Genomic DNA, 57,671 nt, shown 5'->3' with positions numbered 1-57,671 from the left:
TATATCACGAATTTTCAAAAAGCATACGAATACGCAAATAAGCAATTATATTATTTTACAGAGAATGACAAAGGCAAAACAACTTTTTCGTGAGGGATTTACAGTTGCGGAAGCGCAGATAGCAACAGGATATTCAAGCTATGAACATTTTTTCCGTACTTTCAAAAAGAATGTCGGTATGACACCAAAGGAATATATAAACGCTTATTATAATCACGAATCATAACCACCAGTAAACTGGTGATTTGCACAGTCCCTGGAATGGACAATTACAGGCTTAACCCCTCTAAGGGGCATTGAAGCCTGACACCGCATTACTATCTCAGGCAGCCGCTCACGTGCGGCTGTCTTTTTTGCCCACTTTCTCTCGCTACCCGTAAACGGGTCCATATACTCTTTCAGACTAATCTGGTCTGATGCATAATCTTCTTCAAGCTGATTTCGGATATAGTCTGCAATTACTTTTTTTCCGTCCCACTGTATCAACATAATAATCTCTACACCAAAAATTCCTTGAACCATATTTATATTTTAAATTTGCATGCCTATCAAATATCATTAGTGAGCTTTTTCCCTTGAGAAATCCCATGAATTGTGCTATACTTAAATATGGCGGAATACTTACCAGCATATGTATATGGTCAGGACATGCTTCTGCTTCTATTACTTCTACTCCCTTTTGTTCACACAATTTTCGGAGCATTTCCCCTATATCACGTTTTAATTGACCATATATCTCTTTTCTCCTGTATTTTGGTGCAAACACTATATGGTATTGACATCTGTATTTTGAATGTGCTGTGCTTTTTATTATTTTTTAACATTGTTAAAAACCCTGGATTTTATGCGATTTGTGTACAGGTTCTGTAAGCGTAACCGTACCATACCGAGTGTTCTTACAGAACTTTAAAGTTTTTGTATGTCACTCGGTTTTTTTTATTGTTTTTTCAGTATGAAGATGCTCCGGTGGCAGGCAATCCAACTACTTTGTGAATTTATCACAAGCAAAAACCGCTCGTCAATAAAGGCATTTCACCTCTATTTCGAGCGGTCTTTTTTCTCATTATTTATTAGAGAAATTTCAATATTTTATTTTAAGTTTTCAACCATACGCATAAATACCGAAGCAACCTGTGCTCTTGTCGTGTTTGCTTTCGGTGCAAAGCTACCGTCTGTATTACCTGTCATAACGGACTTTTCAGCCGCCCATATTACAGCATCCTTTGCATAATCCGAAATATCATCGTTATCCGTATAAGATGTGTTGCTACTTGTAGTTATGTCATATCCTTTAAACGCTGCATAGCGATAGATAATCGCCGCCATCTGTTCACGGGTAATTGGCTCGTTCGGAGCAAAACACTCTTCAGAAATACCCGAAACAATACCGTTTTCATTCGCCCAAGCAACTGCATTTTCGTAATAGCTGCCGCTTTCAACATCAGTAAAAGCACATTTTTCCGTCTGTGGCTCATTTTCCATACGATAGATAACCGTTACAAACATCGCTCTGGTAACTTCGCTGTCAGGTGCAAATTCTGTGTTTGATATGCCCTTCATCAAGTCATTTTCATACGCATATTTCACCGAATCGTAAAACCAGTCATTTTCCTTAACATCGGTAAACGGATTTTTCCATTCACCGTTATCCTTTTCAGTCCATTTCGCATATAGCGTGAAGTTCTTTGTTACCTTTTCAGTAAAATCATATTTTGTTTTGAGTTCTTTATCGGTATACCATCCCTCAAAGTCAAATCCGTCTTTTATCGGTAATTCCGGCTCTTTTATAACACTGTTTTTTGTAACGGTTTTGCTTGCAATATCATTACCGCCGTTTGTTTCAAATGAAACGGTATAACGCACATTACCGCCTCCGTCTCCGCTACCGCCACTTGATTTCGTCCAGTTAGCGGTTATGGTTACGGCTTTACTCGGCATTGTAAATGTTGTTTCTGCCGACTTGCTGTCCGCAAACTGTACACCGTCGTCAGTCGTCCAACCGCTGAATTTATATCCGCTGCGTTCGCCGGCCTTAATCGTTACCGTTTCACCCTCCGAATACTCTCCGCTACCCGAATTTTCCGCATAGCTGTCATTTACCGTTACGGTGTTTGATATTTTCTTTATAACAAGTGCAGTCTGCGGTATTGATGTATTTTCGGCAAAATCCTGTGCACAAAGCATAATAACACTGCTTGTTTGACTTTCATAAAGTTTTCCCGAAACAGCGAACTTACCGTCACTGCCTGCAACAACTTCTTCATTATCGCCGTATATAATTCTGCTACCAGCATCTGATATTCCTGTTATCGTATATTCGCCGCTTTCATTGTCTGCATAAAATATATCAGATGAAAGCGTCAGAACAGGCGGTTCTTTATCCATATTAATAAGTAGGAATACACTTGTTACATCCTTGCCGGAAATACCGTCAATCTTAAACATCAAACTTCCCTCAAATTTCGGAATTGCAAAGGTGTTTTCACCGTTTTCGTTTGGTATTTGGTCATTTGTATCCATTCTTGTCAGCTTAAATGTCGCATCAGCGTCCGATCCGCTTACAGACAAAGTATTGTCACCGCCGCCGATATATGCGTGATAAACGCCGTTTTCATCGGCAGTGCATTCGTTACCGTTCATCGAAAGTGCTATATCCATAGGCGTATATTTAGGAAGAAATTTGCCTGTGGATTCGGTTTCCTTACTGTAATACTTTCCGTTTTCCGATTCTTTGTATGCACGAACACCGACTTTATATGTCTTATCAGGCAACAAATTCTCGGCAGGAACAGACTCCGCAGTATCTCCGTTTTCGTTTACACTAACGCCGTTTCCTCCGACAGTTAGTGCCATATCAACTGCTGTCGTGTCTTTATCCAAATCATATCCAAATCCTGTGTCTGTCCATTCGCCGTCTTTTTCCTCATAAATTCTCACACTATAACCGTCAACATTGTCTGACGCATTCCACTCCGCACGCATTACCTCATTTCCTGACGTTTGCAGAGTAACATCTGTCGGTGCGGACGGTTCGTTTACATTGGTATATGCAACTTTTGTATTAAACGCTTGATTATCAATAGCAATAAGCGCGTCTTCTTCCTTACCGTCACCGTTAAGATCTGCTTGCTTTTTCGTCATAAGAAAGGCTGTTACATAATATTCACCTGTCGGTGCTATCGCACCCGATGCAGGAACGGAAAGTTCAATATTTGAGGTATCACTGATTTCCTGTTCTGAAATCATATAGTCCGCTCCGCCCTCTTCGTTTGAAAAATAAGTGCGGATAACGTAAGGCGTGTTATCCACGGCATACTTCACCTTACCGGAAATTTGATTGTCATTCAGTGTCAGTGCCAACTTCTCAAACGGCTCAACAGAAAATGTCTTTTCATCGGTAAAAGTCAACCCGCCTGCATCAACGATATACTTTCCGTCTTCTTTAAGTCGCAGAAGAGCCAGACGATATTTTTTGCCGTCAGCGTTTGTTTTTTCCATATCTGCAATAGTTGTCGCGCTGACATCTTCGTCAGGATTAAACTGACTGTCATCAGTCATCCAGTCGATATTAAGCTCAGCGTTGCTGTCATTGAAAATCTTTAGGTTGTCTTTGATCTGCTCCTCGGTTAGATTTCCGTCAAAGGCAAGTACAATATACGGTGCTTCGTCTGTACCGGCACTTGCTGAGATTTCCGTCCGACTCACGCCGGTGTTTGCAAGCACAAAGTTCTCATCACGCACCGCCGCAAAATTCGCATCGCTGTCTTCCGCAAGCATACTTACAACCGGTGACACACCTTTATCTGCCCAGTTCCATTCAGGCATATAGCCTAAAATCTTAAATTCGATATCCCAGCCGCCGCCTTTGCGGAAGTCGGTCTCTACGATTTTCGGCACAAGTACCCATGCACGAGCGCTGGCTAACCAACCTCCTACCTCAGCCACCACGCCGAGGTACACATCGACATTTTGGAAGGCTTGCTTCATCCCCTCCTCAACTGTGACGTTTCTGATTGGAAATGCCGTCTGACCGCCTACGATGAGATTGATATTTCCGACGTTAAACCCTTTGCCGGCAAGGACGGGACTACTTTTTGGAATCTGCACTCTGCCTGCAACCGTGCCGTTTGCACCGATTGCAAGATACAGATAATCTTTGCTGTTATTCACTCCGCCGAAAGCACCCAATTCAATAGAAGAATCAAACGTTATAACGTCTATCTGTTTACTCGGCAGATTTAATGCAAGCTCCTTTGAGCCTCCGAAATAAATACCTTCATATGTATTACCTTTATAACTGCGTTCCTGTCCGTTTAATTTTAAGGAATAGCCGAAGCTGTCGACAATCTGCGTTGCCGTGCCTGCACCTACAAGATTAACATCAGTTGCTTTTAGTGAAATCTCACTCGGTCCTATAATAACGTTACCTGTTCCTTCAATAAGATGCAGATATGTTCCCGTCAATGCACCGCGTAATTTAATAGGAGGAATGGCAAGATAGTTGCCATTTACCGTTGCGGCAAGATCCTTAAAACCGGCACCGCCGCCGTTAAGCTGTCCTATCGGAACAGGCGGAACAAGTACAATTCCCGGTGATGATTTCACATAAAACCATAACTCGTCAGGGATAAGAGTGCCGTTATTGCTGCGTTCAAGAGCAAGTGCCGCCTCGGTTTCAAAAAGGTCAAAGGCATTCAGTTCAAGACTGAACGCATATCGCTCCTCGCCCTTAAATGTGTTTACTTCCCCCTCAACCTTTGCAAGTTCCAACGCCATTAAATCGGCGGTATCAAAGCTGCCTTTCGCTTTTACGCCGTTTACCTTAAATTCATATTTCTTTTTGCCGTTTACTGTCTTTTCTCCTAAACCGTAACCCAACTTTTCAAGCGAAAATTCAGCACCGTCAAATACTGTTTTGAATCCGATTTCACCGTTAAAAACAAGGTTGCCGTCCGCATCTGCGGTTGCTTTTTCCAACTTTGTCGTTGCATACGGAATATCGACAAAAATCACTGCGTCGTTTTTGTCGGGTTCAATATCAAATGAAAGACCTTCTTTTGACATTGTAATTTTCAAAGAGTCTTCCGCACCGTTTCGCAGCTGATAGAATTTGAATGACGGAGCGTTCAAATTAACGCCGTGCTGTTCGATTCGTCCGTCTTTGTAAACAATCAACTTTCCGCCATTATTTTCGTTCCACGTTGCCGTCACAGACGGAGAAAGCGTTGCCGCTCCGCCGGTAAATTCAAAAGAAGAACCGTTCGTGCTTTTATACTCGCCGGCTATTTGTGCAACAGGAGACGCATTATATTTCTTTTTCAAACTTTCAAGTGCAGCGTCATCCGAGACATATTCAACGGTAATTGCACCGTTCGACTCAAATACCGCAAGACGCTTTGCGGAAAAACTTGACGATATTTCGTCAGGCTTTGTCGGAAGCTCCTCGCTCAGCGTTTTCAGATTGCGATAACCCCATAGATACTGCGCACCGACCGACATTTCCGTATTTACGTCAATGTCAAAGCCACAGTAGCTTTTGCTTTCCACCCATGTAAGAACAGGAAAATCGTTCGGCTTCACTGTAACTGTCTGTGGCAAGCTTACACGCAGCGGAGAATCTCCGCAGTACACAATATCGAACTTATCGTAGTAATCGGACAGACCGACAAACGGATTTGCCCACGGATATGCGTCTGTGTAAATTTCATTAACATAAACGCCGTCTATATCTCCCCACGAGGTATACCCTTTTGGAACGTGCTTCGTTGACATATCATCGATTTTGCCTGTTACAACCGAACTTTTCGTTGTTTTTTCGCCGCTTTCGGTTACTGTTGTGCGATCCAACTTAATCGCCGGACCTCCGGGGCTGTTTGCGGTTTCACCGTGACCCATTCCGGTGAAACTGTTTATCACATACCACCACTCAAAGTAAAAATCATGTCCGAATAAAGCATCGCTGTTCATTTGTATATTCCCAACGGTTGTCAAAACGCCCCAAGCTGTTTTATCCTTTTTGTCAAGACATACAAGCTCGTGATAAACCGTTACTTTTGCCGGTATTATTGTGCCGTACGGAGTTCCGGGAATATCGTACAGACCTATGTCCATGTTGTAGTCTGCCTTAATTGCGGTATTTTTCCCGTTCGGCGTTTCAGACACAAACTCCGCCTTTTGCAGTGTGACAGACGGATAGGTTGTCTTCTTATTTCCTCCGCCGGTATAAACATTAAATTCGCAGCCGGGGGCTTGAAGATCCTGTGTAAAAACCTCGCCTGTTTCCTTTGCGATTGCCCTCGGAACCGTTGCCGTACAGGTTTGATACTGCAAATCGTAGAAATAAAAGCTTATGTAATCGTTTTGCAGAAGAAGCGTTTTACCGCCGTTAAAGGTAAGTGTTTCGTTTTGCTCGGGCGCCGCAAGAATATTCATCGGCAGCGCGCAAACTATGATGCAAAGTGATAATATCACCGACACTATTTTTTTGCTCATTTTCTGTCCCTCCTGTTTTTTATTTTGATACACATTACGGTAATCACCGTTGCGATTATGAAAGTTACAACTGCTGTCAGCACATATCCGCCCATTCCGTCTATCAGCAGAATTGCACCGCAATAACCGGCAACCGCCGCACTTTTGTACGATGTCGGAAATAACGCGGTGCAGCACAGCAAAAGAACGGAAAGCAGGGCGGTTGCCGCTTTGCAGAAATTCAGCTTTTTTGTCTCCCTGCAATATTTTATCTTTTTCGCACGTGCGAAAACTAAGCTCATTCTTTCCGCATTAGATTTCAATTCACACACCTCCTCAATCCACCCTTTTATTATATAGGTGCTTGAAAATATAAAATTTCCCCCTAAAAAAACAAAAAAGACCGGATTTTTTTCCGGTCTGAATAAAACAGAGTTATTTTGAATCAGTTATTTTTCTGAAACGGTATTTCAGCAGAAACAGAATAAGGCAAGAAACAATCGGAACCGCATATCCAAATTGCTTTATTAAACCGTTGGTTTTCATAAGCATATTAAACATTGCGTGAAATGTAATCGCGATGCACAACAGTGCAAAAATGCCGGATGCCTTTAACGCAGCGGGTCGGCGGAATACTCTAAGTCCGTACCCGATTATAAAAGCACATGTAATGTGCATAGCTCCGGTCGAAAAGCCGCGTACTAACAAATAAAACAAATTACCTGTTCCGTGTTCCAAAAGGTAACAGATATTTTCAAAGGTAGCAAATCCCACTGCAATATTAAAAATAATATTATCCCCCTCCTGCGGTTGGAGTTCAAAAACAATCAAACCAAACAAAAGAGGAATGAGTTTTACCGTTTCCTCTATAACTGGTGATATTTCCAATACAGCAGATGTTTCCTGTGCACCGTAAAGCACCGAAAAAAATGTATTCAAATAGGCGGATATAATACAGCAGACAAATCCGAGAACTATAAAAATGTAATTTTTTCTGTTGCCGGTATTTGTACCGAGTGCGGCAAGCAAAAACGGAGCCGCAAGGCATATAAATATATTTTCTATATTGTACGGCATAGCTTTTCCTCCCTGCTCTGTGCAACGGCTATCAGAATAAGAGCCGGATTCATTATAAATATGTCAACCAAATAATACGGATTTATAAAGGTGTTTTCCGCAATAAAATACGAAGAACCCCACAAAAGATATTCTGCCGCATAAAAAATCAAAGCCGCCGCAAAAATCCACAGCTTACCCGTCTGTTTTTGAATTTTTGCAAAATATATACCTTTTACCGCATAAAAGCCCAATATTCCCATTGCTGTGCCCATTAAGATGTTCTCAAAATAACTGCCTCGCAAGCAAAAGAAAATACCCATACCCAGAGAAAACAACGGTAAAATCCAAAATATCGCTTTCTTTTTATGTTTTTCTTTCGGTACATCTGCATAAAGACGTAAAGTAAGAAAAATATACGATGCCGTCCAGCTCAGTTCCGAAACACAGAACACAAGCGGAGAAGTGCCTAACAATATAAGGTACAGTACCCAATATGCAAGCCCCATTCCGAAACTCAGGTAAAAAAGCAATACCAAAAGGCGATTGTAACTTCTGTTTCGTATTGCCGAAATACAGGAGCAGCATCCGCAGATAAAAACGCAGAAAAGCTGTAAAAGATTATCTGTCAGTTCTGTCATTCCCCTCATTCCTCTCTTTATTTCTTTTATGAAGAATGTCACACATCAAAGTTACCGAAATGCCAAGTAAAAACGCCAAAATTCCTACAACAACATACCCCAAAAAGCCTTTGTTGGCAAAAATACTGGCTGTGTCATGCATCGGCGTCTGCTCAAATCCCGCAAAATTCAAATTACATACAAGTGCCGATATGACTACGATTAAAGCAATGCCAAACGAATAGCACGAGATGACCGCCAGTCTATGTCTTTTTTCGTTACGCTGTTTTTTTATTTCATCAGCCTGTTTTTTCGCCAGTTTTATTCTTTCAGTCGTTGAACGCACTTTTTATTCCCTCCGTTTCAAGTAAAGGTCTTAATTTCTTTTTGCCGAGTTGCAACAGCTTATCAATCTGTTTTGCCGACTTTCTTAAAACAGCAGCGGCTTCTTTGTAACTCATTCCCTCAATGTATACAAGATAAAGAGCCTCTTTTTGAGCGGACGGCAAATATTCCATACAGTCATAAATCCGCTTGTTTCGCTCCGCAATACACACTTCATCTTCAAATGTATTTTCTATGCAAAAATTCATTTCCTCCTCTGTAAGAATGATATGTCTTTTTGCCTTCCTCAAAAACATCAGTGCATGATTTCGAGCCGCTTTATATATGTAGCTTTCAAAACTGCTTTTAATATTCGGCCGTTTGCTGATCAGATATGCAAAAACTTCTATCAACAAGTCCTCCGAATCGTGAAGATTTTTTATATATCCGTTTATATACAGCGTCAGCTTGTCACCGTAAATCTCCATAAGCCTTTCAAGAGCCTTTGCATCGCCCGAAAGGTAATCGTTATAAATTATAGTTGTATCCATCATTAAACAAATCCCTTTCTCAGTTTTATTTGTCAGCTAGCTTTTCTGACAGAATGTGACGTTATGCGATACAAGAAATCTATATTGAATTGTATCATACATTTCCCCTTCCGTCAATGAGCGACTGTTTAGTATTTCGAGTAACAAACTCCTCCAATTAAAGTTACAAAAAAAGCAAGCTACTGCTACAAACAATGCTTGCTTTTTCCGTTAGATAAAATCTTCAATTACATCTTGCAGATGACAGGGTGACAATTCGTATTTGTTCAGTCTGTCGATTAATTCTGTCACCTCTTTTTTATTTGGTGACACGTCATTAACAGCCATTTCCTCACATTTGATGCCGTATGTAGTCTTTACCACTCCCTCAATATTCTTTTCTTCTTGCAAAATTGTATACATATTGTATATTAGTCCTTTCTCCCCCTATGTTATATAATACAACATATACCACTAAATTACAATATTGTTTGATGTTTTGTAAATAAATTGTAAATTGCCAAAAAAAATAAAGGTGGTATTACACCACCCTTATTTTATGCACGAATTAAAAGTCCGTTTATAAGATCATTCTTTGCCATTTCCTTAATTTTATAATGAAGTTTCTTACCAGTAACGTTTGTCGGTATAGTCGCTGTAAATCTATAATATCTCGGACGTTTATAGTTTGAAATCATAGGACTGTTTTTACAAAATTCTTCAAGTTCGTCAACAGTAAGCGATTCATCTGCTTTTACGACATATGCCGTAACAATTTCGCCGTGTGCTTTATCCGGAACGGCGGTAACGATACTGTCCGCAACTTTCGGATGTGAATTAAGCACTTCTTCAATCTGCGTAGGATAAATATTTTCACCTTGCGAAATAATCATATCGTCTTTTCTTCCGGCAATAGTAATAAAATGATTTTCATCCCAAGTACCGAGGTCGTTTGTGTACAAATATCCGTTATGGAATTTACGCTCTGTTTCACCCTCATTATTATAGTAGAAATACGCTGATTTTGCGTGTGAGCGGATAATCACTTCACCCACTTCACAATTATCTTTAGCAACAATTTCGTGAGGTTCGGCACGTCTGTCCTCAAATACCTTTACTACTCGCACGTCATCATCAGTACAAGCTCTGCCCGCTGTACCCGCCATTTCAGGTAAATCATTCGGTCTAAGAAATGTATTCCAGAAAGTTTCGGTTGTTCCGTAGCCATTGAATATTCTCGGTGTAAGCACTCTCTGATAACGCATACAAGCCGCACGTTCAAGCGGCGAACCCATTGTAACGATACCGTGAAGTGTACTCAAATCTCTGCCGTTTCTCTCCTGAGCCTCCGTAAGACGTTCCAAAACAGCCGGTACACCGATTATGAACGAAAGCTTATAATCTTCCACATATTTAAGCGTCAAAGCCGCGTCAAATTTACGCATTATCGTAACACAGCCACCCGCATAAAATGTCGGTGTAAGACCGCCCGAATGCAAACCGCCTCTGTGGAACCAAGGTGTTGTATTCATAGACTTATCCTCTGACGAGAACGGGAAATGTATCATAACATCGTGCGCCGAAAGCACTTCGTTAATACTTGTTATGCAAACACCTTTTGGTCTGCCTGTTGTTCCCGATGTATAAAGTCTTGTCGTTTCATCATATATAGAAAGTTTCCAATTCAAATTCGGATTTTCTGCCGACGCATTCTTCACAAAATCCGAATATTTTACCGTACCAGGTATAGGAGCCACTCCTTCTTCGTCCACCATAATTATCACTTTCGGTGTGAATTTTGAAAGTTTCAGTGCCTGTTCAACAGCATCTTTGTTGATTGATTCATATATAAATACTGTCGGTCTGCTGTCCTCAATAGTTATTGCAATTTCACCGGCTGACAATCTGAAATTTATCGGACAACTTACTGTACCTGTTTTATGACAAGCGATATATGCAAACGCAAATTCCGGGCAATTCAAAAGTTGGAACATCACTACTCCGCCTTTTATTATTCCTGCTTCCAAAATCGCATTTGAAAAACGGTTTGCTTCTGAATTAAGTTCAGAATATGTCCAAGCAGTCTTTGTTTCGGGAGAAATCATAGCCTCTTTATCTGCAAATCTGTAAACATTTCTCATAAATCCGTTAAGCCACGTATATTCTCTTTCAAACTCAGATTTAAACATATCTATACGTTGTTGCTTTGTATCTGCCGTAAATTTTGCTTTTGCCGAATGTAAGGCTTTTTCAATGTCTGCAAATATGTTTTCTATTTCATCATTTGTGTATTCGTAATTTGATTTGTTTGAGCAGTTTTCAAGCAGGCGAATTCCGTCAAGTATTTTAATTTTTCTTGCCTCTGAAATTCTGTCAAATCTTTCTTTCTTAGTTTCCTTTTGCATTATTTTCTTTCCTTTCATTATTTTTCTTATAAATATTGTTGTCATTATATCACCCATTTTCTATTAAATCAAGTATTTTTGTAATTATTTTTAAAAATATATCCGATTATTTCATTTTCACAATATTTGATAAATATTGTGAAAATATTAACTGCTTTAAATAATTAACGATATATTCTAAAAATATACACTTTCATAAAAACTGTTGACAATTTAGAAATCATATGATATTATTTATGCAAACGATTGCACAGATACAAAATTTAATCTGTGCATTTTAAACACCTATTTACGCAAACGATTGCACAGGAGGTGAAATATTGCAAAAAGTAACAATAAAAGATGTGGCGAAACTCGCAAAAGTATCGCCTTCAACCGTTTCACGCGTACTTTCAGGTAGTCCTTCAATTTCGGACGATACTTGCAAACGCGTAAAAAACGCCGTAAAAGAACTGCATTACACACCCAACACAACTGCAAGAAGTCTGCGTTGTGAAAAAAGCAAAAGTATAGGCGTTGTATTCCCCGACATTTCAGGCGAATTTTACGCAACGTGTGCGTCAGCGATACTCAAATACGCTCGTATGTCTGACTATACCGTACTTTTTACCGAAAGCGGACACAATTTAAAAGCAGAGAAGGACAGTATAAAAGCACTTTTGGAGCGACGTATTGACGGTATTATTTTTATCGGTGACAATTCCGACATTCCGCTTATTCAAAGCATCGCCGCACAATCTATTCCTATAGTTACAGGCGACCGAAAAGTCGGCAATATTCCGTCTGTTACTTTCAACAACAGGGAAACCGTTCAAGAAATGGTTGATTCACTTTATAAATCTGGTTGCAGAAAATTTATGTATGTCGGTGAAACTCCGACCGGTCAAAGCAATCTTTTGAACAGATACAACGGATATACCGATGCATTAAAAAAATACAGCGACACAACTTCGGTGATATTTTTAGAAGAAAGCCTGCACGGTGACAAACTGAAAACCGCAAGAAGACTGTTCACAAAGAAAATTATAACCTCACTCCCCGATGTAATTATTACGTCCAACGATTTAATTGCACAGGGAATTATAAGTGCCGCACACGAAAACGGAATTAACATTCCAAACGATATGCAAATCACAGGTTTTGACGATTTGATTTCATCTGCGTACTTTATCCCATCGGTCACTACAGTAAGTCAAAACATCGACGAATTGGCAAAGCGTTGTTTTTCAATGCTGATGGATTTAATTAATAAAAAAAGTGCTGTTTCTTCGATAATCGAACAAAACATTATTTCAAGAAGCTCCGCAAAAATCAACATATAAAATAAGAAAGGATTTTGAAAATGTATATTGCAAACAAAGAAAGATATGAAACAATGAAATATAACCGTTGCGGAAAGAGCGGTCTGTTACTTCCTGCTTTTTCGCTTGGTTTATGGCACAACTTCGGCAGTAACGACAGTTACGACAATATGGTTGATTTGCTTACAACAGCTTTCGACCTTGGCATTACTCACTTCGACCTTGCAAACAATTACGGTCCGTATCCGGGCAGTGCCGAAGAAAATTTCGGTAAGGTTTTGAAACACGAACTTTCGCCGTATCGTGATGAATTAATCATCTCAACCAAAGCAGGCTACGGTATGTGGGACGGACCTTACGGCGACCACGGTTCAAGAAAATACCTTATCGCAAGTCTTGACCAAAGTTTGAAACGTATGGGACTTGAATATGTCGATATTTTCTATCATCACCGTCCCGATCCTGACACTCCTATGGAAGAAACAGCGTCGGCACTTGACCATATCGTAAGAAGCGGTAAGGCGCTTTATGTAGGTATTTCAAACTACAACGCAGAACAGACAAAGCAAATGGCTGAAATTATGAAGTCACTTGGCACTCCGCTTGTTATTCATCAACCGCGTTACAATATGTTTGAACGCTGGATTGAAAACGGCTTGCAGGACGTTCTAAAAGACGAGGGTATAGGTTCAATCTCATTCTGTCCGCTTGCACAGGGACTTCTTACAAACAAATACATAAACGGTATTCCTGCCGACTCAAGAGCCGCAAAGAGTTCACCGTTCCTTACAAAAGAGGGCATTACAGCCGATAAAATCGAAAAGATTGTCAAGCTGAATAAGATTGCCGAAAACAGAGGTCAGTCACTTGCTCAAATGGCTTGTGCATGGAACTTGAGAGGCGGCAAACTTACAAGTGTTCTTCTTGGTGCGTCAAAAGCTTCTCAGATTATCGAGAATGTCAACTCACTAAATAATCTTGACTTCACGCAAGACGAACTTAACGCAATCGAAGACGCATTGAAATAATTTGCAATGAGCCTGTCGACAAAATGTCGACAGCTCCAAAAATTACATCTTACGATGTAATTTTTGAGTATTTTCATTGAAAAAATCATAAAGTTCCTCCAAAGTCGAAACTTTAGATTTTAAGCCATTTCTGCCGCACATGTCACCAGAAATGATTGAAACTTGAGGTTGCACCTCAAACTCCCAAAAATAAAGTAGACAAAACCATAGAGGTTTTGTCTACAGTATCCAACCCCATCTGTTTTATAGATGGGGTTTATTTTATCACCACAGGTCCATTACTAAAATTCTTAAATATGATATTATAAATTCAATACAAATGAAAGAAGGAATTTATAATGAGTCCACAAGATTTAAGCGAACTTCAATTCAATCGTTTCCAACCCGACTTAGCATTTCAAATAGGTGAAAATGATATTATCAAGTTTGCAAAGACAATGAATCACCCTATATATAATGATATTATTTCAAAATTCGCCAACATTCCGAATATAAAATTCGAATATCCAGATACTACCGAAAAACAACTTGAAATCAATGATTTAGCCGCCAAATTATTTATGGCAAACAAACAATATCTTTCAATCATAAATGACAGTGTTGTTTATTTTGTTATTGTAACAGGCAGTAACGGAAAGGCGAAAAACGGCATAATCGCTTGTTCAAAGGGAGTTTTTTATAAAAAGCTTGTCTTGGAATTTCTTCCTTCCTCAAACATAATAGGAATTGAGCAAGACGATAAAAATATAAAATTAATTTTAAACAATGCTTCATATGCTTATCTTTCACCCGCACCGTCAAAGGACTTTGAGCCGTATATGTCCGAATTGTGCAATTTGTTTCAAACTTTGTACCTAAATAACAATAATAATTACGACAACACAGTTTACGAACAACCTCAAATGCAACCTCAACCGCAAGTACAACCGCAAGTACAACCTCAACCTCAAGTGCAACCTCAACCTCAAGTACAACCTCAAATGCAGCCTCAACAGTCATACGAACAACCACTCAACGCAAACACTTCTGAACGTGAAAAAGGTTCGATGCACGCACTATCCACCACAAAAGGTATGCGTTTCGGTTTGTTTGCTACATACGTTTCGTATGATGTCTATTTAAAGAAAGACCGTGTTGAATTTATATCACGACCTAAAAATTCAGTCAAAATGCCACTTGTACAATACAGTGACATAGCCGCAATAAAAGTTAAAAAAGTATTTTCTTGGTACCATACGTTTTGGGCGGTTATATCTTGCTGGACTATAATTTTTCCGCTTCTGTTTTTGCACTTCGGCTCTAATTATAAATTGGAAATAACCTTAAAATCGGGTGCAAAAGTATCAGTTTGCGGCTCAAACAAAGATACAGTCAACAATCTTGCCAACGAACTTAATCAACGAATCACAAAAGAATGCGGTCATTCTGTTTTGGTTTAAAACAAAAGACGTATCTCATTTTATTGAGATACGTCTTTTTTCTCGTCATTCACAAATTCCAATGTAAAATCGGGTGCGTTATACACGCTGTCGGGGTTATATTTCATAGTTACGTCCGCTTTAAATTCCGTATCGTTTTTACCCATAAGCTTATTACATCGCACCTTGTCACCCGCAAGCCATTTTTTGACCATTGTTTGAGTTATCGTTGTTTTCTTAAATAATCCCCTATCGGATTTCTTCCATATAATAAATCCGCAGTTATTATTGCACGAAAAGGCTTTCATACTTTCCACAACGTCACCGTTACACTTCGGACATTTTCCGAGCGGTTTCGGCGGTGCAAAAACAAATTGTACGGGATATTGCGATTCTTTATCTACTTTCAATTCAACATCAGCGTCAAATGTCGTGCCGTCGTTCTTCAACAGTTTTTTCATTCTGACACTTTTACCCGCAAGCAATTTTTTAGCCATAGGCAAAGTTATTGTGACATTTGAGAACATACCTTTTGTTTGATTTTTCCAAACAGTGAATTTACAGTTCATCGGCTCACGCCAATTACTGCACCCAAATCCCCTTGTTCCCTCTATAACGTTACCGCCGCAAAGCGGACAAGTTCCGATTACTTCGTGATATTTTTCCGTTACCGCCTTTGTCATAACGGCTTGATTTACCGCAGGATATGAATTGGAAATTACCGTTTTTATCGTATCAAGCACATTGTCGGTAAGCGATTTATACGTCTTATCGCCGGAACGAATATCTTCTTGTATCGCCCACCATTTTGCCGTCATATCAGCTTTCTTGATTTCATCGGGCAATATGCGGTACAGTTCACGTCCAAGCTCCGTTGAAATAAGCCGTTTTCCGTCTTCGGCAACATAGCCTTTTGTTATAAGGCTGTCGATAATCGTACTTCGCGTTGCGGAAGTTCCGATTGAGCCGTTTTCGCCTTTTTTATCCTTATCCTTTTCCAAAAGCATTTTCTTGACCTCGGGATCAGTTACATACTTCGCAATCCTTGTCATATCTTCATTCAAGGTCGCCTTTGTGTATCGTGACGGCGGCTTTGTTTCTTTTTCCTCAAGCCGCGCGTCAATCGCAGTCCCTGAATACATACCGTCCGCAATAGTGCTAAGTTCCGTAACTTCTTCGGCTTTTATATCCTTGAATATCGCCGTATATCCTTTTTTCAAAACGACTGTCGAATATGCCACCAACGTATATTCACAGTCAAGTTCAATCGTCATTTTTGTTTTTTCTTTAACAGCCTTAGGCAAAAATTGTGCCATATAATATTTACACACCGCAAGATATACATTTTTCTCGTGTTCTGTAAGCTTGTTCAAATCAACCTTGTTATTTGTCGGAATAATCGCAAAATGTGCGGTGATATTTTTATCATTAAAACACTTTGAATGAATTGTCGGGTCAAGTTCACTCGGCTTGAATTTAATATTCTGCACAACTTGTGCCAACGTTTTAGACGCCTCTTTAAAATGTTCCTCCGACAGATACTGACAATCCGAACGGTTATACGTTATCGCCGTATGCGTTTCACGAAGTGACTGCGTAATATCCATAACATCTGCAGGGTTATACCCAAAGTGGCTGCTGCAATAACTTTGCAATTTTACAAGGTTAAACGGCAACGGCGGGTCTTCATTTACGACTTTCTTTTCGATTTTAATATTGTCAAACCGTTTGTTTATAAGGTCATTTTTTATCTTTTCCGACTCGTCAAGCTCAGTTATTTGCTTATTTTCAGCACCCTTTTGTTTCTTCTTTGTATATTTTGCGGTAACGGTTTTATTTCCGTCAGCCGTTTCAACATTTACATCGGCAAAAATATCATAATATACAGTCTTTATATGTCCCTCAATCTGCATATCACGTTTTACGACAAGTCCCAAAGTCGGTGTCTGAACACGACCGACCGCAAGCAAAACACCCGAATTTGAGCATGTGAAAAAGCGGCTCATATTGACGCCGATCATAAGGTCTGCGACACTTCTCGCATATGCCGACCACCCCTCATTCAAGCTGTCATCGTTATCCGTCATATGTGACAGTGCCTTTACAAGACCTCCGCGTGTCGTATCACCGGTATTAAGTCTTTTAACAGGCTTTTTATAATCAAACCACCTAAGAATTTCATCAATTAAAAGCTGTCCTTCTTCGTCGGGATCGCCTGCATGTATAACAGATTCCGATTCTTCGAGCAACTCGCCTATAAGTCCGACACGCTGTGCTTTGGTTTCGTAATTTCTGTTTGATTTACTGTCCTCACCCATTTTGAGTTCCCAACTGTCGAAATATATCGGTAAATCGTCAAGCGACCACTTTTTATATTTCATATCATAGTCTTCCGGTTCTTTCAGACTCAGCATATGACCGAATACCCATGTGACCGCATAGTCGCCTTTTCGTATAAATCTGTTATTTCTCTCTGTAACCTGTCCCGGCAGTGCGTCCGCAATATCTCTGCCCAATGACGGTTTCTCGGCTATTACTAAAATCATATTCCCTCTCAGATAAAAAAGCCGTCCTAAGACGGCTTTTGCTTGTGTTATTTATTATAGAAGATTCTTGCGAAGTTCTTCTCCGCTTAGCTTGCTAAGGTAAGCCGGTGCAACGTCAAATACAGTCTTACAACCGCTTTGTCCCTCTTTGCTCATACGATATGCGGCTCTTGCATATGCAATAAGCACTGATGAAGTAAATTCAGGGTTTGAATCAAGCTTTAGGCTGTATTCAATAATGTGACTATTTTCACCGTTCCAACCTGTCTTACCACATCTGATAACAAATCCACCGTGAGGAATACCGCTGTGGTTAGCCTTTAATTCTTCTTCTGAAATGAAGTTTACAGTTGTATCATAATCTGAGAAATAGTTAGGCATTGTCTTAATTTCATTTTCTATACGAGCCTTATCTGCGCCTTCTTCCGCTACAACATAACATTCACGCGTATGCTTTTGACGAGTTGTAAGTTCAGGGTTTTCACCGTTTCTTACTGCCTTAAGTGCAGAGTCAACAGGAACTGTATATTGCTTTGCGTCCTTAACTCCGTCAATTCTTCTGATAGCGTCTGAGTGACCTTGGCTCACGCCTTTGCCCCAGAAAGTATAGTCCTTACCGTCTGAAAGTATAGCATTTGCATAAAGACGGTTAAGTGAGAACATACCCGGGTCCCAACCTACTGAAATTATACCAACGTTGCCGTTAGCCTTTGCAGCTGCGTCAACTGCCGCAAAATGTTCAGGAATTTTTGCGTGTGTATCAAAACTGTCTATAACATTGAAATACTTAACATATTCCGGTGTTTGTTTCGGAAGGTCTGTCGCACTTCCGCCGCAAAGAATCATAACATCGATTTCGTCCTTCATCTTAGGAGCGTCATCAACTGAATAAACCTTAACGCCCTCTGTCATAATCTTAACAGTTGACGGATCACGTCTTGTGAATACACCAGCAAGCTCAACATCATCGTTTTGCTTGATTGCACATTCAATACCGCGGCCAAGATTGCCGTATCCCAATATACCTATTTTAATTGCCATTTGTATCACTCCATTGTTTTAAAAATTAACTCCGCCTTACATTTTATCAGATTTTATTTCAAAAAACAATATTTTTTTATAATTTTTTTAAAATTATTAACATCTTATTCTGACCTATGAATTTACAAACACAAAAAAGAATGATATAATGTAATCGTTAAAAATAAAGTAGGAGAGAATTTACATAATGAAAAAAAGTAAAGCGTGGATATTATGGACATTATTTAAGTCTATGTTTGTTTTAAGCTCATGTACATTCGGCGGCGGATTTGTAATCGTTTCATTAATGAAGAAAAAATTTGTTGAGGAGTTGCAATGGCTTGATGAGGACGAAATGCTTGACGTGACCGCAATAACTCAGTCCGCACCCGGTCCGCTGCCTGTCAACGCGTCTGTTATAATCGGTTACAGAATGGCAGGAATTTTAGGCTCGCTTTCCGCCGTTTTCGGCACAATATTGCCTCCCATGATTGTACTTTCAATCATATCTCTGTTCTATAACCAATTCCGAACAAACAAATACATAGCCGTTGCACTTCAAGTTATGCGTGCAGGCGTTGCGGCAGTTATATTTGACGTTGTTATAAATCTTGCGAAAAACGTATTCAAAACCCGCAGAATTTTATATATCGCAATGATGATTATTGCGTTTGTATGTACTTATTTTTTAGGGGTAAGCGCTATGATAGTCATACTCGTATGTCTTGGAATAGGCCTACTCGATTTACTTGTGTCGGTTTTAAAAGAGAAACATAAAAAGGAGATCGGATAATGCTTTTACTGAAATTATTTTTTTCATTTATACAAGTCGGTCTGTTCAGTGTCGGTGGCGGTTATGCCGCAATTCCGCTTATTCAGGAACAAATAGTAAACATACACCACCTTATGACTATGGAGGAATTTTCCGACCTTATCACTGTTGCGGAAATGACCCCGGGTCCTATTTCCATAAATTCATCAACATTTGTCGGTATGCGTATCGCCGGTATAGGTGGTGTGTTGCTTTGTTCGCTCGGCTGTATCATTCCGTCATTTGTCATATGCTTTATACTCGCGTATTTCTACTATAAATACCGCACTGTCGGCGGAGTTCAGACGGTTTTATCCGCCCTTCGTCCAGCTGTTGTCGCACTTATAACCTCCGCAGGCACATCTATACTAATGCTCGCACTTTTCCAAACCGATATTTTTTCTGCATCGTTAAAAGATATTCGTTTTGTCGAACTCGGTATATTCCTTGTGGCGCTGTTTTTACTCAGAAAATTTAAAATGAACGCAATTACAATTATTCTTGGCAGTGGTGTTGTCGGAACGTTGATTTATATGCTTTTGGGAATGGTATAATATTTCTTTAAGAATTTGTACTAAAATAGTGGACTTTTATTGATTTTTGTATTATAATAGTGATTGTCGAAAAAACATATTAAAACGGAGGATTATTATGATAAGACAAGTTATAAAAATAGATGAAGATAAATGTACAGGTTGCGGTATTTGTGCCGATGCCTGTCAAGAAGGTGCAATAGTGATTGTTGACGGCAAGGCAAAGCTTTTGCGTGACGATTACTGCGACGGTTTAGGAAACTGCTTACCTACCTGTCCGACTAATGCGATTTCTTTTGAAACCCGTGAAGCCGCAGCATTTGATGAAGATGCGGTAAAGCAAAATATGCAGAAAGCAAAAGAACAAGAAAAGCCTGCGTTTGTCTGTCCGGGCAGTATGGCAAAGGCTATAAAGCACAATACTGAAACAAGCACGCCTGTTTCAACGAGCCAACTTTCACAATGGCCGGTACAAATCAAACTTGTACCTGTCAACGCACCGTATTTTGACAATGCCAATCTTCTTATTGCGGCAGATTGCAGTGCATACGCTTACGGCAATTTTCACAACAAGTTTATAAAAAACAGAATTACACTAATCGGTTGTCCGAAACTTGACGATATTGACTACACCGAAAAATTGCAAGCGATTATCGAAAGCAACAACATTAAGAGTGTTACGATAGTTCGTATGGAAGTTCCATGTTGCGGCGGTATTGAGTATGCCGCAAAAACAGCGTTGCAAAACAGCGGTAAATTCATTCCGTGGCAAGTTTATACAATCGGTACAAACGGTGAAATTTTAGATTAATTTATTAACATAAAAAAGAGAATGCTGTCGCATTCTCTTTTTTATGGTTTTACATCCAATCCTGTACTTTCAATTACAATAACCGATTTAATTCTCTTTCCGTTTCCATAAACTGTTTTCGCCGTAACTTTACAACGCATATACATATCTTCTTTATACAAGAGGTCAAGCACGACACTAATCGGTTTATCACTTTTCTTTAAATGCTTGCATAATATTTTGTATTCGTCCATCGAATCGTGATGAACAATCTTATTGTCCAAAATATATTCAAGCGCATTTTGTATGTAAGTGCCAAACATATAAGAATGTCCTTCGGCAAGTTTTGTCTTTACATCAATGGTATTGTTTATAAAATAATACTCAAGTGCAATGGCGTCAATAAGGTCAAGTGCCGTTTCAAAACTGCGTCTTAGCATACTGAGTTTACTCAAAACGCCCATTTGTTCACTGCTGTCCGAAACAGACGCATAATAAATTGAACAATCTTCACGGCTTGCAAGGTAGAAAATTTTAATCGACAGCCATATAACATCTTCACCGAATACATTTCTGACCTGTACGGAAACACCTTTATTCCCCGCCGTTTTCGATTCACGAAATGCCTTTATTGCCTTTTCTCTGTCATCGGGATGAAGATTTTCCAATCCGTCATATCCGCCTGCAGTAACATTTTTCGGATAATTCTTAGTTATCGAATAATAAAATTCGTTTGCTTTTAAAACATTGAGTTTATTTCCGTCATTACTGAGCGAATACAGTGCAACGCCACCCAAAATATTGTTAAGCAACCCCTCAGTCATAAAATCGGAATGAAGCAATTCTTCAATTTCAATCGTATTGTCAAATACGTTGTCCAAATTTTCATTCGCAACATTATTTGGGTCACTGATTAATTTTCCGAAAGATTCTTCATCTATCGCTCTTGAAAAATAAAATCCTTGTGCATAATTACAGCCTCTGTCAAGCAAGAAATTCTTCTGTTCGTCCGTTTCAACACCTTCGGCGATTATCGACAAACCAATCCACTTTGCCATTTTTATAACCGATTCAAGGATTTCTTTACCCTTTGTATTTCCGTCACGACCTGCCTCAAGGAATCTTGTATCTATTTTAAGTACATCAACGCTTATATCTTTCAACATATTAAGCGACGAATAACCACTGCCGAAATCGTCCATCAATACAATGAAACCCAATTCACGAAGTTCGTCAACAGCTTTCAAAATTTGTTCTTCATCACTTGTAAACGCACTTTCGGTAATTTCTATCTCCAAATATCTTCTCTCAATATTGTATTTCTCCGTAAGATTTACAAAAATCTTTGACAAATCAAGAGAATAAATATCCATTCTCGAAACATTCACCGATATAGGAACCGCAGTATATCCCTTATCAATATAATCACGTAAAATTCGGCAACTTTCTTCCCATATATATTCGTCAAGTTTTGTAATAAGCATATTCTGCTCAAACATCGGAATAAAATCTTTCGGAAAGATAAGACCTTTTTCGGGATGCTGCCATCTTACAAGGCTTTCCGCACCCATTACCTTTGTTGTTCGTATATCGTATTTAGGCTGAAGATACACTTTAAATTCGTGATTTTCAAATGCCCTTTCACTTTCGTTTAAAAGTTCGTGTTGCGAGAAAACATAATTTTTCACACTGTCATTATATTCCGCAACATTAACAAGATAATTGTTTTTTATCGACTCACACGCAAAACTTGCTCTGTCGCACATAAGCCTTACGGGGATATTTTTTGTTTTAACGTGGTAAATTCCCACAGTCATTCTTATTTCAAAATCAATCGGATAATCCTTTACCCAACTTTGAATTTCCGCACCCAATGCATCCGGTTGAATATTTTCTTCAAAGTCCATAAAAGAAAATACATCACCCGAAAGCCTTGCGGCTACAAGACCGTATTTTGCGGCTCTTTCTTGCAATTTCTTGCCTATATAGCTAAGAAGTCTGTCACCTTCGACAAAACCGAATCTGTCATTGACAAATTTGAATTTCTCGACATCAAAGCAAACAATAACATATTCTTTGTCCGGTTCATTTTCAAATCTGCACCTGACACGGTCATAATATGTATTCCTGTTGTAAAGTCCGGTAAGTTCATCAAGACTCTTTACTTTTCGTAAATTTTCTTCCAGTTGATGAACTCTTTCTTGAAGTTCTTCCACTGTCCCCTCTGACATCTTCTTCGCCTCCCCGCTGTATAGCTTACGTTTATATTATATCACTTTTTATTGTTTTTGCAATACTTAATTACAGCATTTTAAATTTTTTTTGAATATTTTTCTGATTTTTAAAATTTCACTTGTTTTTATGCAATATGTATGATATAATAGGAATGTTAGGGGTGAATTTATGAAATATACACTATCAAAAGGACTCACTAACAGTCCGGATGCAAGATTGATAAGGCAGTCCGTTTTCGTGGAAGAGCAGGGTTTTGAATACGAATTTGACGACATTGACGAAACCGCTTTGCACCTTGTTTTGTACGATGAAAACGATAATCCTTGTGCAACGGGACGACTATTTTTCGACGATTGCATGAAAATCGGCCGTATCGCCGTTATGAAAGAATACAGAGGTCAGTCGCTCGGCAGTGAGGTTATCGTCATACTTGAAGAAAAAGCACTTGAATTTGGTGCGCATCATATCGAGCTTTCCGCTCAAATACAGGCAAAAGATTTTTATAAAAAGCTCGGTTACACCGAAATCGGCGAAATATATAAAGAAGAATTTTGTCCGCATATAAAAATGTTTAAGGATTTAAAATAACTTAGATAAATCGGAATTTAGAGGGTAAGTGAAATGAAAATAATAGCTATCGGAGCTGTGACAGCAGGCGGAAAAACAACTTTAGTAAATGCAATAAAAGATAAACTAACAAGGACAGCATCGCTTCACTTTGATGACTACTCGTTTGACGGAGAAGTAAATGACTTTTATAAATGGGTATCAGACGGTGCGAATTATAATGTATGGGATTTATCTCCGTTAAAAGCAGATATTGAAAAAATAATAAATAGCGACAGATACGATTATTTGCTGTTGGATTATCCGTTTGCATATCAGAATAAAATGATAAAAGATTATTTGGATTGTTGTATATTTATTGATACACCATTAGACATTGCACTGGCTCGAAAAGTCCTAAGAGATATGAAAGAATCTTCTGCGGATGATATTCGTTATGAAATGGATGTATATCTGAAATATGCAAGGATAGCTTATGTACAAATGCTACAAGATATTTTACCGATATCTGATTATGTGATTGATGGTACAAAAGAACTTAAAATTATTATAAATGAAGCAGTGGAGATAATTTTAAAATGCTAAATTTCGGTTTATCGAATAATACACTTACTAAAAAAGGAGCAGATTTAAAATCTGTTCCTCTTAATTTACACGCATTATCTTACCTCAAGCGATTTTCTCACCGGAATTACCGCTCACACGATTTCTTTTATACATATTCATATCTCCCCTATCGAGATATGAATTAAATTTCGATTTTATGACTTTTACGGTCTTTTCCTTATACTGCCCTCATATTTTTTTATACTTCCGCCAAGCGAAACCACATTTCCGAAACGATTTTTCAAATTATCAACCGTTTTTTCAAATTGCTCGACTTTTTTCGTATTTTCCGTATTGTCCTCAATCAAACTCATCTGTTCGTATACGTCATTCTCGCCGACAAGGTTTGTTCCCGTTACAGACATCATTCGTATCGGCAATTTTAAATTCCAAGATTTTTTTACAAGCTCCATCGCCGCATTGCGTATATCTCTTGAAACATATGTAGGCTTTTCGAGTTTTTTCTGACGGCTTATACTCTTAAATTGCGGATCTTTTATCAATATTTGCACTGTCGTGCATTTCATATTTTTTCGGCGTAAACGTGCCGCAACACTGTCCGAAAGTGCATATATACCGCTCCGTACATCTTCTTCACCGACAAGGTCCTGTCTGAACGTCATACTGTTGCCGACCGATTTAACTTTCTCTTTTTCGTATATTGATTTAACCGGCTCACTGTCAAGTCCGTTTGCGTATCTGTACAGCATATTCCCCGCTTTACCGAAATGCCTGACAAGGATATGTTCGTCATATTTTGCAAGCTGACCGATAGTTTTAACGCCTAATCTTTCAAGTTCATCACCCGTCTTTTTTCCGACAAAAAGCAAATCTCTTACCGACAGCGGATATATAAACTGTTTCCAATTTGATTTTGAAAACACAGTAGTCGCATCCGGTTTTTTATAGTCACTGCCAAGCTTTGCGAACACCTTGCAAAATGACACTCCGACTGAAATTGTAAGCCCTGTTTCCTCTCTTACAATTCTTCTAAGCTCGTTCGCAATCTTCACACCGTCACCGAACAGTCTTTTACTTCCCGTAACATCAAGCCAAGCCTCGTCAGGTCCGAACGACTCGACATAATCGGTGTACCGTTTATAAATATCCATAACCTGCTTTGAATACTTGTAATACAAATCATGGTGCGGTCTGACTATGACTAAATCGGGACACTTTTTCTTTGCCTGCCAAATTGTTTCGGCAGTTTGTATGTTGTACTTTTTCGCAAGCTCATTCTTTGCCAAAATAATGCCGTGCCTGCTTTCCTCGTCACCGCCGACCGCCATAGGCACTTTTTTAAGTTCCGGATTTAATACACATTCTACCGACGCATAAAATGCATTACAGTCGCAATGAAGTATTGTTCTGTCCATCAGTTTTGCTTCCTTACAATCGTATAGTCGTCGCCCATTCTGAAATAATGGCAGTTATCGTTATTGCCCATCGTAAATCTGTACATTTCGTCCTCGTCCAAATTTATCGCACAGCAATAACATTCATATTCATCATCATAATAGTAATTCATACAAAATTCACAGTTGGTTTTCATTTTTTAACACCTCTGAATATGATTATATCATAACGGCCTGCACTTTACAACAAATTTGTCTATGTCAAAATAATAACAATTATTGACTAAATGCACTGTTGTATTGTATAATAAAATTATTCATTATGATGGAGGATTTTACTATGGAATTTAAAGAAAATACTGATTTTGACCTTATCGGTTTAGGCGAAGTTATGCTAAGACTTTCACCTCCAAACAAAGAAAAGATTTCTCAAAGCGAAACATTTGAAAAAAATGCGGGCGGAAGTGAACTTAACGTTGTATCGGGTGCGGCAATGCTCGGTATTCGTTCGGCGATAGTTACAAAATTGCCCGAAAACAAAATGGGACATTTCATAAGAAATAAAATTCGTTACGGAAACGTGTCCGATGACTATATCATATATGACCACTCACCTCAAAAAAGATTGGGCGTTTATTACTATGAAAGCGGTGCTTATCCGCGAAAATCATCGGTAATTTATGACAGAGCAAATTCAAGTTTTTGTTCACTTTCTCTTGACGAACTTCCGGAGGATATATACGCAAAAACTAAGATTTTTCACATTTCAAGCATTACGCTTGCACTTGACCCATCACTAAAGGAAACGGCTATTAAAATGATACATAAATTCCACGAGGCAGGTGCATATATTTCATTTGACGTAAACTACCGTGCAAGTTTGTGGTCTGAAGAAGAGGCTAAAAAGACTGTTGAGGCGATATTCCCATATGTAGATTTTCTTTTCGTTTCGGAAGAAACATCAAGAAGAATGTTGCAGAGAACAGGTACTTTGGAAGAAATAATGAAAGGCTATGCCGACACTTACGGTTGCACACTTATTGCAACAACAAGACGTGAGGCTGTAAGCCCTACGCACCATAATTTCAACTCAAAAATATATATGAACGGTAATTTCTATGAAGAAGAACCTTACAATAATATCGAAGTTATCGACCGCATAGGCTCGGGTGACGCATATCTTGCAGGTGTGCTTTACGGACTTATCAAGTACGGTACTCCTGAAAGAGCAATCGAAATCGGCAACGCACTTTCAGCTGTTAAAAACACTGTTGCAGGCGATATGTCAGCAAGCAGTATTGAAGAAATCGAAAGCGTTATTAAATCACACAAAGCAACAGGTCATCAAGATGAAATGGTAAGATAAAATAAAGGATAGCGACATATTGCCGCTATCCTTTTTTGTGTTCCTATTTAATTTCAATTCTTATTTTAAATTCAAATTCACTTTCATCAAAGCGATATTCTTCTTGTGTAAGCGGTCCACAGCTGTTTTGACCTATACCGTTTTGCTTATAATCAATACACAAAACAGTATCGTCGCATTTTTCAAGTTCAAAATTATGTTTCTTTTCGGTCAATTCCTCTTGCGTGTAATGCAACGCACTGAATGAAAACGGAGTATCCGAGCTTACTCTGATATTTTCCGTTTCAACATATCTTGTACCGAAATGACTTCCGTTTTCCTGTGGTTTTATATATGGTTCATACATATCCGAAACGGTTGTATTAAATTCATCAAGATATGTGCAAAGGTGCTTATCACTGTAACTTTCATACGGACCGTAGCCGTAATACTTGACATTCTCGCCTTTAGTGAAAAATCTCAAACCAAATCGCGGAATTACAGGCAGATTTTCGCCCACTTTAACGCTCGACTGCATATCAACAATACCGTTTGCATAAATCGTCCATACGGTTTCAATATCCATATGCTTGCGCTGCACAACGGGAATAAGCGCATTATGACACTTTATCGTAACTGTATCAGTCACATCATAAGTACAGTCGTAGACGTAGCTTTGTTCTCTATGATAATCGGCATTTATCCAATCACGCATAATATTTCTGTCGTTGTCAGTCGGTGCTCTCCACATATTCCATTCAACAGGTCTTGTAACCGCATCGGAAAGTTTTTTGAAATTACCTGTTGATTTATCAAAGATATATTCAAAATTATTGCCTTTTATCGTAATGTTTCTGCCTTGCTCCGATACTTCAAAACTTCCGTCTGCATTGACAGTTTCAAGTTTCGGCACAGTGTCATTTACAATAAGTTGTTCAAAGCCTACTTCATATCCTTTTTTCGCCCAAAGCGTGTCGCTCTTTTGATATGCCTTAACCATTACGACATCACCATTCGGACGCGGAAAACTCTTTTTTCCTCTCGGCGGAACATCAAATTCCATTCTTTCACCGTTGACTTCAAAATAAAGTTTATCGTCAAGCTCCGCAAAATCGTAACGATTTTCCACCACCATAATATTGCTGTATGATTTTATCGCAAACGGTTTAATAGCCTGCTTGTATTCCAAAAGTCCTGTATGAGGTCGTCTGTCGGGATAAACAAGTCCGTCAACGCAGAAATTACCGTCATTCGGATATTCGCCGAAATCACCGCCGTAAAAATATTTACTGTCCCCCATATCAATGGCATGGTCGCACCATTCCCAAGCGAATGCACCGAAAAATCCGTCATATCTGTATAGGCGGTCTATATATTCCTTTATACCGCCGGGGCCGTTACCCATTGCGTGTATAAATTCGCACTGCATATACGGTTTTACAACCGCCATTTGTTCCTTTTCTTTCTTGCCGAGTTTACTCTCCGAAAGATTTATCCATTCGCCCGCACCGCCGTATTCACTGCCTTTTCCAAGACTGACTCTGTGCCAAACCACTTCACCCGGATTTTCAAAATACTTGTCTATCCACTTATAATCCGCATACATGGTACTTTCAACATCAAGCATTGAGGTATCGTTTATATGTCCCTCCATCTGCCACATACTGCTTTCGTAATGCGTCAATCTTGTGGAGTCATATTCCTTAACCCATCTGCCAGCTTTCTCAAAATTCACGCCGTAACCGCCCTCATTGCCGAGCGACCAAATGCACACGCTTGTTCTGTTTTTATCGCGTATAACATTTCTCTGAACTCTGTCCAAAATTGCATTTTCCCAATCGGAATTTTGCGCAAGCAATCCGAATGTAACGGCTTGTGAACCGCCGAAAAATGATGCTGTTCCGTGAATTTCAATATCAGATTCCGCAATAACATAAAAGCCGTATTCGTCGCACAACTGCATAAGCCACGGAGCATTTGGATAGTGACTTGTGCGAAGTGCATTGATATTATGCTGTTTCATAAGCTTTAAATCTTTTTCGGCTTGCTCGCGGCTTATGGTATATCCTGTTACAGGGTCACTGTCATGACGGTTTACGCCTTTCATTTTTATAGGTTTATTATTAAGAAAAACAATTCCGTCATCAATTTTTATTTCTCTGAAACCGATTTTTTCGCGTATAACCTCATCTTCCGTTACAAGATACAATGTATATAAATACGGATATTCCGCGTTCCAAAGTATCGGTTTTTCAACCGTTATAGTTTTACTGTCCCCACTGTATATCTCGCCTTTTTCATTTTCAAGAACAAAGCTCACATCAGTGTCCGAATCCAATTCAATATTAATTTTTCCTTGAATATCTGTTTCGATTTTATAGTCGCGGATATGCTTCTGCGGACGATTTAAAATGTACACATCTCTGAAAATACCACTCATTCTGAACTTATCCTGATCCTCAAGATAACTTCCGTCACACCATTTAAAAACCAACACACAAAGTATATTATCGCCGTTTTTAACCTTATCTGTAATATCAAATTCAGATGTTGAATGTGATACTTGACTGTAACCGACAAATTCGCCGTTCACCCACACATAAAAACAAGAATCCACACCCTCAAAATTCAAATACTTCCTATAATCATTATCCGATTCAAAATGAGTTACATACGCACCGCACGGATTGTCATACGGAACATACGGCGGATTATACGGAAACGGATATCTTGTATTTGTATATTGATGGCGGTCATAACCTTGAGTTTGCCAACATGATGGTACAGGAATTTTATCAAAGCCGTCTGTATTTCCGTCCTTAAAATCTTCCGGAACATCATCAATGCAAGTGTAATACATAAAATTCCACTCACCGTTTAAATCCTGCTTTCTGTCATTCGTTTCCTTTCTTGCATTTTCTATATCCGAACACGGCATATAATACGCTCTGTTTTCTTCTGTATTAATATGCAATGTGTTTAAATCATTGTAGTATTTTTCAATCTGCATACCTTGTCCTCCTATTCATATTTTAGTATATCCGAGCGGCTAATTTTTGTCAATACGATTAGCAAATTTTTATTTTATCTGCATATCGGCAGATGTCAAGAAATTAGTTTGGATTCTGCGAAAATGAACTTGTCGGCGTACACAGGTACGTTAGAGTTTATTTTCGCTGAAAGTGCAAAGGCAAGCCGTATATTAAAGATAGGCTTGCCTTTTGTTTTTTATTAAATTATAAGAATAATATTTTGCACGTTCCGGACAATTTATTGACAATCTGAGGGGACACTAATTTTTAGTGTCCCCTTTTTACTATTTTCCTTCACCTACACGTATTCTCGTAAGTGCTCTTTTTAATTTTATTTCAGCGGCTCTTTCTTCGTAGTCGGAAGCTTCTTTAATTTTCTTTTCCGCCGCCTCTTTTGCCCTCAACGCACGTTCAACGTCAATATCTTCGGACCATTCAAATGTACTTGCAACAAGTCTGACCGTTCCTTTTTTCACATTCAAAAGTCCGCCCGAACACGCCGCCGTTCTTACATCGCCGTTCGTTGTAACTTTTGCCACACCCGTATCGACAGGCGTTACATAATCGCAGTGACCGCTCATAATACCGACATCACCCTCAGTAGTACGAACAAGTAATTTTTCCGCATCACCGTCAAACATAAGTCCGTCGGGCGTTACTATCTGTAAATGAAATGTATTCATAATCATTCACCCATTTTCTTTGCTTTTTCACGAACTTCGTCAATACCGCCCGCGAAAAGGAAACACGATTCGGGAATATCATCACATTTACCCTCGATAATTTCCTTAAAGCCGCGAATTGTTTCTTTAATCGGAACGTATTTACCTTGCATACCTGTAAACTGTTCCGCAACAGAGAACGGCTGTGACAAAAATCTCTGAACCTTTCTCGCTCTGTTTACGGTATTCTTGTCCTCTTCCGAAAGTTCGTCCATACCCATAATCGCAATAATATCCTGCAATTCGGTATATCTTTGAATTATACGCTGTACCGCTCTTGCTGTTTCGTAATGTTCCTTACCCACAACTTCGGGTGTCAAAATTCTTGACGTTGATTCAAGCGGGTCAACCGCCGGATAAATACCCAACGAAGAAATCTGTCTTGACAAAACAGTTGTTGCGTCAAGGTGAGCAAATGTCGTTGCGGGAGCAGGGTCTGTAAGGTCGTCCGCAGGCACATAGACAGCTTGTATCGAAGTTATAGAACCGTTCTTTGTAGATGTAATTCTCTCCTGCAAAGCACCCATTTCAGTAGAAAGTGTAGGCTGATAACCAACCGCCGACGGAATACGTCCGATAAGTGCCGAAACCTCCGAACCGGCTTGTGTAAATCTGAAAATATTATCAATAAACAAAAGCACGTCCTGATGTTGCTTATCTCTGAAATATTCAGCCATTGTAAGTCCAGAAAGCGCAACTCTCATTCTTGCACCCGGCGGCTCGTTCATCTGACCGTAAACAAGCGCAGTCTTATTGATAACGCCCGACTCTTTCATTTCATTATAAAGGTCGTTACCCTCTCTCGTTCTCTCGCCGACACCGGCGAAAACACTGATACCGCCGTGTTCCTTAGCGATATTATTGATAAGCTCCATTATAAGAACAGTCTTGCCGACACCGGCACCGCCGAAAAGACCTATTTTACCGCCTTTTGCATACGGTGCAATAAGGTCAACAACCTTAATACCCGTTTCAAGTATTTCCGTTGTCGGATTTTGTTCTTCGTATGTCGGCGGCTCACGATGTATACACCATTTTTCTTTTGTTTCGGGATTAGGCATATTATCAACCGCATCACCCAAAACGTTAAAAATTCTTCCGAGTGTTTCTTCACCGACAGGCACTTTAATTCCCTCACCTGTGTCAACGGCGTCCATACCTCTGACAAGTCCGTCCGTCGAGCCCATCGAAATACATCTGACAACATTGTCGCCTATATGCTGTGCAACTTCCGCAACAAGCCTTTGACCTTTATTGTCAATTTCAATGGCATTTAAAATATTAGGCAATTCACAGTCCTCAAACCTTATATCAAGGACAGGACCTATTATTTGAACTATTTTTCCAACGTTATTCATATTTTCAAATCCTTTTTATATATTATTCGCACCTGATATTATCTCTGTAAGTTCCTGCGTGATTGACGCCTGTCTTGCTCTGTTATATTCAAGACTCAGATTTTCAATCATTTCCGATGCATTGTCCGTTGCGGATTCCATCGCATTTCTTCGTGCCGATAATTCCGACGCAACCGATTCCGACACAGCACCGTACACCATTCCGGAAATATAATAAGGTATTATCTGTGCAAAAGTTTCCTCTGCGTCAGGCTCATACACAATAAGGCTGTAATTCATATTACGCATACCATCTTTTGTATGCTCAACTCTTATCGGCAGAACATTTTCCGTCTTAGGCTCTTGCGTAAGCATATTGACAAAGCTTGTATACGAAAGAATAAGGTGCGTAAATTCGCCCTTTTCATATGCCTTTGCCAATAAACTTCCTATTGCGTGACAATCGGAGATTTTTATATCGCCTGCTTTGGCATATGTGTCGGTATACACATTATCTTCACCGAAATGCTCCACAACCTTTTTACCTATCGGAAAAATTATATCTCCGTCTTTTATGTCAAGAGATTTAAACAAATTGTTGTTATATCCGCCTGCAAGACCTCTGTCACCAGCTATAACAATATGACACGTTTTGCCCTCTCTCTCACGCGTAAATACAGAACTGAAATCCTTATTATCCTTTGCTATATCTTCAAGCGTTTCGTGAAGTATATTAAAATACGGCTTTGAACGCTCAATACCCTCGGACGCTTTACGCATTTTTGACGCGGCAACAAGCTCCATGGCTTTTGTTATCTGCATAGTCGAGCTTATACTCTTTATTCTGTTTTTTATTGTCTTCATTGATGAAGCAGACATCAGAGCATCCCCCCTACTTTACAAAACGTTTCTTACAATCTTCAACAGATGAACGGATTTTTTCTTCACATTCTTTACTCATTTCACCTGTGTTTTCAATCGTATCTATTATATCATGTGCATTATTTTCAATATACTCAAATAATGATGTTTCAAATTCCTGTATTCTTTCAACAGGTATATCTTCAAGCAAATCGTTTATAACCGCATAAATAATTACCACTTGCAATGATACTCTTATCGGCGTGTTTCTTCCTTGCTTTAGCACTTCAACTATTCTCTCACCCTTTGCAAGACGCATTTTTGTGTCTTTATCCAAGTCCGAGCCGAACTGTGCGAATGCTTGAAGTTCTCTGTACTGTGAATACGAAAGTTTCAGACTTCCGGCAACTTTTTTCATTGCCTTTATCTGTGCGTTACCGCCTACACGCGACACGCTTATACCGGGATTAACCGCCGGCATAATGCCCGAATGGAATAATTCCGTTTCAAGGAATATCTGTCCGTCCGTAATTGAAATTACGTTTGTCGGTATATATGCCGAAACATCGCCCGCCTGTGTTTCTATAATCGGCAATGCCGTAAGCGAGCCGCCGCCCAAATCGTCCGACAATCTCGCCGCTCTTTCAAGCAATCTTGAATGTAAATAGAATACATCGCCAGGATACGCCTCACGTCCCGGTGAACGTCTTAAAAGCAGCGACAACGCTCTGTATGCTACTGCGTGTTTTGACAAATCGTCATACACAATCAAAACGTCCTTGCCTTTATACATAAAATATTCGCCCATTGCACAACCTGCATACGGTGCAATATATTGAAGTGCCGGCATTTCAGACGCCGTTGCGGAAACGACAATCGTATAATCCATCGCACCGGCCTTTTCAAGCGTATCAACGATTGACGCAACCGTTGAACGCTTTTGACCTATCGCAACGTAAATACAAAGTACGTCCGTATCTTTTTGGTTTATAATGGTATCAACCGCAATTGCCGTTTTACCTGTTTGTCTGTCACCGATTATAAGTTCTCTCTGTCCTCTGCCAATAGGTATCATAGAGTCAATCGCCTTTATACCTGTCTGCAAAGGCACGCTTACAGACTTACGTTCGATAATTCCCGACGCCGGAGATTCGACAGGTCGTGTTTCGGTTGTGTTTATCGCACCCTTGCCGTCAATAGGGTTTCCGAGAGCGTCAACAACACGACCCAAAAGTGCATCACCAACTGGAACGTCTGCAACACGTCCGGTACGTTTCGCGATACTGCCCTCTTTTATTCCCGTATCATCACCGAGAATAACAACGCTGACGTTATCTTCTTCAAGGTTCAGCGCCATAGACATAACTCCGCCGTCAAGTTCGATAAGCTCACCCGCCATACACGCGTCAAGTCCGTGTATACGTGCAATTCCGTCACCGACTTCTATAACATAACCCGTTTCTGTTTCGCGTATTATATTATCGTAATTTTTAATTCTGTCCTTTATAACTTTGCTTAAATCCTGCATCTTCTACTCCTATGCTATATCAAAGCTTTTTTTAAATCTTCAAGTCCTGATTTTATACTTGAATCAATCCGTATACCATCTGTTTCGATTATAATTCCGCCTATACATTTTTTATCAACGTGCATTTTCAAAACTACTTTTCCGCCTGTTTTCTTTTCAAGTTTCTGCAATAGTTTTTCTTCCAAATGCTTGCCTATAGGCTTTGCTGTTGTAACATTAACAATTTTTATACTATTGTCCTCATTATACAGCTTTTCATATGTTTTAAAACATTCCCCGATGTGATGTACACTATGCTTTTCCGAAAGTAACTTTAAGAAATTCAAAACATATCTGTTCACCTTGCCCAAGAAATCTTCGTTGAGTATCTCCATAAGGTCATCACGTTCGATTTGAGGTGCATCAAGTATTTTAACATATGCAGGGTGTTCGTTAAATAACGAAACAATCCCCTCAAGATCAACCAAAATCTCTCTTGACATCCCCTCATCTTTTGCAAGGTCGTAAAGCGAGGCACCGTAAGTCTGTGGTGCAGACATATAAATCACCTACATTCTATCAATAATATCAGAAATTAGTTCTTCATCATCACTGTCAGTTAATTTTTTGCCTATAATTTTTTCTGCCGCATCGACAGCCATAGACGCAATCTCTCTCTTTGCGTCAGTGACTGCGTTCTGCTTATCTTGTTCAATCTGCTTTTGACTCTTTTCCATTATATACCGAACTTTTTCATTTGCCTCATTTACAATAGATTCAGAGCGTCTGTCCGCCGTTTCAACCGCCGATTTTATTATACCGTCAGCCTCATTTTTTGCAGACAAAAGTTTTTCTTCGTATTCACTTTTAAGGCTTATCGCCTTATCGTTGGTTTCCTCTGCCTGTTTATACGAATTTTCGATTTCTTCTGCGCGTTCATCAAGTATCTTCGTTACAGGTTTAAACAAAAACTTCTTTAAAAGCAGAAACAATATGAGCAGGTTTGCCCACGTAAAAATCATTGTCCATGTGTCTATGGATACAAAAGGCAAATATTCATTCATTTGCTCTCATCCTTTCGCTGTTTGATTAAAGAAGTCCTATAAGCGGATTTGCAAACAATAAAATCAATGCGACAACAAGACCGTAAATACCTGTTGATTCCGCAACCGCACAACCAAACAACATTGTTGAAGTAATTGCGCCCTTTGCCTCAGGCTGTCTGCCGACTGCCTCTGCCGCCTTACCTGCCGCAAAACCTTGTCCTATACCCGGTCCGACACCTGCTATCATTGCAAGTCCCGCACCTATTGCCGACGCCGCTAATATAATTGCTCTTTCCATTTTTTAAATCTCCTTTGTTTTATATTTATTGTTGTTTTTTATTGTTGTTTTTTAGTCGCCTGCACCTTGAACAAACACCATCGTAAGCATACAGATTATATATGCCTGCAAAAAGCTTGTGAACAGGTCAAAGTAAACCGAAAGTATTGCCGGAATACCGACTTGTAAAATCGGTATTGTTGCAAAGAAATCATTTGGTATCCATGAAAGTATAACACTGCTAAGACTCGCCAAACCGCCGTATACAAGTGATGTTATAACAAGACCTGCGGCAATATTACCGAAATGACGGAACGTCATTGAAACAGGATTTGCGATTTCACTTATAAGGTTGAGCGGCGTTATAACCGGTACAGGTTCGGTAAACGACTTAAGCCAACCGAGAACACCGTGATTTTTGATGTTCGTCACCTGTATCATAAGGAACGTCACTATCGACCACGAAAGTATAACGCTTAAATCAGCCGTTATCGGTCTTAAACCCGTAAGCGATGATAAACTTCCGACTATCGAAAATATAAAAAGCGTTCCTATATACGGTGCGAACGACATATATTTTTCACCCATTGTATCCTTTACAAGATTGTAAAGCATTGTAATGAGTTTTTCTGCCACAAGTTGTTTTTTTGACGGATTTCTTACTCGCATACCGTGTGTCAGCCATACAGACACTATCACGAGTGCCGCCATTATAATCCACATATTGACTATACTTTCGGTTACTTTAATTCCACCGAAAAGCGGTATCTCAAATAAAACTTTAGGTCCGTTCATCTTCTGACACTTCCCTTTCCTTTTTTCTCGTAAGATTTAGTATGAATATAGAAATCTGCGGGAATATAAGCGGAATTATAACGCATACATAGTTTAGATAATCAACCTTTGTTGCCCAAATTACCGCAAGTGCAATAAGTGCCAGCCTACCTATATAACCGACTCCCATAAGTCCGGACGCACCTTTTTGCTTTGACACACATCTTTCAAGGATAATTCCCATAAGTGCAAAGTTTAAAATTGCCACCGCACATCCGAGAAGTGTTCCGAATATTGCAGATAAACCAAAAAACTTTGTCGGCAAAGTAACAAGCACTTGCACCGCTCCGAGTATGATTACACCTATTGCAATATTTCTTATTTCGACAAGTAAAGTCTTTGACACATATTTCCCCTCTTTCTCTTTTTGATACTATATCTATTTTACCATAATACTTATTATTTTCAACCCTTAGTTTTCCGACAAACGTATATTTTTAAACAATTTTATCGTTATTTGTCGTTTATTCTTTTATTTTCTCACTTATACACAAATTTATCCTTTTCTTTGTTGCACTTTGCACAAAGAACAATGAGTATATTTTCACTTTTTGTTTAATTGTCTTAATTCCAAACCTTCCTATATATTATGTTATTTTTTATTCATTTATTCAAACATAACCTTCTCAAATCAAAAAAGCGCAAATCTAAACAGATTCGCGCTTTTTATTTTTAAAATCCCAACGGAATTTTGAACAGAATAAATGCCATTAACAGCAATGTCCACGATACCATAAATATAACCGAATACGGAATCATCATTGATATTAAGTTACCAGCCGTAAATTCCGGTTTATACTTTCGCATATACATAAGCACCACTCCCGCATACGTCATAAGCGGTGTTATGATATTCGTTGACGAATCGGCAATTCTGTATGCCGCCGCAACAACATCGGGCGTCATTGAGCTGTTTACATGGTATAGCATCGGCACAAAAATCGGTCCGAGCAACATCCATTTTGAACTCAATCCGCCGACAAACAGATTAATAAATCCTGTTATCAATATAAAGCCGATTATAAGCAATATCGGCGAATTTGACGCACCGACCGTCTGCAAGCCCATTGCTCCGATATACGTTATATATGTTCCCAAGTTTGTATAAGTCAAAAGTGACAGGAAGTTATAGCTGAAGAACGTCAAAACAATCGCATATCCCATTGTACCGATTTGCTTGGACATAGCTCCGACCATATCGCTGAGTTTTCTGAACTTACCCACAGCATATCCGTAAAACATTCCCGGAACAAAGAATATAAATGTAATTATCAATATGATGTTATCAAGAAACGGTGTTACGGTTTTACCTGTTTCGTCAACGTATGACGAAAGCGGTCCGAATCCAAGCAATGCCGCTGCTGCAAGTGCTGTCAAAAGTCCCGCACCCGACCACCACAGTGCTCTTTTTTCTTTATCCGAAACAGCAAATTCACTTACATTTATATCTGACGGAATTATATATTTCTGTTTTTCAAATTTAGGTTTTACAAACTTTATTGTAACAAATCCGCCTATTATTACAAGCATTACCGTTGACGCAAGCATAAAATAATAGTGCATTGTCATAGGATTTATCGCTTTCCCGAGATACGAAACGAACGGTATATTCTGACTGCTTGCAAAAGCCTCCGCATTTGTACCGATTATAACGTCAACAACCGTTGCCGGTATCAAATTCGCACTGAATCCTGCACTTACGCCTGCAAATGCCGCCGCCATACCTATAAGCGGATTTTTTCCTATACCGACATATAAAAGTCCGGCAAGCGGTATCAAAATCAAATATCCCGCATCTGTCGCAATATTACTCATTATTCCGAGAAATACAAGCACAAACGGCAGCAGCTTATCCGATATATTTGTACCAATACGTCTTATAAGTGCCGACAAAAGTCCCGATTCTTCCGCTATGCCTATACCAAACATTACTATTAATATAGTACCTACTATACCTCCGGCATATCCGAGCCAATTATCAAGTATCGCATTTGAGAATATCCACCTTATATTTTCGGCAGTGAACATATTTTTAATCTCATAACTCACGCTTGTACCGTCAGCCGAAGTCATAGAGAATGTATTTCCTCCGAATATCCCCGTTACAACAAGTACCAATATATAAAGCAATATAAAAATTATAACAGGGTCAGGTATTTTCTGTCCGAGTTTTTCAATTATTCCGATTTTATCTTTTTTACGCAAAACAAAAATCACTCCCTTCTGTATGATACTATACCATACGGGAGTGATTTAATTCAACGAACAATATATGCCAAAAGCTATTTGATAACTATTGTCTTGATGATTTGATTTTGAACAGGTACATCGTCCATACCCATATCAGTTAGTGAATGAGTTTCTGTTTCCGCGATTTTATCCACATATTCCATACCCGATGTTACCTTACCGAATGACGCATACTGACCGTTAAGCGACGGACTGTCTTGGTGCATAATAAAGAACTGACTCGACGCACTGTCCATACTTATCGCCGTTCTTGCCATTGATATAACACCTCTTTCGTGAGGTATCATATTAAAGTATCCGTTTTGGATAAATTCACCTGTTATTGTATCCGTTTCGTGCTGTGTCATATCGGTATCATAGCCGCCGCCCTGAATCATAAAGTCTTTTATAACTCTGTGGAACACAAGCCCGTCATAAAAATTTTCATTTGCAAGTTTAACAAAATTTGCAACCGTTTTCGGTGCAATATCCGGATAAAGTTCAAGCTCAATATTACCGCCGTCCTCAAGTTGAATTTCAGCTCTTACGATATTTCCCGTATCATCCGCATAATTTTTATATGCGTCATATTTTTGATTTAAAACCTTTTCGTATGTTTCAAATTTCTTTGCAAGTCCTTCTTCTACATTTTTCTTCGTGTAGTCGATTGTAACGGTTGATGTACCGCCGTCCCAATTAACCGTTGCGCCGAACATTTCCGATATTGCTCTTAGCGGTACCATTGTATAATCGTTCATTATAGTCGGCGGCACATCCATTACAGTTGTATCTTCAAGCGCAGTTGCCGAGGTTTTAAATGCGTGGTCTTTGTCAATCCAAGTAAAATACAGATTACTTCCGTCACAAAGTGTTATACCCTTTGTATCTGCGTCCCACGACACGTCACAGCCAAGTGCCTCCGAAACAGCTCTAAGAGGTACAAGTGTTCTTTCTTCAACAATTACAGGTGCCATTTCGGGATGAATTTCCTCACCGTTTACCTTTACCGTAATATCACTCGCCTGTACTGTCGGAACCAATGCCATTGTCACCGTCATTATTGACGCCAACATTAAGCTTAACTTTCTCATTCTTATTTCTCCTTTTCTTACTCTTAAATTCTTCAATCATTTTTTGTGTTTCTTCAATTTCCTCTGTTGTTTTCATAAGCGGAATAAAACTTTTCGCAATCTTTCCTTTACCTCTGTGCTTTATGTAAAGTATTCCGATAATCGAAAATACAACCGCACCGATACAGTTTACCATAAGGTCTTTCATTGTATCGATTATTCCGACATCAAGATACCCTCCCTCTATAACGTACTGTCCTCCGTTATAGTTCACAATCGTACTTGTTATGCCGTTTAAGCTGACCGTGCCGTTAAGTCCGTTCGGATTAAGCGTTGCGGAATGTATTGCATTCACGATAAAATCTTTCTGCATATCCATTCCGAAAATTTGGTCCATACCAAACTCAAAGAACTCCCAAACAACTCCGACCGTCATAGAAAAACAAAATGCCACGAACGCTACAAAAAACGGTGACATATTAATATGAAATCTCGGGTCTTGATTTAAAATATCAATAAGTGCAAAGCCTATCGCCGCCATTATAAATCCGTTAATTGTATGGAGTATAGTGTCCCAATACGGAAAAATCGTATAAAAACTTTGTATCTCACCGAGTATTTCCGCCGCGAATATGAATAATAAAATTACAACTTCAAGCATTGTCGGTAATTTTATGTTCAATTTTAAGTCTACAAATCTCGGAATGTTAAATAAAACCAAAGTTAGCAGACACAGAAATACATTGTAGAAATTTCTGTTGAATATTTCCGCAACCATTGTTAAAACAACCAGAATTTGAAGAACAAGCAGCAGTACAAACCTACCTTTTTTTCCGATCCTCTTCATAATATATTCTCCTTTAACGATAGTGTAGATTATTATATCATAATCCGACATTTTTTTCAATCAAAATGTTTACAGTATGTTCACTTTTTGTAGGGTAATATTTACTGTACAAAATTTGTTTTTTGTGATATAATAAGTAAATAGAATTGATTGAACGATTTTTAGGAGCGTGTTATTATGAAAAAAAGCGATCTTACAAAACTTATTGCAATCGGTGCGGCTGTAACAGCGGCTGCCGCCACTACTGCGATTGTTATTTCAAAGCACAAAAAACACAAAACAATGCTTGCAGAACACACAAAAACTCTTACGAAAAAGCAGGCATATATCACAGGCGGAGGACTTTCTGCATTTGCGTCAGCACTTTATCTTGTGCGTGACTGCGGTTTCACTCCGGAGAATATTCATATATTTACAAACGGTACTCGCGACTGCGGCAACAACGAAACAGGCTTTATCTGCCATCGCGGAAAAACTATAAGCATCAAAGACAGTATGAATTTCTTTGACCTTATCAGCGATGTTGATTCTTTGGATATTCCCGATTTGACGGTATGCGATGAAATACTTAATATTTATCGTGCAAATATTTATCCGCGAAGTGTGACTTTGATTGATCAAGACAAGAACGTTATAGACAGTTCAAAAATCAAGATTTCAAAATCACACAGAAACGCAATACTTGCACTTATGCAGTCAAAACGTTCGCAAATTCAGTCTGCGTCGATATTTGACGTTATGGACAGCGATTTCTTCCTTTCACCGTTCTGGAAACTTATTTCCGCATTATACGGTTTTACCGAAGAATCAAGTGCATATGAATTTGTAAACTGTATTGCAAATATGGATAATATGCTTTCGGGTATCATTCCGAATGATTTTGACAGATACGAAGAAATTGTCAACCCTCTAAAAGAGCATTTGAAGAAAATCGGTGTTGACGTAAGAGAAAATGCGGTTGTTACCGATATTGATTTTGAAAACGACAATGCCGACTCAATTCACTTTACGGACGGTGCAACAAGAAAGACTTTCTATCTTAATGACGGCGATATTTGTATTATGCCTACCGATGAAATGGCTGACTGCGAATCTTTCGGCAGTTTCAACGAACCTGCTCCGAAACTTTATTCAAAGCCGTTTGAACTTTGGGAAAAGCTTGCTGAAAAGCACCCGTCATTCAAGTCACCTGACTTGTTCTTTGATGAATTTGAGGGTAATATGTCTGAGGAATTTACAATTACTCTTTCAAACAAACTTTTGCCTGAGCTTATCGACAAAGTTACTTGCGGTGCCTTGGGTCGCAACGGTATTATCGTGCTTGACGATTCAAATTGGAAAATGACAGTTTGTGCGGTACCGTCAACTTATTTTAAAGACCAAAGCGAAGATATTACAGTTTTGTGGGGCTGTGCTATGCGACCTAATTGTGACGGTGACAGAAGCGGTAAAACTATGACTGAATGCAGCGGTGCCGAAATTTTATATGAACTTGTTTCATGCTTTAACCTTGATGAAGTTTGGGACGATATTCGCGAAACGGTAGTAAACGTAATTCCTTGCCACAGACGTTACGGTACATCATATCTATCACCTGTCAATTCAAAACTTGAAATAATTCCGACAGGTATAAAGAATTTTGCGGTTTCCGGCGATTTTGCCGAATCGGATAACGATACAGTATTCTCGGAAGAATATATCGTTTCAACCGCACGCACCGCATCATATAAACTTATGAAAACAAACAGAAAAATGTTTGAAAGCAAACCGAAATCATTCAGAGAAGTAAAAAAATCTTTAAAAAACTTGGTAAAATAATTTGTTTTTTAAGGTTATTTTAAGGTTTCAATATTATAATACAGTTAAAGAATTGATAATTATTAAATCAATTCACGATAATTTTTTCATTTTTTTCTTCATAAAAAAGCAGAGCCATTAAGGCTCTGCTTTTTTGTGCTGTTATAAATTTATATGTTCTTCGGAACAGGTTCACCGAATATCGGAAGTCCGTTTTCATCATATTCAAACACTTTCGCTCTTGCGTGGCGGTTGTTATCGTGAAGCGGATCGCCTTTGATTTCCTTATAGTTTCGGCTGTGATATATAAGCACGTCTTTACCGTTATCGGTCGTGAAACAGTTATGTCCCGGTCCGTACTGCTTATTCTCCTCGCTCGTTTTAAATACAGGCTTGTCGCTCTTATGCCACGACTTTATATCAAGCAAATCACTGTTTTCATCAGCCCAAAGCATTCCCATACAGTATCTCCAACCTGTATCGGACGCCGAATATGTAACGATAACTTTACCGTTTCTGACAAGTACCGCCGGCCCTTCGTTTACTTTAAATCCCTGCACTTCCCAATCATACTCCGGTGTTGTAAGAATCATCGGCTTTGTTGCAAGAGTCCAAGGATTTTTCATTTTTGCAATATACACGTCAGATACATCTGCAGGCTCTGTCTTTTGCGCCCAAAGTACATATTGTTCACCCTTATGTATAAATGTGGTCATATCAAGTGAAAAACTTTCCACTCCCACATCAATTCTGCCCTTTTCAATCCACTTACCCGTCATAGGATTTTCGTCCTCGCACATAAGCAGATACGGTCTGATTTCCCATACGTCTTTTGCGTCACCGGCGGTGAAATAAATATACCACACACCGTCTATATAATGAAGTTCAGGCGCCCAAATATGTGAGCCCATTTCACCTGTCGGATGCTTTTTCCACACTACTTCCGAATCAGCTGTCAAAAGTCCGTTAAGAGTCTTTGCACGTCTTATCTCAATACAGTCATACTGTGGCATTGTACCTGTGAAATAGTAATATCCGTCAGTATGCAGATACACAAACGGATCTGCTCGCTGATACACCAAAGGACTGTTATATTCATATTTCTTATCCATATTATTTTCTCCGTTTCGCTTTTGTATTTTCATATTATCTATTATAATAGATTACAACGGTTTTGTAAATAATTATTTTTGAAATTGTCTGCCTGTATTGTCTATCACATAATTATCTTTGTAAATAAGTTCCGACACGGTTACAAATTCATATTTGCACTCCAATGCCTCTAAAATTTTCGGCAGAATTGCCGCCGTATTATTTGTGCCGTTATGCAAAAGAATTATGTCGCCGTTTTGCGTGCGTCTGACGCTTCTTTCATATATATCCTGTGCCTCCGCGTCACCGTAATCAATCCCGTCAACCGACCACTGAATATACATTCTTCCGCTATCCTCCGCCGCTTTCACGACAGTGTTATTATATCCGCCTGACGGCGCACGCATAAGGTACGGTCTTTCACCGGTTATGCTTTCAACAATTCCGTCACATTTATCAAGGTCGGCTGTAATCGCCTCTGCCGACATTTTCGTATAATCCGCGTGATTATATGAATGATTGCCGATTTCATGTCCTCTGTCATAAATTTTCTTCAAACTTTCGGAATACTTTTCAGCCCAATCACCCACAACGAAAAATGTCGCCTTGCAATTATACTTGTCCAACGTATCAAGAATTGAGTCAATATCATCATCGTTCCACGCACAGTCAAATGTCAGTGCGATTTTATTGTCGCACCTCTCTACGCTGTAAATCGGAATTTCTCTGCCGTTTACGTTAAACACGCTTACCGCTCTTGAAGTCGTAAACCAAATTATCGGTATAACCGCAAAAATCAGTAATGCTATTATAATATGCTTTAATTTAATAACATAAAAATTCAAAATGCCGACCTCCTAAAATATATCTGCTTAATATATCTTATTCGCGTCGGCATATGTTTATGACATCACAAAAGCCATGACGGAAGTTTATTTTTCTTTTCTTCTTTCTTTTCCTCGATCGGCTTTGTTTCTTCTGTTTTCTCGATTTTAATTTCAGTCTTTTTAACCTTTGTCACGTCCTTTTTCTTCGGTGCTGTTCTCTTAGGTTTTGCCTGTTTTTTCGGTGTATCGTTTTCTAAATTTTTGATACATTCTTCTATTTCTTCGTCTGTTTCAAGAGGCTCACTTTTAAATCTGTCCGCAAAAAGCTTGCCCTCTCTTTCGTGCGTTCTGTTGAAATATCTCGCATAGCTTGTAGTGACAGGTTTCATTGTCATTGAAATTCCCTTTTCACCCTCTTTTACAACAAGACGAATTTCCGACTTTGTAAGATAATAGCCATGTACAATACCCGTTGCGAAATTCTTTTCAAGAATTTCAACAAACATTTTTTTATCCTCGTCTGTTACAAAAAGTTCATTGCCTTTCAGCGTAATATAATAATTACCGCTTTTACTTATCTCTCTTGCCTTTCTTGCCATTTAGTGTCCCTCCTTTTCTTACATTATAACACATTTTCGGAGGGGACACTAAAACATTTTGATTACAATTTAAAGACAAGTTGGTTATAAATACAGGCAATACGGAATAGTTATATCGTATAAAACAGAGGAGGTATAAAAATGCAGACATACCATAATAAAACCGTACAGCAAACCGCCGAATTGCTCGGTACGGATATAAAAACAGGACTTACACATGACGAGGTAAAGAAACGACTTCACCATTACGGCAAAAACGAACTTATCGAAAAAAAGAAAAAGAACATATTTATAAAATTCCTTGAACAATTTAATGATTTTATGATAATTATACTTCTTTCCGCCGCTGCGGTATCATTTATAACGTCAATTATGCAAGGTGACGCGGATATAACAGAACCTGTAATAATTCTTGCAATCGTCATATTAAACGCATTGCTCGGAGTTATTCAAGAAAAACGTGCCGAAAAAAGTCTTGAGGCTTTAAAGAAACTATCATCACCCCATGCCTGTGTACTCAGAAACGGCAATGAGCTTAATATTCCTGCCGCGAACGTTGTTCCCGGTGATATACTTATAATATCGGCAGGCGATCTTGTTGCCGCAGACTGCCGTCTTGTCACATCTAACAACCTCACAACAGACGAATCCTCTCTTACCGGTGAATCTGTAAACGCCGAAAAAGACGCATCGGTTGTACTTGAAGAATTCACGGCACTTGGGGACAGAAAAAATATAATCCTTTCTTCCACCTCCGTAACAGGCGGAAAAGCCACCGCGATAGTTACAGGCACGGGAATGAATACGGAAGTCGGACACATTGCGAATATGCTCCTTGATGATGAAACACCGCAGACACCGCTTCAGCTAAAGCTTGCCGATACAGGCAAAACACTCGGTATTGCCGCACTTTTCGTATGCCTTGTTATTTTTATTGTCGGCCTGTTCCGTCATCTTCCGCCGTTTGATATGTTTATGACAGCCGTTTCTTTGGCGGTTGCCGCAATACCTGAGGGACTTCCGGCAATAGTTACGATTATGCTTGCAATCGGCGTAATGCGTATGTCAAAACATAACGCAATAGTACGAAACCTTCCGTCTGTCGAAACGCTCGGCAGTGCGTCCGTAATATGCTCCGACAAAACAGGCACTTTAACGCAAAATAAAATGACTGTAACTTCATTTTATACGTACGATGAAAAAAAGCTGATACGACTTTGTTCGATGTGTTGCGACTGTGATGAGGGACACAAAAGTCCGACAGAAAGTGCAATACTCGCCGCCGCAAAAAAACACGGTTTTGACAAGTCCGTACTTGACAAAAAATACAGACGTATTGCCGAAATACCTTTCGACTCGACACGCAAACGAATGACTACAATGCACAGGGACATAAAAGGTTATAAAACAATAATAAAGGGTGCATTGGAATTTGTACTTCCGCTATGCACCGATATTTATAACGGTCAAAAGGCTATTCCGCTTACTTCACAGAGCAAGCGAAAAATTATATCCGAAAATTCAAAAATGACTTCGGACGGTTTGCGTGTAATCGCGGTTTGTTATCGTGATGATTACACAAAGACAGCAATCAACGAAAACAATATGGTATTTATCGGTCTTATCGGCATTGAAGACCCGCCGCGAAAAGAGGCAAAGCAATCCGTAGAACTTTGTAAAAGAGCAGGTATTCGTCCTATTATGATAACAGGCGATCACGCAGAAACGGCTTTATCTGTTGCGAAAAAAATCGGAATTGCGGACGATAATTCAAAGGTTATGACAGGCGATATTCTTGAAAAAATATCGGACAACGAACTTGCACTCACAATAAATCAATACAACATATTTGCACGCGTTACTCCGAGCCATAAAATGAAAATTGTAAAAGCGCTTAAAGCCAACGGTGAAATTGTCGCAATGACAGGTGACGGTGTAAATGACGCGCCTGCACTTTCCGCCGCCGATATTGGATGCAGTATGGGTATAACAGGTACGGACGTTGCAAAATCAGCATCCGATATGGTGCTTACGGACGATAATTTTGCTACCATTATATATGCAGTCCGTGAGGGCAGAAGTATTTTTTCAAACATCAAAAAAGCGGTACAATTTTTGCTTTCAAGCAACATAGGCGAAATTCTGACCGTATTTTCGGGTATTATGTTCGGTTGGTCGTCACCGCTTACCGCTATACAGCTTTTATGGGTAAATCTCGTCACCGACTCACTTCCTGCTATTTCTTTGGGACTTGACACTCCCGACAGCGATATAATGGATAAACCGCCGCGTTCACCGAAAAAAGGTTTATTTGCCGACGGACTTTGGCTGACAATCATATTTGAGGGCTTGATGATAGGTGCACTCGCACTTTTGGCATTCACCATAGGTGCAAACATCTTCGGCGGTATTACAGCAGGTCGTACAATGGCATTTGCGGTGCTTAGTATTTCTCAGTTGGTACACGCATTTAATATGAGAAGTGAACACTCCGTTTTTAAAGCCGGTATATTTAAAAATCCTTACCTTGTGCTTTCACTGATTTCGGGACTTATTTTGGAGGTGTCGGTAATTTCCGTTCCGTACCTTGCAAATATTTTCGGAGTTATTCCGCTCAATGCTATGGGCTGGATTGTTGTAACGGTACTGTCCGTTATGCCTCTTATAATCGTTGAGCTTCAAAAGTTTGTCAGCTCGTTTGTATGGCGAAAGGACTGATATATGAATTTAAGCAATTTAAAGAAAAACGAATCCGGCGTTATATCCGCAATACGGTTAAGCGGTTCAATTAAACGCCGTCTTTCCGATATGGGAATGACGCCCGGTGCAACCGTAAAAATGCTTAGATTAGCACCGCTCGGCGATCCTGTCGAATTTCGTGTACTCAACTGTAACATAGGTATACGAAAAAAGGACGCCGAAAAAATTTTTATTCACAAGGTGGTGAAATGAATGTCCGATACAAAAACAGTCGTTGCTCTTGTCGGCAATCCGAATTGCGGAAAAACAACTCTTTTCAACGAACTCACAGGCAGTAATTATGATGTCGGCAACCGCATAGGCGTTACTGTTGAAAGCAAAAAAGGCATATGCCGTTACAACAAAAATATGCTTATAGTCGATCTTCCGGGTATCTATTCCCTTTCACCGAACAGTGCGGAGGAAATTATAACGCACGACTTCATTATAAATGAAAAGCCCGATTTAATACTCAACATAGTTGACGCAACCAACCTCGAACGCAATCTCTACCTTACAACACAGCTTGCCGAAACAGGTGTGCCTATGGTAATCGCACTGAATATGGCGGACGCAGTTAAGAAAAACGGTTTTGAAATTAATGCAAATATGTTGACAAAACGTCTTAATATACCGTCTGTTCCGATTTCGGCAAGCAAATGTATCGGGATTGAAAAACTCATCAAAGAATGTAACTTAGGCGGTAATACACAAAATCAAATTAAATACAATGCGGAAATTGAAAGGGCAATTTCCGCATTATGCTTAAAAAATAAAATAAGCCGTTTTTACGCCATACAACTTACAGAAAAAAATGATACCGAAACACATATAGCGCAAGCTCGCTACAAATTCATAAAATCAGTCGCAGCCGACTGCGTAAAAATAATCGGTCAAAACAGACAATTTCTTCTGACCGAAAAAATAGATTCAATCGCTATGCACCCATTGTTTGCGATACCGATTTTTATACTTGTAATGTTTTGTGTTTTTCAGATAACGTTCGGAACTTTTGGTTCGATGATGTCCGATATGCTCGACACCCTGTTTAACGTTCAGTTTGCAAATATGCTTGAAAATATTTTAACATCAGCCGAAGTCGGTGCATTTTTCAAAGGACTTTTGCTTGACGGAATAATATCCGGAATAGGCAGTGTCATAACATTTTTTCCGCAGATAATGCTGTTATTTTTATTCCTTTCCTTTCTTGAAGATTCGGGATATATGGCACGAACGGCTTTTATTATGGACAAACTTTTTATAAAAATCGGTCTTTCGGGCAAGTCGTTTGTACCTATGATAATGGGATTTGGGTGCAGTGTTCCTGCGACAATGGCAGTCAGAACGCTTGACAACGAACGTGACAGAAAACTGACAATGCTGTTGATACCGTTTATGTCGTGCGGTGCAAAAATGCCGGTTTATGCGGTATTTACAGCGGCACTGTTTCCGAATAATGCAGGTATCGTCACATTCAGTTTATACATTTTAGGGATAGCTTTAGGGGTAATTTCGGGATTGATTTTGTCAAATACGGTATTCAAAGGCGATGAACCGCCTTTTGTACTTGAACTTCCACCCTACCGAATGCCGACTTTCAAATCGACATTTAATCATATGTGGGATAAAGTCAAGGACTTCCTTACAAGAGTAGGTACTGTAATTTTGCTTGCAAGTATAATCATCTGGCTTTTGGAAAATCTTGATTTTCATTTGCATTTAACCGCTGACAGCGAATACAGCATTATCGGCACTTTAGGAAAACTTATCGCACCGATATTTAAACCTTGCGGATTCGGTAATTGGAAAGTTGCGGTAAGCCTTATTTCAGGTTTTGCCGCAAAAGAGGCAGTCGTGTCAACTATGTCAATCCTATACGGAGCATACAACACCGCCGACCTTGTATCGTGCCTTACGACTTCATTCACTCCCCTGTCGGCATATTCGTTTTTAACGTTTGTACTGCTTTATGTGCCTTGTATCGCCGCAGTGTCAACACTCCGCAGTGAACTCAACTCACGAAAATTAACCGCATTTTCGGTATTATATCAGCTTTCTGTTGCGTGGATAATGTCAACGCTTGTATTCCAAATCGGTAATTTATTTGTATAGACTTCACAAAATTAAATTTTTTTATGTTAGCTATTGCAAATTAAAGTGATTTAGGTTATAATAAAGGCATAATTTAATTGATATTAATTTTCGAAACCAAAGAGGGTTTTAGAAACAGTAATGTTTCTATACCCTCTTTATTTTTTTATTAGTTTGCGGACAGAAAGGCTATGGTGATTAATATGTTAGTTGATAATGATATTTGTATCTCAAGCGCACTGGAAGATTATCTTGAATCAATATATGAAATTTCAAAGCAAAAGACGAGTGTGCGCATAACGGATATTGCCCTTGCACTCAAAATATCAAAACCAAGTGTGAACAGAGCGGTAAATACTCTAAAAAAGCAAGGTCTTGTTTCTCACGAGCCTTACGGCGATATAATTCTTACGGAAAAGGGTTTTGAGCTCGGTGAAGCAGTATATCACCGTCATACGATGATTAAAAAATTCCTTGTAAATGTTCTTCATATTCCCGAAGATGATGCCGAAAAAGAGGCTTGCCAAATTGAGCATAATATAAGCCAAAATACAGTTGAAAAAATGAAAAGTTTTATGGAAAACTAAAAAGGAGTACCGAAAATGAACTCATCGACGTACATTTGTACGTTAGAGTTTATTTTCACAAAAAGTGCAAAGGCAAGCCGTATATCAAAGATAGGCTTGCCTTTGTTTATAATATCCGTAAATTAAATTCAAATATAAAATAATATTTTGCACTGTTCGGACAATTTATCGACCTCCTGAATTTATAAATCTCTTTCGTGCATTAAACCCTTCATATAATCGTCCATTGCGTCTGCAACTTGCTTTGAATACGCAACCGCCTCAACAACCGTTTTCGCACCGCGGACAACATCGCCCGACGCAAAAATACCGTCACGCGTAGTTTCTCCGAACGTGTTTGTTACAAGCAAACCTTTTTCATTAACTTCCAAGCCTGTCGTTGTTGAAACAATTCTGTCCTTCGGACCTTGACTTATCGCAATAATCGTTGAATCTGCCTGATAAAGATTTTCCGTTCCTCTTATCGGCGAAAGATTTCCTTTTCCGTCACATTCAAGTTCAACAAATATAACTCCGTCATCTACAATTTCCACAGGCTCAACGTGTACCACGAATTCAACACCGTCAATCTTTGCATAATCCACTTCACGCTGACTTGCTGCCAAATGGTCACTTCTTGAAAATACCGTAACCTTTTTAGCACCGTGTCTTAAAGCAGTTCTTGCAACGTCCATTGCCGAGTTACCCGCACCGATAATATTAACCGTATCGCCAAGTCTGTAAACATCGGGATTGGTAAGATAATTAATCGCATAATGCACATTTCCGAGCGTTTCGCCTTTTATATGAAGTGTGTTCGGTTTCCATACACCTGTACCGATAAATATTGCACTGTAACCGTCACGGAACATATCGTCAACGCTTATAGTCGTACCTATTGCCGTATTCGGTCTGATTTTAATACCAAGCTCAATCAATTTTTCCTTATATCTTTCCAAAATTGATTTCGGCAATCTGAATTCGGGAATACCGTATCTCAACACGCCGCCGATTTTTTCTCTTGATTCAAATATCGTAATATCATATCCGCGCTGTGCAAGTATTACCGCAATGGTTATACCGGCAGGACCTGAGCCGATTATACCTGCTTTCAAGCCGTTTTTTTCAATCCCCGAAAAACCAAGTTTATCAAAATAGTTTTCGGAAATATAATTTTCAATACTGCTTATATGAACCGGTGAGCCTTTTCTGTTCAAAACGCAATGTCCCTCGCATTGATTTTCATGATTACATATAAGCGAACAGACGATTGAAAGCGGATTATTCTCAAACACCATCTCGCCGGCTTGATTTATATCCCCCTCTAAAAACGTATGTATCATATCCGGTATCGGTGTATGTATCGGACATCCCTCTCTGCACATAGGTTTCTTACAGTTCAAGCATCTTTTTGCTTCATTAATAACGTGTATCGCCATTTCACATTTCCTTTCTGCAACATATTTACTAATTTGATTTTAACATATTTTATGTGAACATTCAACAGTTTAAATAATAAATTTTGTTGACAATTTGTTAATTTTTTCTCAATTACAAATTTCGACTTAATACTACATTCCTTATCCTTGAAAATACACCGTTTTAGTGATAAAATTATATTGTTTACTTGACAATTTACAAATTAAGTTGTATAATAACTTTATCGCTTTAGCACAATAAAGTTAAAATTCAAAAATATATTGAAAGGATTAGTTTTATGTCTAATTGGAAATTGCATACACCGAACGGTGTAAATGATATACTGCCGGACGAATGTGCAGTAAAAAAAGAAATTGAATCAACAATATGGTCTGTTTTTTCTTCAATCGGTTACAAAGAAGTTGAAACACCTACATTTGAATATTACGACTGTTATTTAGGTCTTAGCGGTCAGATTTCACAAGAGCATATGTTCAAGTTTTTTGACGAACAAGGACGTATTCTTGCACTAAGACCGGACTTTACAACATCAATCGCCCGTATGGCGGCAACAAAGGTTGCAAATTCGGACAAGCCTCAGCGCTACCTATACACAGGCAACGTATACAGAGTTGAGCAAACGCAAGGCGCACGTCAAAGAGAATTTACGCAAAGCGGTATCGAGCTTATCGGCTCATACTCACCTGCCGCAGACGCTGAAGTTATTTCAGCAGCTATGGAGGCTGTTCTTGCGGTAGGTATTGAAGAATTTTCAATGGAAATCGGTCAGATTGCATTCTTCAACGGACTTGTAAAGCAAGCAGGACTTGACGAACAATCTATCGAAAAACTTCGTGAACGTATTGATTCAAAAGACTCTGTCGGTATTAAGACGATTACAGACAAACTTGACATTGATGACAACATCAAAAATCTTATGATTGACTTGCCTTACCTTTTCGGCGGTGAAGAAGTTTTCAAAAAGGCTTATGTTGACGGTCTTAACGAAGAATCCAAAAACGCACTTGACAACTTAAAGCGTATATATGAGCTTTTGTGTCTGTACGGTTTTGAAAAGTACGTTTCTATTGACCTTGGTATGCTTGAAAGTATCGACTACTACACAGGCTCAATCTTTAAGTGCTACACACACGGTGTCGGATTTCCTATTTGTGCCGGAGGACGTTATGATAATCTTATGGGACAATTTGGTGACAATAAAGGTGCTGTCGGTGCGGCAATCGGTATAAACAGACTTATTTCCGTACTAAGCGACAAGGAGGTACATGATGTTTCCGCATCACTTGTTTTTGCCGAAAAGAACGCCGAAGGCATTGCCTATGACATTGCATACAATCTTCGTGTAAACGGCTGCCTTGTTGAAATGTATATCGGTGACGGCGATTATAAAGCAGCAGAGGAATATTCAAAAGGTAAAAATATCGGTGCAATGCTTAGAGTTTTCCCTAACGGTCAGCTTATGATTAACGATTTTGCAAAACACGAAATTATAGAAACAACCGCAAACGAATTTTTAGGCTACTATGACGAATCTATGATGTTTGACGAACACGACCATTGCGGCTGTGGCTGTGACCATGACCACGAGCATGAACATCACCACGACCAATGCGACTGCGGTCACGAACACTGATTTTAGGGAGGAAGAGATTATAATGAGATATTTAACAGTTGCTCTTGCAAAGGGCAGACTTGCCGAACTTGCAATGGAATTATTTATTTCAATCGGAATGGATTGTTCCGAAATGAAAGAAAAAACAAGAAAACTTATTTTCACTGACGAAAAAAACAAGATGAAATTTATCCTTGTAAAAGCGTCTGACGTTCCTACTTACGTTGAATACGGTGCGGCTGACATCGGTATCGTCGGTAAGGACACACTTTTGGAAGAAAGCCGTAACCTATATGAAATGGTTGATTTGGGATTCGGAAAATGTAAAATGGCTGTATGCGGTCCGAAAGAATTAAAAGGTAAGCTTGGCACTATGACAAATCTTCGTGTTGCGTCAAAGTATCCGCACATCGCAATGAAATATTTCCAAGACGACAAAGGTCAGACTATTGAAATTATAAAGCTAAACGGCTCTGTTGAGCTTGCTCCGCTTGTCGGACTTTCGGACGTCATTGTCGATATTGTCGAAACAGGTAAAACACTTTACGAAAACGGTCTTGACGTTCTTGAGGACGTGTGCCCTCTAAGTGCACGTTTTGTTGTAAACAAGGTTAGTATGAAAATGGAAACAGAACGTATTATGAATATTGTAAAACAGTTTGAGGAGAGAATTACAAAATGAGAATTTACCCTGCGATTGATATAAAAGACGGTAAATGCGTGAGATTGTTCAAGGGACAATTTTCGGACGTTACCGTATACGGTGACTCCCCTGCCGAAATGGCTAAAAAATGGGAAAGTCTTGGCGGTGAATATATCCACGTTGTCGACCTTGACGGTGCTTTAAAAGGTCATGGCGTAAATGCCGCAAAAATCAAAGAAATATGCGAAAGCGTCAATGTTCCCGTACAAACAGGCGGCGGTATTCGTACTATGGAGGATATTGAAGCAAAACTTGCCTGCGGTATTGACAGAGTAATCATAGGTACAAAAGCCGTTTCAGACAGTGAATTTGTTAAACGTGCCGTTGATAAATACGGCAAAAAAATCGTTATCGGTATTGACGCAAAAGACGGTATGGTTGCTATCGAGGGTTGGGAAAAAACAAGCGATTTTACCGCTGTTGAATTTGCAAAGAAAATGGTAAATATCGGCGTACAGACAATCGTTTATACGGATATTGCAACCGACGGTACACTTGCCGGTCCTAACGTAAACGCAATGGCTGAAATGGCAAGTGCGGTAAATGCCGATATTATCGCCTCGGGCGGTGTCGGAAGTCTTGACCACATCAAGTCACTTGTTACAACAGGTGTTGAGGGTGTTATCGTTGGTAAGGCACTTTATACGGATAAGGTTGATTTAACCGAAGCTATCAAGGCGGTAAAATAACAGGAAAGGCTGAATAATATGAAAAAGGTAGTAAGTCTTACAAGGCGTGCTATTGAACAGTATAATATGATTGAGGACGGCGATAAAATTGCCGTCGGTGTTTCCGGCGGTAAGGACAGTCTTGTACTGCTTAATGTGCTTGCGGAACTTTCGCGATACTATCCGAAAAAATTTACCGTTATGGGATTGACTTTGGATATGGGATATGATGCCGATTATTCAAAAGTACAAAAAATGTGTGATGATTTGGGCGTTGAATATAAGGTTAAGAAAACAAATATTAAAGAGATTATTTTTGATATACGAAAAGAATCCAATCCTTGCTCATTGTGTGCAAAAATGCGCCGCGGTGCGTTAAATGATATGGCAATCGAAAACGGCTGCAATAAAGTTGCACTCGGTCATCATAATGATGATGTGCTTGAAACATTCTTCCTTAGCCTTATGCACGAGGGCAGAATACATTGTTTTTCGCCTGTTACATATCTCGACCGCACTGATATGTATCAAATCAGACCTATGATTTACGTTCGCGAACGTGATATTAGGGGTGTGGTTAAAAATTATGATATTCCCGTTGTTCACAATCCTTGTCCTGCTGACGGATATACGCAACGTCAATATATGAAAGATCTTATTAAACGTCTTGAAAAGGAAATGTATCCCGGACTTAGAAAAAGACTTTTCAGAGCAATTCAAGACAGTGCAATAGACGGTTGGAGCGATTATACAAAATAAGGACGGTCATTGACCGTCCTTGTTTTTTTGCCACCGCTCCGTCACTTCGTGACACCTCTCCTCAAGGAAAGGTTTTTTGTACGGCTCCCATTGAGGGGAGCTGTCGACGCAGTCGACTGTGGGTGCTTTCTTATGCTTTTTCTTTTTGCCACCACTCCGTCACTTCGTGACACCTCTCCTCAAGGAGAGGCTTTTTGTATGGCTCCCATTGAGGTGAGCTGTCGACGCAGTCGAATGAGGGGTGGTTATCTATCTTTTCCACTTTTCAGACAACATATCAATCTGGTCTGCGAACTTTGCCAAATCTTTATTGGCCATTCCCTCACAACTTCTTGCAACTGCAAGTAATCTTTCCGCCGCGGCAATAAGTCTGCCGAATACAGTCGCAGCACGTTTTGTAGTTTTCTTTTTCTGCACGCGTATGCCGTACGTCTGTACAACCACTTCACCTGTCAGCAAATCGTAACAAGTACCGCTGTACGGTGCAACAGAATTATAGCCGTATTCATTTCTGATACAATCGGTAAATTCATCGCAAGACTTTTCCTCGCCATGATTAACAAAAACAATTTTAGGCTTTTTCTTAAATGTTTTAAGCCACTTTATAAGACCGTTCTTGTCTGCATGTCCGCTTATTCCGTCAAGCATTTTAATTTCGGCATTTACTTCTATATCCTCACCAAACAGTTTTACATTCTTAACACCGTCACACAACATTCTGCCGAGCGTTCCCTCTGCCTGATAGCCGACAAACAAAATCAAACATTCTCTTCGCCACAAATTGTGTTTTAAGTGATGCCGTATTCTTCCCGCCTCACACATACCGCTTGACGATATTATAACTTTCGGCTTTTCGTCAAAATTAATTGCAACAGACTCATCAGTTGAAACGGCAAGTTTTAATCCGCTGAATGTAAGCGGATTTATACCGCTGTCCACCAATGCTCTTGCTTCTTCGTCCAGACATTTTACGTCACACTGTAAAAATATTGCGGTAGCCTCATTCGCCAAAGGACTGTCCACGTACACAGAAAAATCACCGTAACCTTTTACAAGATTTTGTTCTTTAATCTGACGTATATAGTATAAAAGCTCTTGCGTTCTGCCTACAGCAAATGACGGTATAACAACATTTCCGCCCCTGTCAAATGTTCTCTGAAATTCCCCCGCAAGCAATGTTATATAATCAGGTACTTCCGTATGAAATCTGTTTCCGTAGGTGGACTCTATAACAAGATAATCGGTATCGTCCGTATCATAAATCGGAGTCGGGTCTTTTATAATCGGTTGATTTGTATTTCCCACGTCACCGCTGAAAACTGTTTTCTTTGTAATACCGCTTTCTGTTATCCAAATTTCTATACAAGACGAGCCGAGCAAGTGACCTATATCGTGAAATCTTATTTCAACATTTTCCAAAATTCTTATTTTCTCATCATAATTACACGGACGGAATTGCTGAAGTACACCGATAGTATCGTCCATATCATAAATCGGAACATATTCTTCCCTGCCGGCACGCTTTGCTTTTCTGTTTCGCCATTTCGCCTCAGTTTCTTGAATATGCGCACTGTCCGGCAACATTATTTCGCATAAATCAGATGTTTCATTCGTCGCGTAAATTTTACCGCGAAAACCGTTTTTGTAAAGTAACGGCAAATTACCCGAATGGTCAATATGTGCATGAGTAAGCAATACACATTCAATATCATTTGGATTTACGGGGATTTCTTGATTTTCAAATATATCAGCACCTTGTTCCATTCCGCAGTCAACAAGAATATTTTTTCCGTTCGTTTCTATTAGCGTACAACTGCCCGTAACTTCGTGTGCCGCACCTAAAAATGTGATTTTCATACTAACTCACTTCCTTTCTATTTTATTTATACCACCGATTTCGGCTTTAGTAACAAATAAATTGTATTTTTTTATGTTTTAATGTATAATATTTTTGAGGTGTTTGGTATAAAAAAAGAGCTTTGATGTGACCCCCAAAAGTTAGACTTTTTATAGCGTAGTAGTTTTAACGACTGCTACGCTATTTTTATGCAGCCA

At 39.2% G+C, this 57,671-nt stretch carries 50 protein-coding genes and 2 pseudogenes (1 of these 52 running past the window's edge); 19 read left to right on the top strand and 33 right to left on the bottom strand.

Annotated elements, in window-relative coordinates; translation table 11 throughout:
* Positions 1-226, top strand: the 3' portion of a protein-coding gene (locus LKE05_RS09790; protein ID WP_308456699.1) for a helix-turn-helix transcriptional regulator. Its footprint begins 620 nt before the window's first position; the window shows 226 of its 846 coding nt (coding positions 621-846); the start codon falls outside the window, past its left edge; the stop codon is at positions 224-226.
* 134 nt (positions 227-360) lie between these two features.
* Here LKE05_RS09790 and tnpA read toward each other — a convergent pair.
* The 9 genes and pseudogenes from tnpA to LKE05_RS09745 all read right to left on the bottom strand — a co-directional run.
* Positions 361-814 (bottom strand): annotated as a pseudogene (gene tnpA / locus LKE05_RS09785) (IS200/IS605 family transposase); the annotation flags it as partial.
* A 275-nt stretch (positions 815-1,089) separates the two neighbouring features.
* A complete protein-coding gene (locus tag LKE05_RS09780) occupies positions 1,090-6,492 on the bottom strand; it encodes an S-layer homology domain-containing protein (RefSeq protein WP_308456698.1) in 5,403 nt (1,800 codons plus the stop codon).
* Positions 6,489-6,794 (bottom strand): hypothetical protein, encoded by a 306-nt coding sequence (locus LKE05_RS09775; protein WP_022230871.1) that lies wholly within the window; start codon positions 6,792-6,794, stop codon positions 6,489-6,491. The genes LKE05_RS09780 and LKE05_RS09775 overlap by 4 nt, the downstream gene beginning before the upstream one ends.
* A 112-nt stretch (positions 6,795-6,906) precedes the next feature.
* The gene (locus LKE05_RS09770) at positions 6,907-7,548 is read right to left on the bottom strand and encodes a PrsW family glutamic-type intramembrane protease (RefSeq protein WP_022230870.1); all 642 of its coding nucleotides are present in this window, start codon (positions 7,546-7,548) and stop codon (positions 6,907-6,909) included.
* Positions 7,533-8,168, bottom strand: coding sequence for a hypothetical protein (locus LKE05_RS09765; RefSeq protein ID WP_117968518.1), 636 nt, complete (start codon positions 8,166-8,168; stop codon positions 7,533-7,535). The genes LKE05_RS09770 and LKE05_RS09765 overlap by 16 nt, the downstream gene beginning before the upstream one ends.
* Positions 8,149-8,493, bottom strand: coding sequence for a hypothetical protein (locus tag LKE05_RS09760; RefSeq protein ID WP_308456697.1), 345 nt, complete (start codon positions 8,491-8,493; stop codon positions 8,149-8,151). The genes LKE05_RS09765 and LKE05_RS09760 overlap by 20 nt, the downstream gene beginning before the upstream one ends.
* Positions 8,477-9,025, bottom strand: coding sequence for an RNA polymerase sigma factor (locus LKE05_RS09755; RefSeq protein WP_022230867.1), 549 nt, complete (start codon positions 9,023-9,025; stop codon positions 8,477-8,479). Before LKE05_RS09755 ends, LKE05_RS09760 begins: the two co-directional genes overlap by 17 nt.
* Before the next feature lie 207 nt (positions 9,026-9,232).
* Entirely contained in the window at positions 9,233-9,424 is a 192-nt protein-coding gene (locus LKE05_RS09750) for a DUF6514 family protein (protein ID WP_308456696.1), read from the bottom strand.
* 134 nt (positions 9,425-9,558) lie between these two features.
* Positions 9,559-11,424, bottom strand: coding sequence for a class I adenylate-forming enzyme family protein (locus tag LKE05_RS09745; protein WP_308456695.1), 1,866 nt, complete (start codon positions 11,422-11,424; stop codon positions 9,559-9,561).
* 302 nt (positions 11,425-11,726) lie between these two features.
* Between LKE05_RS09745 and LKE05_RS09740 the strand changes: the two genes are divergently transcribed.
* The 3 genes from LKE05_RS09740 (at position 11,727) to LKE05_RS09730 (ending at position 15,174) form a co-directional block, all read left to right on the top strand.
* Positions 11,727-12,728 carry a LacI family DNA-binding transcriptional regulator gene (locus LKE05_RS09740; protein ID WP_308456694.1) on the top strand — a complete coding sequence of 334 codons (1,002 nt, stop codon included), beginning with the start codon at positions 11,727-11,729 and terminating at the stop codon, positions 12,726-12,728.
* A 20-nt stretch (positions 12,729-12,748) separates the two neighbouring features.
* Complete coding sequence (gene mgrA, locus LKE05_RS09735; RefSeq protein WP_308456693.1) at positions 12,749-13,735, top strand: L-glyceraldehyde 3-phosphate reductase; 987 nt, start codon at positions 12,749-12,751, stop codon at positions 13,733-13,735.
* Positions 13,736-14,073: 338 nt separating this feature from the next.
* Positions 14,074-15,174: a hypothetical protein gene (locus LKE05_RS09730; protein WP_308456692.1), complete on the top strand. Its 1,101-nt coding sequence runs from the start codon at positions 14,074-14,076 to the stop codon at positions 15,172-15,174.
* 20 nt (positions 15,175-15,194) lie between these two features.
* Here the strand turns inward: LKE05_RS09730 and LKE05_RS09725 are convergent, their stop codons facing one another.
* Together LKE05_RS09725 and LKE05_RS09720 are read right to left on the bottom strand one after the other, a co-directional pair.
* On the bottom strand, positions 15,195-17,699 hold the full coding sequence (locus LKE05_RS09725; protein ID WP_308456691.1) for a DNA topoisomerase: 2,505 nt from the start codon (positions 17,697-17,699) through the stop codon (positions 15,195-15,197).
* A 54-nt stretch (positions 17,700-17,753) separates the two neighbouring features.
* Positions 17,754-18,740, bottom strand: a complete 987-nt coding sequence (locus LKE05_RS09720; protein ID WP_022230860.1) for a diaminopimelate dehydrogenase — start codon at positions 18,738-18,740, stop codon at positions 17,754-17,756.
* Between the two features lie 187 nt (positions 18,741-18,927).
* Here LKE05_RS09720 and LKE05_RS09715 point away from each other — a divergent pair, with 187 nt between their 5' ends.
* From LKE05_RS09715 to LKE05_RS09705, 3 genes are all read left to right on the top strand, one after another.
* Positions 18,928-19,512, top strand: coding sequence for a chromate transporter (locus LKE05_RS09715; protein WP_118446545.1), 585 nt, complete (start codon positions 18,928-18,930; stop codon positions 19,510-19,512).
* The gene (locus LKE05_RS09710) at positions 19,512-20,084 is read left to right on the top strand and encodes a chromate transporter (protein ID WP_308456690.1); all 573 of its coding nucleotides are present in this window, start codon (positions 19,512-19,514) and stop codon (positions 20,082-20,084) included. Before LKE05_RS09715 ends, LKE05_RS09710 begins: the two co-directional genes overlap by 1 nt.
* Before the next feature lie 97 nt (positions 20,085-20,181).
* A complete protein-coding gene (locus LKE05_RS09705; protein ID WP_308456689.1) occupies positions 20,182-20,874 on the top strand; it encodes an ATP-binding protein in 693 nt (230 codons plus the stop codon).
* Between the two features lie 41 nt (positions 20,875-20,915).
* On the opposite strand, the gene LKE05_RS09700 is transcribed toward LKE05_RS09705, so the two are convergent.
* Positions 20,916-23,084 (bottom strand): putative bifunctional diguanylate cyclase/phosphodiesterase, encoded by a 2,169-nt coding sequence (locus tag LKE05_RS09700; RefSeq protein ID WP_308456688.1) that lies wholly within the window; start codon positions 23,082-23,084, stop codon positions 20,916-20,918.
* Between the two features lie 172 nt (positions 23,085-23,256).
* Between LKE05_RS09700 and LKE05_RS09695 the strand changes: the two genes are divergently transcribed.
* Positions 23,257-23,676 (top strand): GNAT family N-acetyltransferase, encoded by a 420-nt coding sequence (locus tag LKE05_RS09695; RefSeq protein WP_308456687.1) that lies wholly within the window; start codon positions 23,257-23,259, stop codon positions 23,674-23,676.
* Between the two features lie 33 nt (positions 23,677-23,709).
* Positions 23,710-24,240, top strand: a complete 531-nt coding sequence (locus LKE05_RS09690) for a nucleoside/nucleotide kinase family protein (protein ID WP_308456686.1) — start codon at positions 23,710-23,712, stop codon at positions 24,238-24,240.
* A 185-nt stretch (positions 24,241-24,425) separates the two neighbouring features.
* On the opposite strand, the gene dinB is transcribed toward LKE05_RS09690, so the two are convergent.
* Positions 24,426-25,637 carry a DNA polymerase IV gene (dinB, locus tag LKE05_RS09685; protein WP_308456685.1) on the bottom strand — a complete coding sequence of 404 codons (1,212 nt, stop codon included), beginning with the start codon at positions 25,635-25,637 and terminating at the stop codon, positions 24,426-24,428.
* A complete protein-coding gene (locus LKE05_RS09680) occupies positions 25,637-25,813 on the bottom strand; it encodes a DUF6472 family protein (protein ID WP_022230376.1) in 177 nt (58 codons plus the stop codon). The genes dinB and LKE05_RS09680 overlap by 1 nt, the downstream gene beginning before the upstream one ends.
* Positions 25,814-25,956: 143 nt before the next feature.
* On the opposite strand from LKE05_RS09680, the gene LKE05_RS09675 reads away from it, so the two are divergent.
* Positions 25,957-26,982, top strand: a complete 1,026-nt coding sequence (locus LKE05_RS09675) for a sugar kinase (protein WP_308456684.1) — start codon at positions 25,957-25,959, stop codon at positions 26,980-26,982.
* A gap of 43 nt (positions 26,983-27,025) precedes the next feature.
* Here the strand turns inward: LKE05_RS09675 and LKE05_RS09670 are convergent, their stop codons facing one another.
* The 14 genes and pseudogenes from LKE05_RS09670 to LKE05_RS09610 form a co-directional block, all read right to left on the bottom strand.
* On the bottom strand, positions 27,026-29,971 hold the full coding sequence (locus LKE05_RS09670; protein WP_308456683.1) for a glycoside hydrolase family 2 TIM barrel-domain containing protein: 2,946 nt from the start codon (positions 29,969-29,971) through the stop codon (positions 27,026-27,028).
* 306 nt (positions 29,972-30,277) lie between these two features.
* Positions 30,278-30,676 (bottom strand): ATP synthase F1 subunit epsilon, encoded by a 399-nt coding sequence (gene atpC / locus LKE05_RS09665; RefSeq protein ID WP_308456682.1) that lies wholly within the window; start codon positions 30,674-30,676, stop codon positions 30,278-30,280.
* Positions 30,677-30,678: 2 nt separating this feature from the next.
* Positions 30,679-32,073 (bottom strand): F0F1 ATP synthase subunit beta, encoded by a 1,395-nt coding sequence (atpD, locus tag LKE05_RS09660; RefSeq protein WP_308456681.1) that lies wholly within the window; start codon positions 32,071-32,073, stop codon positions 30,679-30,681.
* 15 nt (positions 32,074-32,088) lie between these two features.
* Positions 32,089-32,916, bottom strand: coding sequence for an ATP synthase F1 subunit gamma (gene atpG, locus LKE05_RS09655; protein ID WP_308456680.1), 828 nt, complete (start codon positions 32,914-32,916; stop codon positions 32,089-32,091).
* 28 nt (positions 32,917-32,944) lie between these two features.
* Positions 32,945-34,441, bottom strand: a complete 1,497-nt coding sequence (atpA, locus tag LKE05_RS09650; RefSeq protein WP_117967996.1) for a F0F1 ATP synthase subunit alpha — start codon at positions 34,439-34,441, stop codon at positions 32,945-32,947.
* Positions 34,442-34,455: 14 nt separating this feature from the next.
* Complete coding sequence (atpH, locus tag LKE05_RS09645) at positions 34,456-34,980, bottom strand: ATP synthase F1 subunit delta (protein WP_308456679.1); 525 nt, start codon at positions 34,978-34,980, stop codon at positions 34,456-34,458.
* A 9-nt stretch (positions 34,981-34,989) separates the two neighbouring features.
* Positions 34,990-35,484 (bottom strand): F0F1 ATP synthase subunit B, encoded by a 495-nt coding sequence (gene atpF / locus LKE05_RS09640; protein ID WP_022230368.1) that lies wholly within the window; start codon positions 35,482-35,484, stop codon positions 34,990-34,992.
* 25 nt (positions 35,485-35,509) lie between these two features.
* Positions 35,510-35,764 (bottom strand): ATP synthase F0 subunit C, encoded by a 255-nt coding sequence (gene atpE, locus LKE05_RS09635; protein WP_022230367.1) that lies wholly within the window; start codon positions 35,762-35,764, stop codon positions 35,510-35,512.
* 51 nt (positions 35,765-35,815) lie between these two features.
* On the bottom strand, positions 35,816-36,538 hold the full coding sequence (locus LKE05_RS09630) for a F0F1 ATP synthase subunit A (protein WP_308456678.1): 723 nt from the start codon (positions 36,536-36,538) through the stop codon (positions 35,816-35,818).
* Entirely contained in the window at positions 36,525-36,923 is a 399-nt protein-coding gene (locus LKE05_RS09625) for an ATP synthase subunit I (RefSeq protein WP_022230365.1), read from the bottom strand. Before LKE05_RS09625 ends, LKE05_RS09630 begins: the two co-directional genes overlap by 14 nt.
* 326 nt (positions 36,924-37,249) lie before the next feature.
* Positions 37,250-38,782 carry an AbgT family transporter gene (locus LKE05_RS09620; protein ID WP_308456677.1) on the bottom strand — a complete coding sequence of 511 codons (1,533 nt, stop codon included), beginning with the start codon at positions 38,780-38,782 and terminating at the stop codon, positions 37,250-37,252.
* A 77-nt stretch (positions 38,783-38,859) separates the two neighbouring features.
* Positions 38,860-39,357: a peptidylprolyl isomerase gene (locus tag LKE05_RS14085; protein WP_373367877.1), complete on the bottom strand. Its 498-nt coding sequence runs from the start codon at positions 39,355-39,357 to the stop codon at positions 38,860-38,862.
* A 126-nt stretch (positions 39,358-39,483) separates the two neighbouring features.
* A pseudogene (locus LKE05_RS14080) lies at positions 39,484-39,852 on the bottom strand (copper amine oxidase N-terminal domain-containing protein); the annotation flags it as partial.
* Entirely contained in the window at positions 39,821-40,723 is a 903-nt protein-coding gene (locus LKE05_RS09610; protein WP_308456675.1) for a DUF2238 domain-containing protein, read from the bottom strand. The gene LKE05_RS09610 and the pseudogene LKE05_RS14080, both read right to left, overlap by 32 nt.
* Before the next feature lie 177 nt (positions 40,724-40,900).
* On the opposite strand from LKE05_RS09610, the gene LKE05_RS09605 reads away from it, so the two are divergent.
* Positions 40,901-42,541, top strand: a complete 1,641-nt coding sequence (locus LKE05_RS09605; RefSeq protein WP_147513748.1) for an oleate hydratase — start codon at positions 40,901-40,903, stop codon at positions 42,539-42,541.
* Between the two features lie 149 nt (positions 42,542-42,690).
* Here LKE05_RS09605 and LKE05_RS09600 read toward each other — a convergent pair whose 3' ends face one another.
* From LKE05_RS09600 to LKE05_RS09590, 3 genes are all read right to left on the bottom strand, one after another.
* The gene (locus LKE05_RS09600; RefSeq protein ID WP_308456674.1) at positions 42,691-43,665 is read right to left on the bottom strand and encodes a glycoside hydrolase family 43 protein; all 975 of its coding nucleotides are present in this window, start codon (positions 43,663-43,665) and stop codon (positions 42,691-42,693) included.
* Positions 43,666-43,704: 39 nt separating this feature from the next.
* A complete protein-coding gene (locus LKE05_RS09595) occupies positions 43,705-44,457 on the bottom strand; it encodes a polysaccharide deacetylase family protein (protein WP_308456673.1) in 753 nt (250 codons plus the stop codon).
* 65 nt (positions 44,458-44,522) lie between these two features.
* A complete protein-coding gene (locus LKE05_RS09590; RefSeq protein WP_147513751.1) occupies positions 44,523-45,038 on the bottom strand; it encodes a hypothetical protein in 516 nt (171 codons plus the stop codon).
* A 141-nt stretch (positions 45,039-45,179) separates the two neighbouring features.
* Here LKE05_RS09590 and LKE05_RS09585 point away from each other — a divergent pair, with 141 nt between their 5' ends.
* The 4 genes from LKE05_RS09585 (at position 45,180) to LKE05_RS09570 (ending at position 50,455) form a co-directional block, all read left to right on the top strand.
* A complete protein-coding gene (locus tag LKE05_RS09585; protein WP_308456672.1) occupies positions 45,180-47,756 on the top strand; it encodes a calcium-translocating P-type ATPase, PMCA-type in 2,577 nt (858 codons plus the stop codon).
* A 3-nt stretch (positions 47,757-47,759) separates the two neighbouring features.
* Positions 47,760-47,990 carry a FeoA family protein gene (locus LKE05_RS09580; protein ID WP_308456671.1) on the top strand — a complete coding sequence of 77 codons (231 nt, stop codon included), beginning with the start codon at positions 47,760-47,762 and terminating at the stop codon, positions 47,988-47,990.
* Positions 47,991-49,889 carry a ferrous iron transport protein B gene (gene feoB, locus LKE05_RS09575; protein WP_308456670.1) on the top strand — a complete coding sequence of 633 codons (1,899 nt, stop codon included), beginning with the start codon at positions 47,991-47,993 and terminating at the stop codon, positions 49,887-49,889.
* Between the two features lie 182 nt (positions 49,890-50,071).
* Positions 50,072-50,455 (top strand): metal-dependent transcriptional regulator, encoded by a 384-nt coding sequence (locus LKE05_RS09570; RefSeq protein WP_308456669.1) that lies wholly within the window; start codon positions 50,072-50,074, stop codon positions 50,453-50,455.
* 182 nt (positions 50,456-50,637) lie between these two features.
* Here LKE05_RS09570 and LKE05_RS09565 read toward each other — a convergent pair whose 3' ends face one another.
* Complete coding sequence (locus LKE05_RS09565) at positions 50,638-51,873, bottom strand: NAD(P)-dependent oxidoreductase (protein ID WP_308456668.1); 1,236 nt, start codon at positions 51,871-51,873, stop codon at positions 50,638-50,640.
* Between the two features lie 278 nt (positions 51,874-52,151).
* Between LKE05_RS09565 and hisZ the strand changes: the two genes are divergently transcribed.
* From hisZ to LKE05_RS09545, 4 genes are read left to right on the top strand one after another with little or no spacing between them, the layout of a single operon-like run.
* On the top strand, positions 52,152-53,507 hold the full coding sequence (hisZ, locus tag LKE05_RS09560; protein WP_308456667.1) for an ATP phosphoribosyltransferase regulatory subunit: 1,356 nt from the start codon (positions 52,152-52,154) through the stop codon (positions 53,505-53,507).
* A gap of 22 nt (positions 53,508-53,529) precedes the next feature.
* The gene (gene hisG, locus LKE05_RS09555) at positions 53,530-54,168 is read left to right on the top strand and encodes an ATP phosphoribosyltransferase (protein WP_117968022.1); all 639 of its coding nucleotides are present in this window, start codon (positions 53,530-53,532) and stop codon (positions 54,166-54,168) included.
* On the top strand, positions 54,165-54,878 hold the full coding sequence (hisA, locus tag LKE05_RS09550) for a 1-(5-phosphoribosyl)-5-[(5-phosphoribosylamino)methylideneamino]imidazole-4-carboxamide isomerase (RefSeq protein ID WP_308456666.1): 714 nt from the start codon (positions 54,165-54,167) through the stop codon (positions 54,876-54,878). The genes hisG and hisA overlap by 4 nt, the downstream gene beginning before the upstream one ends.
* Positions 54,879-54,896: 18 nt before the next feature.
* Positions 54,897-55,616: a tRNA lysidine(34) synthetase gene (locus LKE05_RS09545; protein WP_022230348.1), complete on the top strand. Its 720-nt coding sequence runs from the start codon at positions 54,897-54,899 to the stop codon at positions 55,614-55,616.
* 249 nt (positions 55,617-55,865) lie between these two features.
* Here LKE05_RS09545 and LKE05_RS09540 read toward each other — a convergent pair whose 3' ends face one another.
* On the bottom strand, positions 55,866-57,473 hold the full coding sequence (locus LKE05_RS09540; RefSeq protein ID WP_147513757.1) for an MBL fold metallo-hydrolase RNA specificity domain-containing protein: 1,608 nt from the start codon (positions 57,471-57,473) through the stop codon (positions 55,866-55,868).
* Positions 57,474-57,671 lie beyond the last annotated feature (198 nt).

It is taken from the genome of Hominilimicola fabiformis, assembly GCF_020687385.1.
GTDB classification, from domain to species: domain Bacteria; phylum Bacillota; class Clostridia; order UBA1381; family UBA1381; genus Hominilimicola; species Hominilimicola fabiformis.
Note: the sequence above shows the minus strand (reverse complement) of the source record. Positions and strands in the feature narration are given on the sequence as shown.

Bases quoted from the DNA above. Each gene is read 5' to 3' on its own strand.
- hisZ (WP_308456667.1), top strand. From the start codon at position 52,152: ATGTCTAATTGGAAATTGCATACACCGAACGGTGTAAATGATATACTG.
- LKE05_RS09730 (WP_308456692.1), top strand. From the start codon at position 14,074: ATGAGTCCACAAGATTTAAGCGAACTTCAATTCAATCGTTTCCAACCC.
- atpD (WP_308456681.1), bottom strand. From the start codon at position 32,073: ATGAATAACGTTGGAAAAATAGTTCAAATAATAGGTCCTGTCCTTGAT.
- LKE05_RS09755 (WP_022230867.1), bottom strand. From the start codon at position 9,025: ATGATGGATACAACTATAATTTATAACGATTACCTTTCGGGCGATGCA.
- mgrA (WP_308456693.1), top strand. From the start codon at position 12,749: ATGTATATTGCAAACAAAGAAAGATATGAAACAATGAAATATAACCGT.
- atpC (WP_308456682.1), bottom strand. From the start codon at position 30,676: ATGAATACATTTCATTTACAGATAGTAACGCCCGACGGACTTATGTTT.
- LKE05_RS09600 (WP_308456674.1), bottom strand. From the start codon at position 43,665: ATGAAAATACAAAAGCGAAACGGAGAAAATAATATGGATAAGAAATAT.
- atpE (WP_022230367.1), bottom strand. From the start codon at position 35,764: ATGGAAAGAGCAATTATATTAGCGGCGTCGGCAATAGGTGCGGGACTT.
- LKE05_RS09580 (WP_308456671.1), top strand. From the start codon at position 47,760: ATGAATTTAAGCAATTTAAAGAAAAACGAATCCGGCGTTATATCCGCA.
- hisA (WP_308456666.1), top strand. From the start codon at position 54,165: ATGAGAATTTACCCTGCGATTGATATAAAAGACGGTAAATGCGTGAGA.
- hisG (WP_117968022.1), top strand. From the start codon at position 53,530: ATGAGATATTTAACAGTTGCTCTTGCAAAGGGCAGACTTGCCGAACTT.
- LKE05_RS09585 (WP_308456672.1), top strand. From the start codon at position 45,180: ATGCAGACATACCATAATAAAACCGTACAGCAAACCGCCGAATTGCTC.
- LKE05_RS09605 (WP_147513748.1), top strand. From the start codon at position 40,901: ATGAAAAAAAGCGATCTTACAAAACTTATTGCAATCGGTGCGGCTGTA.
- LKE05_RS09690 (WP_308456686.1), top strand. From the start codon at position 23,710: ATGAAAATAATAGCTATCGGAGCTGTGACAGCAGGCGGAAAAACAACT.
- LKE05_RS09750 (WP_308456696.1), bottom strand. From the start codon at position 9,424: ATGTATACAATTTTGCAAGAAGAAAAGAATATTGAGGGAGTGGTAAAG.
- LKE05_RS09565 (WP_308456668.1), bottom strand. From the start codon at position 51,873: ATGGCGATACACGTTATTAATGAAGCAAAAAGATGCTTGAACTGTAAG.
- LKE05_RS09590 (WP_147513751.1), bottom strand. From the start codon at position 45,038: ATGGCAAGAAAGGCAAGAGAGATAAGTAAAAGCGGTAATTATTATATT.
- LKE05_RS09695 (WP_308456687.1), top strand. From the start codon at position 23,257: ATGAAATATACACTATCAAAAGGACTCACTAACAGTCCGGATGCAAGA.
- LKE05_RS09545 (WP_022230348.1), top strand. From the start codon at position 54,897: ATGAAAAAGGTAGTAAGTCTTACAAGGCGTGCTATTGAACAGTATAAT.
- atpH (WP_308456679.1), bottom strand. From the start codon at position 34,980: ATGTCTGCACCACAGACTTACGGTGCCTCGCTTTACGACCTTGCAAAA.
- LKE05_RS09675 (WP_308456684.1), top strand. From the start codon at position 25,957: ATGGAATTTAAAGAAAATACTGATTTTGACCTTATCGGTTTAGGCGAA.
- LKE05_RS09540 (WP_147513757.1), bottom strand. From the start codon at position 57,473: ATGAAAATCACATTTTTAGGTGCGGCACACGAAGTTACGGGCAGTTGT.
- LKE05_RS09680 (WP_022230376.1), bottom strand. From the start codon at position 25,813: ATGAAAACCAACTGTGAATTTTGTATGAATTACTATTATGATGATGAA.
- feoB (WP_308456670.1), top strand. From the start codon at position 47,991: ATGTCCGATACAAAAACAGTCGTTGCTCTTGTCGGCAATCCGAATTGC.
- LKE05_RS09570 (WP_308456669.1), top strand. From the start codon at position 50,072: ATGTTAGTTGATAATGATATTTGTATCTCAAGCGCACTGGAAGATTAT.
- atpG (WP_308456680.1), bottom strand. From the start codon at position 32,916: ATGAAGACAATAAAAAACAGAATAAAGAGTATAAGCTCGACTATGCAG.
- LKE05_RS09715 (WP_118446545.1), top strand. From the start codon at position 18,928: ATGAAAAAAAGTAAAGCGTGGATATTATGGACATTATTTAAGTCTATG.
- LKE05_RS09770 (WP_022230870.1), bottom strand. From the start codon at position 7,548: ATGCCGTACAATATAGAAAATATATTTATATGCCTTGCGGCTCCGTTT.
- LKE05_RS09765 (WP_117968518.1), bottom strand. From the start codon at position 8,168: ATGACAGAACTGACAGATAATCTTTTACAGCTTTTCTGCGTTTTTATC.
- LKE05_RS09725 (WP_308456691.1), bottom strand. From the start codon at position 17,699: ATGATTTTAGTAATAGCCGAGAAACCGTCATTGGGCAGAGATATTGCG.
- LKE05_RS09720 (WP_022230860.1), bottom strand. From the start codon at position 18,740: ATGGCAATTAAAATAGGTATATTGGGATACGGCAATCTTGGCCGCGGT.
- atpA (WP_117967996.1), bottom strand. From the start codon at position 34,441: ATGCAGGATTTAAGCAAAGTTATAAAGGACAGAATTAAAAATTACGAT.
- dinB (WP_308456685.1), bottom strand. From the start codon at position 25,637: ATGGACAGAACAATACTTCATTGCGACTGTAATGCATTTTATGCGTCG.
- LKE05_RS09710 (WP_308456690.1), top strand. From the start codon at position 19,512: ATGCTTTTACTGAAATTATTTTTTTCATTTATACAAGTCGGTCTGTTC.
- LKE05_RS09705 (WP_308456689.1), top strand. From the start codon at position 20,182: ATGATAAGACAAGTTATAAAAATAGATGAAGATAAATGTACAGGTTGC.
- LKE05_RS09700 (WP_308456688.1), bottom strand. From the start codon at position 23,084: ATGTCAGAGGGGACAGTGGAAGAACTTCAAGAAAGAGTTCATCAACTG.
- LKE05_RS09630 (WP_308456678.1), bottom strand. From the start codon at position 36,538: ATGAACGGACCTAAAGTTTTATTTGAGATACCGCTTTTCGGTGGAATT.
- LKE05_RS09610 (WP_308456675.1), bottom strand. From the start codon at position 40,723: ATGAAGAGGATCGGAAAAAAAGGTAGGTTTGTACTGCTGCTTGTTCTT.
- atpF (WP_022230368.1), bottom strand. From the start codon at position 35,484: ATGAATGAATATTTGCCTTTTGTATCCATAGACACATGGACAATGATT.
- LKE05_RS09670 (WP_308456683.1), bottom strand. From the start codon at position 29,971: ATGCAGATTGAAAAATACTACAATGATTTAAACACATTGCATATTAAT.
- LKE05_RS09745 (WP_308456695.1), bottom strand. From the start codon at position 11,424: ATGAAAGGAAAGAAAATAATGCAAAAGGAAACTAAGAAAGAAAGATTT.
- LKE05_RS09780 (WP_308456698.1), bottom strand. From the start codon at position 6,492: ATGAGCAAAAAAATAGTGTCGGTGATATTATCACTTTGCATCATAGTT.